Source organism: Enterobacter cloacae complex sp. P18RS (assembly GCF_014982105.1).
Classification (GTDB): domain Bacteria; phylum Pseudomonadota; class Gammaproteobacteria; order Enterobacterales; family Enterobacteriaceae; genus Enterobacter; species Enterobacter hormaechei_C.
Genome location: NZ_JADCKV010000002.1, coordinates 207,924 through 264,803, shown reverse-complemented (window position 1 = coordinate 264,803; position 56,880 = coordinate 207,924). Strand labels below are relative to the sequence as shown.

53 protein-coding genes, 1 tRNA gene and 1 riboswitch (2 of these 55 running past the window's edge) are annotated in these 56,880 nt (G+C 57.0%); of the genes, 29 read left to right on the top strand and 25 right to left on the bottom strand.

Going from position 1 to position 56,880, the window contains the following annotated elements:
* The 3 genes in view from INF61_RS01365 to INF61_RS01355 are tightly spaced (at most 31 nt apart) and all read right to left on the bottom strand, a layout consistent with a single transcriptional unit that may run on beyond the window.
* Positions 1–1,013, bottom strand: the 5' portion of a protein-coding gene (locus INF61_RS01365) for a glycoside hydrolase family 88 protein (protein ID WP_032103344.1). The gene continues 175 nt to the left of window position 1, outside the view; 1,013 of the gene's 1,188 nt are visible here — the first part of the coding sequence; the start codon lies at positions 1,011–1,013; its stop codon lies off the left edge, out of view.
* A gap of 28 nt (positions 1,014–1,041) precedes the next feature.
* Positions 1,042–2,307, bottom strand: coding sequence for an oligosaccharide MFS transporter (locus INF61_RS01360; RefSeq protein WP_015571880.1), 1,266 nt, complete (start codon positions 2,305–2,307; stop codon positions 1,042–1,044).
* Between the two features lie 31 nt (positions 2,308–2,338).
* Positions 2,339–4,153, bottom strand: coding sequence for a DUF2264 domain-containing protein (locus INF61_RS01355; protein ID WP_032672005.1), 1,815 nt, complete (start codon positions 4,151–4,153; stop codon positions 2,339–2,341).
* Between the two features lie 166 nt (positions 4,154–4,319).
* Here INF61_RS01355 and INF61_RS01350 point away from each other — a divergent pair, with 166 nt between their 5' ends.
* A complete protein-coding gene (locus tag INF61_RS01350; RefSeq protein ID WP_023295450.1) occupies positions 4,320–5,159 on the top strand; it encodes an AraC family transcriptional regulator in 840 nt (279 codons plus the stop codon).
* A 41-nt stretch (positions 5,160–5,200) separates the two neighbouring features.
* On the opposite strand, the gene INF61_RS01345 is transcribed toward INF61_RS01350, so the two are convergent.
* Genes INF61_RS01345 through INF61_RS01325 form a run of 5 tightly spaced genes read right to left on the bottom strand, consistent with a single transcriptional unit; the run spans position 5,201 to position 9,862 of the window.
* Positions 5,201–6,076 carry a MurR/RpiR family transcriptional regulator gene (locus tag INF61_RS01345; RefSeq protein ID WP_015571883.1) on the bottom strand — a complete coding sequence of 292 codons (876 nt, stop codon included), beginning with the start codon at positions 6,074–6,076 and terminating at the stop codon, positions 5,201–5,203.
* On the bottom strand, positions 6,073–7,023 hold the full coding sequence (locus INF61_RS01340; protein WP_015571884.1) for an iron-siderophore ABC transporter substrate-binding protein: 951 nt from the start codon (positions 7,021–7,023) through the stop codon (positions 6,073–6,075). The genes INF61_RS01345 and INF61_RS01340 overlap by 4 nt, the downstream gene beginning before the upstream one ends.
* 9 nt (positions 7,024–7,032) lie before the next feature.
* Entirely contained in the window at positions 7,033–8,073 is a 1,041-nt protein-coding gene (locus INF61_RS01335) for an iron ABC transporter permease (RefSeq protein WP_193547465.1), read from the bottom strand.
* Positions 8,070–9,053 (bottom strand): iron ABC transporter permease, encoded by a 984-nt coding sequence (locus INF61_RS01330; RefSeq protein WP_032649559.1) that lies wholly within the window; start codon positions 9,051–9,053, stop codon positions 8,070–8,072. Before INF61_RS01330 ends, INF61_RS01335 begins: the two co-directional genes overlap by 4 nt.
* Positions 9,050–9,862: an ABC transporter ATP-binding protein gene (locus INF61_RS01325; protein ID WP_017384046.1), complete on the bottom strand. Its 813-nt coding sequence runs from the start codon at positions 9,860–9,862 to the stop codon at positions 9,050–9,052. Before INF61_RS01325 ends, INF61_RS01330 begins: the two co-directional genes overlap by 4 nt.
* 384 nt (positions 9,863–10,246) lie before the next feature.
* On the opposite strand from INF61_RS01325, the gene INF61_RS01320 reads away from it, so the two are divergent.
* Entirely contained in the window at positions 10,247–12,376 is a 2,130-nt protein-coding gene (locus INF61_RS01320) for a TonB-dependent siderophore receptor (protein ID WP_193547464.1), read from the top strand.
* Between the two features lie 85 nt (positions 12,377–12,461).
* Here the strand turns inward: INF61_RS01320 and parE are convergent, their stop codons facing one another.
* From parE to nudF, 5 genes are read right to left on the bottom strand one after another with little or no spacing between them, the layout of a single operon-like run.
* The gene (gene parE / locus INF61_RS01315; RefSeq protein ID WP_017384044.1) at positions 12,462–14,354 is read right to left on the bottom strand and encodes a DNA topoisomerase IV subunit B; all 1,893 of its coding nucleotides are present in this window, start codon (positions 14,352–14,354) and stop codon (positions 12,462–12,464) included.
* A 28-nt stretch (positions 14,355–14,382) separates the two neighbouring features.
* Positions 14,383–14,964, bottom strand: coding sequence for an esterase YqiA (yqiA, locus tag INF61_RS01310; RefSeq protein ID WP_015571888.1), 582 nt, complete (start codon positions 14,962–14,964; stop codon positions 14,383–14,385).
* Entirely contained in the window at positions 14,964–15,791 is an 828-nt protein-coding gene (gene cpdA, locus INF61_RS01305) for a 3',5'-cyclic-AMP phosphodiesterase (protein WP_017384043.1), read from the bottom strand. The genes yqiA and cpdA overlap by 1 nt, the downstream gene beginning before the upstream one ends.
* A 27-nt stretch (positions 15,792–15,818) precedes the next feature.
* The gene (locus tag INF61_RS01300; protein WP_003862516.1) at positions 15,819–16,241 is read right to left on the bottom strand and encodes a DUF1249 family protein; all 423 of its coding nucleotides are present in this window, start codon (positions 16,239–16,241) and stop codon (positions 15,819–15,821) included.
* Positions 16,238–16,870 (bottom strand): ADP-ribose diphosphatase, encoded by a 633-nt coding sequence (gene nudF, locus INF61_RS01295; protein WP_045141813.1) that lies wholly within the window; start codon positions 16,868–16,870, stop codon positions 16,238–16,240. The genes INF61_RS01300 and nudF overlap by 4 nt, the downstream gene beginning before the upstream one ends.
* A 203-nt stretch (positions 16,871–17,073) precedes the next feature.
* Here nudF and tolC point away from each other — a divergent pair, with 203 nt between their 5' ends.
* From tolC to INF61_RS01280, 3 genes are all read left to right on the top strand, one after another.
* Complete coding sequence (gene tolC / locus INF61_RS01290; RefSeq protein WP_058689592.1) at positions 17,074–18,552, top strand: outer membrane channel protein TolC; 1,479 nt, start codon at positions 17,074–17,076, stop codon at positions 18,550–18,552.
* A 194-nt stretch (positions 18,553–18,746) separates the two neighbouring features.
* Positions 18,747–19,412 carry a DUF1190 family protein gene (locus tag INF61_RS01285; RefSeq protein WP_003862522.1) on the top strand — a complete coding sequence of 222 codons (666 nt, stop codon included), beginning with the start codon at positions 18,747–18,749 and terminating at the stop codon, positions 19,410–19,412.
* 2 nt (positions 19,413–19,414) lie between these two features.
* Positions 19,415–20,575 (top strand): glutathionylspermidine synthase family protein, encoded by a 1,161-nt coding sequence (locus INF61_RS01280; RefSeq protein WP_017384039.1) that lies wholly within the window; start codon positions 19,415–19,417, stop codon positions 20,573–20,575.
* An 82-nt stretch (positions 20,576–20,657) separates the two neighbouring features.
* Here the strand turns inward: INF61_RS01280 and ygiD are convergent, their stop codons facing one another.
* Positions 20,658–21,446, bottom strand: a complete 789-nt coding sequence (ygiD, locus tag INF61_RS01275; protein ID WP_017692656.1) for a 4,5-DOPA dioxygenase extradiol — start codon at positions 21,444–21,446, stop codon at positions 20,658–20,660.
* A 130-nt stretch (positions 21,447–21,576) separates the two neighbouring features.
* Between ygiD and zupT the strand changes: the two genes are divergently transcribed.
* The 5 genes from zupT to INF61_RS01250 all read left to right on the top strand — a co-directional run bounded on the left by zupT (position 21,577) and on the right by INF61_RS01250 (position 27,513).
* Positions 21,577–22,350 carry a zinc transporter ZupT gene (gene zupT, locus INF61_RS01270; protein WP_015571892.1) on the top strand — a complete coding sequence of 258 codons (774 nt, stop codon included), beginning with the start codon at positions 21,577–21,579 and terminating at the stop codon, positions 22,348–22,350.
* A gap of 265 nt (positions 22,351–22,615) precedes the next feature.
* Positions 22,616–23,176, top strand: coding sequence for a fimbrial protein (locus INF61_RS01265; RefSeq protein WP_015571893.1), 561 nt, complete (start codon positions 22,616–22,618; stop codon positions 23,174–23,176).
* Between the two features lie 76 nt (positions 23,177–23,252).
* Entirely contained in the window at positions 23,253–25,697 is a 2,445-nt protein-coding gene (locus INF61_RS01260) for a fimbria/pilus outer membrane usher protein (protein WP_193547466.1), read from the top strand.
* A 9-nt stretch (positions 25,698–25,706) separates the two neighbouring features.
* Positions 25,707–26,468, top strand: a complete 762-nt coding sequence (locus INF61_RS01255) for a molecular chaperone (protein WP_023295458.1) — start codon at positions 25,707–25,709, stop codon at positions 26,466–26,468.
* Entirely contained in the window at positions 26,452–27,513 is a 1,062-nt protein-coding gene (locus INF61_RS01250) for a type 1 fimbrial protein (RefSeq protein ID WP_193547463.1), read from the top strand. The genes INF61_RS01255 and INF61_RS01250 overlap by 17 nt, the downstream gene beginning before the upstream one ends.
* Before the next feature lie 44 nt (positions 27,514–27,557).
* On the opposite strand, the gene ribB is transcribed toward INF61_RS01250, so the two are convergent.
* Positions 27,558–28,211 carry a 3,4-dihydroxy-2-butanone-4-phosphate synthase gene (gene ribB / locus INF61_RS01245; protein ID WP_015571897.1) on the bottom strand — a complete coding sequence of 218 codons (654 nt, stop codon included), beginning with the start codon at positions 28,209–28,211 and terminating at the stop codon, positions 27,558–27,560.
* A 105-nt stretch (positions 28,212–28,316) separates the two neighbouring features.
* Positions 28,317–28,467: riboswitch (FMN riboswitch) on the bottom strand.
* Between the two features lie 120 nt (positions 28,468–28,587).
* On the opposite strand from ribB, the gene ubiK reads away from it, so the two are divergent.
* Complete coding sequence (ubiK, locus tag INF61_RS01240) at positions 28,588–28,884, top strand: ubiquinone biosynthesis accessory factor UbiK (protein ID WP_000566823.1); 297 nt, start codon at positions 28,588–28,590, stop codon at positions 28,882–28,884.
* Between the two features lie 99 nt (positions 28,885–28,983).
* Here ubiK and hldE read toward each other — a convergent pair whose 3' ends face one another.
* From hldE to INF61_RS01225, 3 genes are read right to left on the bottom strand one after another with little or no spacing between them, the layout of a single operon-like run.
* Positions 28,984–30,414 (bottom strand): bifunctional D-glycero-beta-D-manno-heptose-7-phosphate kinase/D-glycero-beta-D-manno-heptose 1-phosphate adenylyltransferase HldE, encoded by a 1,431-nt coding sequence (hldE, locus tag INF61_RS01235; protein ID WP_193547462.1) that lies wholly within the window; start codon positions 30,412–30,414, stop codon positions 28,984–28,986.
* A 40-nt stretch (positions 30,415–30,454) separates the two neighbouring features.
* On the bottom strand, positions 30,455–33,310 hold the full coding sequence (gene glnE / locus INF61_RS01230) for a bifunctional [glutamate--ammonia ligase]-adenylyl-L-tyrosine phosphorylase/[glutamate--ammonia-ligase] adenylyltransferase (RefSeq protein WP_193547461.1): 2,856 nt from the start codon (positions 33,308–33,310) through the stop codon (positions 30,455–30,457).
* A 21-nt stretch (positions 33,311–33,331) separates the two neighbouring features.
* Positions 33,332–34,633, bottom strand: a complete 1,302-nt coding sequence (locus tag INF61_RS01225; RefSeq protein ID WP_023295460.1) for an inorganic triphosphatase — start codon at positions 34,631–34,633, stop codon at positions 33,332–33,334.
* A gap of 237 nt (positions 34,634–34,870) precedes the next feature.
* On the opposite strand from INF61_RS01225, the gene INF61_RS01220 reads away from it, so the two are divergent.
* Positions 34,871–35,491: a TIGR04211 family SH3 domain-containing protein gene (locus tag INF61_RS01220; RefSeq protein WP_001303390.1), complete on the top strand. Its 621-nt coding sequence runs from the start codon at positions 34,871–34,873 to the stop codon at positions 35,489–35,491.
* A gap of 60 nt (positions 35,492–35,551) precedes the next feature.
* A complete protein-coding gene (locus INF61_RS01215; protein WP_017384033.1) occupies positions 35,552–36,793 on the top strand; it encodes a multifunctional CCA addition/repair protein in 1,242 nt (413 codons plus the stop codon).
* 13 nt (positions 36,794–36,806) lie between these two features.
* On the opposite strand, the gene bacA is transcribed toward INF61_RS01215, so the two are convergent.
* Positions 36,807–37,628, bottom strand: coding sequence for an undecaprenyl-diphosphate phosphatase (gene bacA, locus INF61_RS01210; protein WP_193547460.1), 822 nt, complete (start codon positions 37,626–37,628; stop codon positions 36,807–36,809).
* Positions 37,629–37,734: 106 nt separating this feature from the next.
* Entirely contained in the window at positions 37,735–38,103 is a 369-nt protein-coding gene (folB, locus tag INF61_RS01205) for a bifunctional dihydroneopterin aldolase/7,8-dihydroneopterin epimerase (protein ID WP_017384032.1), read from the bottom strand.
* A gap of 107 nt (positions 38,104–38,210) precedes the next feature.
* On the opposite strand from folB, the gene plsY reads away from it, so the two are divergent.
* From plsY to ureG, 10 genes are all read left to right on the top strand, one after another.
* Entirely contained in the window at positions 38,211–38,825 is a 615-nt protein-coding gene (gene plsY, locus INF61_RS01200) for a glycerol-3-phosphate 1-O-acyltransferase PlsY (RefSeq protein WP_165468074.1), read from the top strand.
* Positions 38,826–38,917: 92 nt separating this feature from the next.
* The gene (locus tag INF61_RS01195; protein ID WP_193547459.1) at positions 38,918–40,384 is read left to right on the top strand and encodes an MFS transporter; all 1,467 of its coding nucleotides are present in this window, start codon (positions 38,918–38,920) and stop codon (positions 40,382–40,384) included.
* A gap of 155 nt (positions 40,385–40,539) precedes the next feature.
* Positions 40,540–41,367, top strand: a complete 828-nt coding sequence (locus tag INF61_RS01190; RefSeq protein ID WP_015571905.1) for an urease accessory protein UreD — start codon at positions 40,540–40,542, stop codon at positions 41,365–41,367.
* A 10-nt stretch (positions 41,368–41,377) separates the two neighbouring features.
* Complete coding sequence (locus tag INF61_RS01185; protein ID WP_003862556.1) at positions 41,378–41,680, top strand: urease subunit gamma; 303 nt, start codon at positions 41,378–41,380, stop codon at positions 41,678–41,680.
* Between the two features lie 10 nt (positions 41,681–41,690).
* Positions 41,691–42,005 carry an urease subunit beta gene (locus INF61_RS01180; RefSeq protein WP_015571906.1) on the top strand — a complete coding sequence of 105 codons (315 nt, stop codon included), beginning with the start codon at positions 41,691–41,693 and terminating at the stop codon, positions 42,003–42,005.
* Positions 41,998–43,701 carry an urease subunit alpha gene (gene ureC / locus INF61_RS01175; RefSeq protein WP_193547458.1) on the top strand — a complete coding sequence of 568 codons (1,704 nt, stop codon included), beginning with the start codon at positions 41,998–42,000 and terminating at the stop codon, positions 43,699–43,701. Before INF61_RS01180 ends, ureC begins: the two co-directional genes overlap by 8 nt.
* 9 nt (positions 43,702–43,710) lie before the next feature.
* Complete coding sequence (gene ureE, locus INF61_RS01170) at positions 43,711–44,175, top strand: urease accessory protein UreE (RefSeq protein ID WP_017384028.1); 465 nt, start codon at positions 43,711–43,713, stop codon at positions 44,173–44,175.
* 9 nt (positions 44,176–44,184) lie between these two features.
* A complete protein-coding gene (locus tag INF61_RS01165; RefSeq protein ID WP_015571909.1) occupies positions 44,185–44,724 on the top strand; it encodes a HupE/UreJ family protein in 540 nt (179 codons plus the stop codon).
* On the top strand, positions 44,724–45,398 hold the full coding sequence (locus INF61_RS01160) for an urease accessory protein UreF (protein ID WP_015571910.1): 675 nt from the start codon (positions 44,724–44,726) through the stop codon (positions 45,396–45,398). Before INF61_RS01165 ends, INF61_RS01160 begins: the two co-directional genes overlap by 1 nt.
* Before the next feature lie 9 nt (positions 45,399–45,407).
* Entirely contained in the window at positions 45,408–46,025 is a 618-nt protein-coding gene (ureG, locus tag INF61_RS01155; RefSeq protein ID WP_014071813.1) for an urease accessory protein UreG, read from the top strand.
* Between the two features lie 72 nt (positions 46,026–46,097).
* Here ureG and tsaD read toward each other — a convergent pair whose 3' ends face one another.
* Positions 46,098–47,111, bottom strand: a complete 1,014-nt coding sequence (gene tsaD, locus INF61_RS01150) for a tRNA (adenosine(37)-N6)-threonylcarbamoyltransferase complex transferase subunit TsaD (protein WP_015571911.1) — start codon at positions 47,109–47,111, stop codon at positions 46,098–46,100.
* 236 nt (positions 47,112–47,347) lie between these two features.
* Here tsaD and rpsU point away from each other — a divergent pair, with 236 nt between their 5' ends.
* From rpsU to rpoD, 3 genes are all read left to right on the top strand, one after another.
* On the top strand, positions 47,348–47,563 hold the full coding sequence (gene rpsU / locus INF61_RS01145) for a 30S ribosomal protein S21 (RefSeq protein ID WP_001144069.1): 216 nt from the start codon (positions 47,348–47,350) through the stop codon (positions 47,561–47,563).
* Between the two features lie 115 nt (positions 47,564–47,678).
* Positions 47,679–49,424, top strand: coding sequence for a DNA primase (gene dnaG / locus INF61_RS01140; RefSeq protein WP_003862574.1), 1,746 nt, complete (start codon positions 47,679–47,681; stop codon positions 49,422–49,424).
* 152 nt (positions 49,425–49,576) lie between these two features.
* The gene (rpoD, locus tag INF61_RS01135) at positions 49,577–51,421 is read left to right on the top strand and encodes an RNA polymerase sigma factor RpoD (RefSeq protein WP_015571912.1); all 1,845 of its coding nucleotides are present in this window, start codon (positions 49,577–49,579) and stop codon (positions 51,419–51,421) included.
* A gap of 103 nt (positions 51,422–51,524) precedes the next feature.
* Here rpoD and mug read toward each other — a convergent pair whose 3' ends face one another.
* The gene (gene mug, locus INF61_RS01130; protein ID WP_017384024.1) at positions 51,525–52,031 is read right to left on the bottom strand and encodes a G/U mismatch-specific DNA glycosylase; all 507 of its coding nucleotides are present in this window, start codon (positions 52,029–52,031) and stop codon (positions 51,525–51,527) included.
* Between the two features lie 124 nt (positions 52,032–52,155).
* On the opposite strand from mug, the gene INF61_RS01125 reads away from it, so the two are divergent.
* Positions 52,156–52,231 (top strand) — tRNA-Ile (locus INF61_RS01125).
* A 218-nt stretch (positions 52,232–52,449) separates the two neighbouring features.
* Complete coding sequence (locus INF61_RS01120) at positions 52,450–53,619, top strand: DNA repair protein (protein WP_193547457.1); 1,170 nt, start codon at positions 52,450–52,452, stop codon at positions 53,617–53,619.
* On the opposite strand, the gene INF61_RS01115 is transcribed toward INF61_RS01120, so the two are convergent.
* Positions 53,620–54,384: a siderophore-interacting protein gene (locus INF61_RS01115; RefSeq protein ID WP_015571916.1), complete on the bottom strand. Its 765-nt coding sequence runs from the start codon at positions 54,382–54,384 to the stop codon at positions 53,620–53,622.
* Positions 54,385–54,529: 145 nt separating this feature from the next.
* Here INF61_RS01115 and INF61_RS01110 point away from each other — a divergent pair, with 145 nt between their 5' ends.
* Positions 54,530–55,024 (top strand): PadR family transcriptional regulator, encoded by a 495-nt coding sequence (locus tag INF61_RS01110; protein WP_017692641.1) that lies wholly within the window; start codon positions 54,530–54,532, stop codon positions 55,022–55,024.
* Here INF61_RS01110 and INF61_RS01105 read toward each other — a convergent pair.
* Both INF61_RS01105 and INF61_RS01100 read right to left on the bottom strand, forming a co-directional pair.
* Positions 55,021–56,580, bottom strand: coding sequence for a methyl-accepting chemotaxis protein (locus tag INF61_RS01105; protein ID WP_193547456.1), 1,560 nt, complete (start codon positions 56,578–56,580; stop codon positions 55,021–55,023). The genes INF61_RS01110 and INF61_RS01105 overlap by 4 nt on opposite strands.
* 239 nt (positions 56,581–56,819) lie before the next feature.
* Positions 56,820–56,880, bottom strand: partial view of a PAS domain-containing methyl-accepting chemotaxis protein gene (locus INF61_RS01100; protein WP_015571918.1) — the end only. The gene runs 1,460 nt beyond the window's last position; the window shows 61 of its 1,521 coding nt (coding positions 1,461–1,521); its start codon lies off the right edge, out of view; its stop codon occupies positions 56,820–56,822.

Sequence of the window (56,880 nt, the reverse complement as noted above, 5' to 3'; positions counted from 1 at the left end):
GACATAATCCCTTTCGCCCATTCGAGGTAACGTTCGCGATCCGGATCTGTAACCGGCAGATGTTTCACCAGCTCCAGCAGTCCACACACCGCAATTGCCGCCGAGGAAGAATCACGCAGTGCGTCGGTGCCCACCAGCGCCAGATCCCAGTGGCAGACGTAGTCTTCCGGCAGGCGATTGAGGAAGTAGTTCGCCAGCCGTTTTGACAGGGCGATCATCGTTTCGTCGCCGGTATAGATATAGCTCAGCAGGAAACCGTAAATGCCCCAAGCCTGCCCGCGCGACCAGCAGGAGTCGTCGGCGTAGCCCTGCTGGGTGTTGCCGTAGCGCGGTGCGCCGGTTGCCACATCCATATAGTAGGTGTGGAAGGTGGAGGCATCGTCACGAATGAGGTACGTCGCGGCCTGCATGACGTGCGCTTTTGCGGCGTCGGCAAAGCGCGGATCGCCCGTCTGCTCCGTTGCCCAGTAGAGCAGCGGCAGGTTCATGTTGCAGTCGATGATCATCCGCCCGGCCTGCTCCGGATCGGAGAGATCGCCCCACGCCTGGATGATTTTCGCCTTCTCGTGGAAGCGTTCCAGCAGGGCTTCCGCCGCCAGCAGCGAGAAGCCGCGCGCCTCGCGGTTTCCGGTCAGCCGCCACGCGGCTACGCAGGAGAGCGTGTAGAGGAAGCCTAAATCGTGGGTGTTGGTGTCGTTGCGCCCGGCGATGCGCAGGCCAAACGAGCGCACGTGTTTTTCCGCCATCGCGCGGAATTTTTCCTCGCCGCTCATCTCCCATGCCAGCCACAGCTGCCCGGTCCAGAAGCTGGTGGTCCACTCCACGTTGTCAGTCAGCGGATAAAAACCGTTCTGGCAGGTTTCCGCCGGGAATTTGTCGCCGAACTCCGTTAAATGACGGCTAATCAGGTCAAGAACGTGGCTGCGCGCCGAATTCAGTTCATCGCTGAATGCGCGGGAGTCAACGGGCGCAGCGATAACAGGCAGACGTTCTTCTTTGATACGACTTAACATATTTCGGTTCCTTCTTTGACGGCGTAATTTATCGAGTTGACGTTTCTGCTACGTTCAGCGCACGAGCCCCGCGCCATTTGCTCTGACAGGCGGATAACGTAAAAGCAGAAATAAGGGTAAAGGTCAGCGCCGTTGCGCCCATGATGATATAGGTGTGCTCAAAGCCAATACGGTCATACATATAGCCGGCAGGGGAAGAGACCACCACGTTGCCAACGTAGAGCATCGCCTGATAGCCGAGTAAATACATGGTGGCATTGACGCGCTTGTCGAAATGCTCGGCGATATATTTAAATACCGACACCAGCAGGAGACAAATTTCCAGACCGTACAGCGGCTTAAGCACTGAAATTAACAGGTGTGAATCACACATGCCGGAAATAATCAGACGCGCCCCAACCACCAGCCCGACAATTAACAGCCCGCGTTTGGCGCCAATAAAGTTCACAAACAGCGGGACCACCATATACATGACAAATTCCATGCCCGACTGTACAGTCCCGAGATAGCCGAATACGGCGTTGCCCTCATGAATATCATCGAAGAAGGTGACGAAATAGCGCGAGAATTGCTGCTCGGCGATAAACATCATCCACGCCACGCCCGCCACGTACAGGCAGAAGGCCCAGAATTTGCGGTTACGCAGCAGGGCGTAAACGTCAGACGGGGCTATTTTCTCTTTCGTCAGCACCTCGCCTGCGTGAGCGGAGTTAGTGTTCACTTTCAGGCTCAGCAGGACAATCAGCATTACCACCGACGCCACGCTGCCGAGAATAAAGTTATACGCCGGTGAGAGGTTGAACAGCAGGCCGGAGAAAGATGACGCCACCGCCCAGCCGAGCGATCCCCACATACGGATCTGCCCGAACTCCATGCCATTCAAACGGCTAAAGCGGTCGGAATAAGATTCACACGCCGCCACGCCCGCGTACCAGGCAAAGCTTAAATAGAGCGCGCCGATAATAATCCCCAGCAGGGTATTAGACATTAACAGCGGCTGGTAAACATAAATAAAGAATGGCGCCATCAGGGCCGACATGATCACCACAAAATAGAGCAGATATTTGCTCATGCCGATCTTATCGAGAATATAGCCGTAGATCGGCTTGAGAATAACGGAGAATATCCCATTCACCGCAAAGACGGTTCCAATCACCGATCCGCTCAGGTTGGCTTTCTGACCGAGCCAGATCGCCAGCAGACCAATACTGGCAGACCAGGTAAAGAAATAGAGAAAGATAAAGCTGCTGATTTTGTAATATTCAGTTCTGTTGGTTGTCGATGTGCTTTTCATATCATCCTCGCCGGGGTGTAGGGCCAGATTTTTATAATGTGAACGCCAGCTTACGTTCGCTTCCGGGTTCGCTAATCACGATCTGGTTATGGGTTATATTCAGCTGCGGCGTCGCCGCAGCGGGCTGTTTTCCGCCAGCCAGAACGGCGCAACAGAGCCAGCTTTCCCCTTGCGGGAGGTCAGCTTTTAACAGCGGAATGGAGGCGCACTCCGCAAACATAATGCTGCTGTTCGGCGGCGTGACGATGCTGTCTGGCTGGCGCTGAATGATCGGCGAAAGATCGACAATGACGCTGCTGCCGTTTTCAGCCAACAGATAACAACCGCGTTCGCGCACCTGATGGGCGGTTTTCATCACCGCAAAGCCGCCCTCGACGGTTTGCAGAGTGCGCGCGCTGTTGATACGGTGCAGGCGCAGGTGCCACTCCCCGAACGGGATCTGCCAGGTCGCAATCTGCACGTCGCGCCACGGCGACCAGCGCGAGAAAATGTAATTTTCATCCACCCGAACCTCGTCGCACTCGCGACGACCGCGGAAATAGTCATCTCCGTTCGCCAGCAGCAGCATGGAATCGCAGGCGGCATGCTTCAGGCCAAAACGCCCGCGCTCAAGGGTGAATCCGAAGCGGCTGGAGTAGGCAAATTTGGTGTATTTCGCTTCGGTGTTGACGTAGTTGTTCAGCTCCAGCTGACCGGCGGTGAGCATGACGACGTGCTGCGAATCTTTCGAATGCATCAGGATCTGCTGCGCATGCGTAATCACATGTTTTTCAGCAAGCGCGGGCAGCGGTTGTTCTTCCGCCTGCCAGAACGGGTGTGCTTCCGGCAGCGCCAGGATCAGATAGGTTTTCAGCGCCCAGTACGGTGAACCGGGGGAGTTGTAATCCTCGCACATCGCCAGGTTCGGATACGCAAACCCCAGGGTAAGAATACCGTCGCGATCGACAATCGACTGCTGCTGCCACCAGCGCAGATGCCGCAGCACAATGCCCTTCACGATGCCCGGGGTGAAGACGTCCAGTTGAGAAAAGGCCACCGCGCTCCAGAAGGCAACCATGGCAAAGCGGTAGGTCAGGCTGCGGCCAAACGGCACCGAGGCGCCATCGGCGGCGGACCAGTAGATAAAGTCTTCCGCGAACAGACGCGAGCGCTCGCGCAGCACCTTCGCCCTCGCCTCGTCGTCACTCAGCGTGGCGTAAATCAGGCCGTAGAAATGGAAAGCCATGGAGATGTAGTAATCTTTCGGGCGGCCGGGACCGTCGGAATACCAGCCGTCGCCGAGGTAGTAGGCGTCCATCAGCGCAAAGCGGTGGTCAATGGCGGCCCGATCGTACGGCAGGCCGGCGCGCTTAAAGCCGAGCTGGACCATAATGGCAAAATAGTTCCAGTTGCTGTCCGGCATCTGCGCGTCGGTGATTTGGTTGAGCCACGCGTGCAGGTTCATCACCTCGCGCCCGGTAAAGTGCGCGGTGAGTTTATCCCCCAGCAGAGCGAGCCCCAGACCGTAGGCCGCCATCTCCACCAGACGCTGATCGTACGGGCCGGTTTCACCCCAGTAGCCGCTGCTTTGCGGGTCGGTACCAAGCTTAATGGCAGTAAGGTACTTCTCGCTGAACGGCGTGCTTTCGCCAGATGCCATCAGCGGAAACAGCCCCCACAGCGCGCGAGAAAGTCCCTCCATCTGCGCAATATCCGCTGTGTAATGGGCGCAGGTGTCGCCCAGCGGGAATCGTGAACGGTTCGCCGGAAATTGCGTGTCCAGCGCCTGTAAAAGTGCATTCAACGACGCCACTACCTCCTGGCGTGAAGACAACGGATTTGATTTTTCTTTGTTTGCCGCCCACATCGGTTCGCCCTCGTAATCAACTGCGGCAAAGCATAGTGAATCCGCAAGGGGCAGAAATGTTAGCCATGTCACAGGCATGAACGATGAATAAACCTCCAGTTGAGAAAATTTAAAAAGGTGGTTTATAAAGACGATCAGACGGGAAAAAGTTGAGTTTTATTGCACTATGCGCGACACGCCGACATCCGACCTTCTGGAACTGATCGCCCTGAATGATACCGTGGCCTCGTTCAGCCGCCTGTTTGCCAATACGGTGCGCTACCATCACTGGCATCAGTGTCTGGAGATCCTCTATGTGGAAGAGGGCTTTGGCGTGGCGATTGTCGATAATCGTCACTACACCATGCGCCCCGGACGACTGTTTTTCTTCCCGCCTTTTACGCTGCACAAGGTCATGGTGGACGAACAGGCGGAGGCAATTTACCGCCGCACCATTATTCATCTCGACCAGCACGCGGTGCTGAAGATCCTGCGGGATTTTCCCCAGACCCGGCAGCGCCTGGAGCGGCTGTCACGCCGTGGCGGCGAAGCGTGGGTCGCCGATTTAGCCCACTGTCACCACCATATCGACCATCTGTTTAGCTGCTATAAACCGCCGATGAACGGCGAGAGCATCGCCAGCCTGCTGATCGGCCTGTTCGCGATGCTCCCCGACGATCGCGACGGTGAGCCGGGCAACAGCCAGGGGATCGCCAGCCAGGTAATGTTCTGGCTCGACGAGCATTATCAGGAGAAATTTCGTCTGGATGCGCTGGCCGAAGAGCTGGGTAAATCACGCAGTTACGTATCGCGAAGATTCCATGCGGAAACGGGCGAAAAAATTCACGACTACCTGAACACGCTAAGGTTGCGTAAGGCGTGCGAGTGTTTACTCCACACGGATTCGAGCGTGCGTGACATTGCCGCACAGGCGGGATTTTCCGACGTGACGTGGTTTATCAGCGCGTTTAAAAAGGGGATTGGCGAGACGCCGTTGCAGTACAGGAAGAACCATCGTGCGGTTTGACGCCCTCACCCCAGCCCTCTCCCACGGAGAGAGGGGGAAGATCATCCGCTCTTCTTCCCCGGCTTTAATCCGCGGTGTAACTCGTTGATGCGCTTCATCGACTTGATGGTGCGCTGCGGCTCGGTGGAGGCGACGGACAGAATAATCATCTCCAGGCACAGCAGCACCGTGCCGTGCAGCGGGATTTTGCCCTTCTCGCCACCGCGCGGGACGTGGATCACTACGCTTGCCTCTTTGCTAAAGCGCGAGTCCGTGGCGTTGGTCAGCAAAATGGTGGGAATACCCAGGCGCTTCGCTTCGCGCAGCGTGGTCTGCCCCTCCCGGTGCGCGGATTTTTGCGCCATCATTACCAGCACGTCACCGCGCTGTAGGGCAATCAGCTGTTCGGCGAGGCCAATACCGGTGCGGTTGAGCGGGATCGCAGGCAGGCCTATACGGCTAAACAGTCGCGAGGTGTACTCAGCCAGAATGCCGGATGCGCCAATGCCAAAAATAGCGACCTGTCTCGCCTGCGCCAGCAGCGACACGGCCTGCGCCATCGCGTAGCGGTTGCCCGGTTCGGACAACACCGCGCAGGTGTGCTGATGGCCTTCCAGCACAAAATCGATGCTCGCGTCGACGTCGCTGGTAAGCGTGTTTACCGTGGTGGACATCTTCTCGCTGGAGGTGACCACCGGGCCAAACCACTGCTCCAGGGTCTGCTTGAGATCCCGCAGCCCACCAAACCCAAGCGCCTGAATGGCACGCACCACGGTGGCGTCCGAGGTGTGTAGCACAGCGGCAATCTCCATTGCCGTCTGCTCCATAACCGCTTCACGATTTTCATTGATATAGCTCGCCACCTGCAGCAGACGCGGCGTCAGCTGGTGCGCCCGCGAGCGGAGGCGGTCGCCGTAGACATCAATTTTTCGGATCATCGTGCGGCCTCCGGCAGCGGACGGCCCGCTATCTGCGACTGCACCTGCGCGGCCATCAGCCCCAGCGAGGCAAATGAATTTGAGATCGCTTCCTCGCGGGAGATGAGCACGTAATGCCCGGTTCGGCAGGCGTTGAGAAACTGACACCAGCCCGGCATCACCGCATCCATCGCCGCCAGCTCGTCCTGCGGTTTTCCGCCGGTGTCCCCGCGCCAGGTGGCAAAGACAAAATCAGCATCCAGCTCCGGCAGGCGCTCGGCGCTGACGTCGATGCGCCCGCCCTCCGGGATGCTCTCAATCAGCGGCGGGAACCTGAACCCTGCGTCGCGCAGCACGCGCCCAAGCGAGTGGTAGCTGTGCATGGCGTTGATTTTGCCCTGATTGGCCTGAATCACCGAGACGGTCAGTTTGCTCGTATCGATGGTCGCCTTTAGCGCCTCGATCTGCTCCTGATAGCGACGCTCCAGAATCTTCAGCCGCGCCTCTGTCCCGGTAAGCTGCGCCAGCTTGCGGTAGATCTCCGGCGCACCGCCGTCGAGGTGATCGATACTCACCGTCGGGGCAATTTTTTCCAGCTGTTCGACCGGCGTGTTGCGGGTCGGCTCGGTGATGATAAGATCCGGCTTCGCCGCAGCGATGGCTTCAATATCGATATCCGCGGTGCCGATGAATGTGATGTCGGAATTATCAAAATCGATGCCCGTCAGCATACCGCTGGAACGCAGAAAATGGCTGCCGTCCGGTCGGGTGCGGCCATGGCTGGCAACCGGCGGTACGCCAAGCTCGATCAGCGGAATGGTGATATCCAGGTCGTGCAGGGACACAATCCGCTTCGGGTTAACCGGCACCACCACGTTGCGGTTCAGGTCGTCAGTAAACGTCTGCGTTGGCTCTGCGGCTCCTACAGCAAAACCCACCAGCACCAGCATTGCAAAAAATACGCGCATTTTTATCCCCTAAAATCGATCCCGACGCTGCCAGAGCAGCAGCAGGAAAAACGGTCCGCCAATCAGTGAAATGACAATTCCCGCCGGCAGCTGCAACGGGAGAAATGCCAGCCGCCCGACGTTATCCGCCAGCAGCACCAGCAGCGCGCCCAGTACGGCACTTCCCGTCAGCAGTGCCGTTTGCCCTCCGCGCAGCAGCAGGCGCGCCATGTGCGGAGCAATTAGCCCGACAAAGCCGATACTCCCCACGCAGGAGACGCAGGCCGCGGTGAGCACCACGGGGGCAAACACGCGCAGCAGAGCGAGGCGTGAAGTCCGCACGCCCAGCCCCGTCGCAGTGTGGTTGCCGAGCAAGGCTACGTCTGCGGCGCGTGCGGTAAAGAGCAGCAGCGCAAACGCTGGCACTGTCCAGGCAGCAGCGATGCTGACCAGCGTCCAGCTTGCCGTATGCAGGCTCCCCGCCAGCCACAGCATCGCCGTCTGGACGTCGCGCACGTCGGCGGTCGTCATAAAGACCCCCATCGCGGCGGCAAACGCCCATGACACGCCGATGCCGATCAGGATGAATCGCGGGCGCGAGATAACACGCGCCAGCGCCACTACCAGCAGCGCGGTCAGCAGCCCACCGGCCATGCCGATAAGTGGACGCCAGTACGGCCCCAATCCCGGAAACTGAAAAATCAGCAGCAGCACCGCCGCGCTACAGCCCTCTTTCACGCCGATAAGACCGGGGTCAGCAAGGCCGTTGCGGGTAATGGACTGCATGGCCGCCCCCGCCATGCCGAGCATCGCGCCGCACAGCACCGCCATCAGCAGGCGCGGCAGGCGGATATCCATCACAATGTAATGCGCATCCGCCGTCAGACGTTCAGGATAAAACAGCGCACGTCCGATGGCGGAAGCAGGAATGGGCAGCGAACCGTGCGTCAGGCCAAAACTTAGCAGCAGGAGAGCGGCAAGCGATAATACGGCCAGATACAGCAGCGCCCTCGGGCGAACCAGCGCCGAGAAGGAGAAAAATCGTACTGCCCTCAATCCAGCCCGGTTCATTTGAACATCCTTGACGCCATAAGGATAAAGACCGGCGCGCCGACCAGCGCAGTCATCACGCCGGTTGCCAGCTCATACGGCGTAAACAGCGTACGGGCGGCGATATCCGCCATCAGCAGAACCAGCGCCCCGCAGAGGGCTGAAAGCGGCACCATCACGCGCAGGTCCACCGATACCAGACGGCGAATCAGCTGCGGCACCACGAGTCCGATAAACCCGATCGGTCCGGCAACTGAAACCGCCGCGCCGCACAGCAGGGCGATGGCCAGCAGCGCGAGCAGGCGCGTTTTCAGCAGCGACACGCCAAGCCCCTGCGCCATTCTCTCGCCCAGCGCCAGCATGTTCAGCGACGGCGACAGCCAGAGCGCCAGCGCAAAACCCACGGCAGCGGCCCCCGCGGCGCTAGCGATCGTCTCGCCGATGACTCCCGCCACATCCCCCGCAAGCCAGGTCCGCATGGCCAGCAGCGTCTGTTCATCCAGAATCAACACCGTGGCGGTTATCGATGAGGCAAATGCCGACATCGCCACGCCGCACAGCGTGACCTTCATCGGCGTGAGACCGGTACGCCCGGATGAGGAGAACGTTAGCACCAGCAAAAAGAGCGCGGCGGCGCCAGCTGCGGCTATCAGAGGGCGGCCAAACGGCAGCGACAGCCCGAGGGCACTCGTCAGCACCACCGCCAGCGCCGCCCCTGCATTCAGCCCCAGGATATGCGGCTCGCCGAGCGGGTTGCGGATCACTGATTGCAGCAGCACGCCCGCGACGCCGAGCGCCGCGCCCGTCACCAGGGCGGCGCATAGCCGCATCAAGCGCAGCCTGACGATCACGCTATGCTCAAAATTGCGCGGGTCGAAGTGGAAAAATGCGTCTACTACCGTCCGGGGGGCGATAACGCGCGCCCCGATGCTCAGATGCGCAATTGCGCCTGCCAGAAGCAGCAGCGTAAAGAGAATAAAGGCCACAGATGTGCGCATCATGGTTTGTCGTCAGCCTGACGGAACGGCATAAAGAACGGCTTGCCGGTCAGCGGGTTAACCGACATATGCACGTCGACGTCAAACACCGCTTTGATTAGCTCCGGCGTGCAGGCGTCGCCCTCATGCAGTACCCCCTCGACCTTTCCCTGACGTAAAAAGACCAGCGAATCACCGTAATTCACGGCGAAGTTGAGATCGTGCAGAACCACCACCACGGTGCGCCCGTGCCGGCGCGTCAGCGTGTGCAGCAGTTCGAGGATCTCCACCTGGTAGCGAAGATCGAGGTACGTCGTGGGTTCATCCAGCAGGATATAGGGCGTTTGCTGCGCCAGCACCATAGCGATCCAGCAGCGCTGGCGCTGGCCGCCGGACAGGCTTTCAACCAGATGATGGGCAAACTCTGCCGTTCCGGTCAGGCGTAACGCCTCTTCCACGGCCCGCTCGTCTTCCTCGCTCCACTGGCGCATCACGTTCTGCCAGGGGAAACGTCCGCGCGAGACCAGCTCAAATACGGTTAACCCTTCTGGAAGCAGCGGAGACTGCGGCAGGATCCCGAGCTGGCGGGCGACCGCTTTGGTTGGTTGCGAGTGGATGGCTTTGCCGTCCAGCACCGCGCTGCCGCCGAGCGGCTGAAGCAGCCGTGCGAGGGTACTTAACAGCGTCGATTTTCCGCAGCCGTTTGCGCCCACCAGAACAGTCATTTTCTGCTGGGGGATCGCAAGGGAGATATCATCAACGATGATTTTTTTCTGGTAACCCGCGGAGAGGTTCTCAAGAACCAGTCCCGGCTTTTTGATGTAGTGAGCCACGTGAACGCCAACGTAAGAAAAAAAACCAACAAATAAAAATAAAACTCATTCTCTTTTGTGAGTTTGCCGCCGCTCCATGTAGTAGTCAAGCGAAGATACACCCTGTAAACCCCAGGGATAATTGAGCATCAACACACAAACTAAAATACATTTTTATTAATTATTCTCAATATCTTAAACCAGAAAATGATGCGTATTAGTCAGAGAGAAACCTCTGTAGCGAAATTTTTATTTATTTCATTTACTACTACATGCCCTCATGCTTGAATGATTCTCAATTACAAGTCCGATGCCATAGAGGCTAACGGACAGACCGTAAGGGCAATGACTCACACATTCTTCCGCGAGCATTTCATCGCAGGATATTTTGGGAAAACAGATGTAATGGCTAAGTTCACACCTTCATTCGCCGGGGTAAAAGGGCGCGCGCTCTTTTCACTCCTGTTCATGGCGCCTCTGGTGCACGCAGCAGCAAAAGACAGTGAGACGCTTACCGTCACTGCCGATCCTTACGCTTCCACCGACGCCACCAGCGGCTATCAGCCCCTGAACACCTCCACCGCCACGCTGACCAACATGCCGATGCTAGACATCCCGCAGGTGGTCAATACCGTCAGCGATAAAGTGCTGGAAGACCAAAACGCGACCACGCTAGACGAGGCGCTGTATAACGTCAGCAACGTGGTGCAGACCAACACCCTGGGCGGCACGCAGGATGCCTTCGTGCGCCGTGGCTTCGGCGCAAACCGCGATGGCTCGATCATGACCAACGGCCTGCGCACCGTGCTGCCGCGCAGCTTCAATGCCGCAACCGAGCGCGTGGAGGTGCTAAAAGGCCCTGCCTCGACCCTTTACGGTATTCTCGACCCCGGCGGCCTGATTAACGTGGTGACCAAACGCCCGGAGAAAACCTTCGGCGGCTCGATTTCTGCCACATCAACCAGCTTTGGCGGCGGTAGCGGACAGTTTGACGTCACCGGTCCAATTGAAGGTACGCGTCTGGCCTATCGCCTGACGGGGGAGTATCAGGACGAGGATTACTGGCGTAATTTCGGCACCGAACGCAGCACCTTTATCGCCCCGTCTTTGACCTGGTTCGGCGATGATGCCACCGTGACCGTGCTCTATTCGCATCGCGACTATAAAACGCCGTTCGATCGCGGAACGATCTTCGATCTCAACACCAAAAAGGCCGTCGACGTCGATCGCAAAACCCGCTTTGATGAGCCATTTAACGTGACCGACGGTCAGTCCGACCTCGCTCAGCTTAACGCGGAGTATCGGCTCAACAGCCAGTGGACCGCGAAGTTCGACTACAGCTACAGCCAGGATAAGTACAGCGATAACCAGGCTCGCGTGATGGCCTACGATTCAAAAACCGGCAACCTGACCCGCCGCGTGGATGCGACCCAGGGTTCGACCCAGCGTATGCACACAACGCGGGCAGATTTGCAGGGGAACGTGGACATCGCGGGCTTTTACAATGAGATACTGACCGGCGTGTCGTATGAAAATTACGATCTGCTGCGCACGGACATGATCCGTTGTAAGAACGTTAAGGATTTCAATATTTACAACCCGAGCTACGGCAGCCTCGGCAAGTGCACCACCGTCTCGGCAGCCGACAGCGATCAAACCATCAAGCAGGAGAGCTACTCCGCCTACGCGCAGGACGCGCTGTACCTGACCGATAAATGGATCGCCGTTGCCGGACTGCGCTACCAGTATTACACCCAGTACGCGGGCAAAGGCCGTCCGTTTAACGTCAACACCGACAGCCGCGACGACCAGTGGACGCCGAAGCTGGGCCTGGTATACAAGCTCACGCCGGCAGTCTCCCTGTTTGCCAACTATTCCCAGACGTTTATGCCGCAGTCGTCCATTGCGAGCTACATCGCCGACCTGCCGCCGGAAACGTCTAACGCGTATGAAATAGGCGCTAAGTTCGACCTGTTCGACGGCATTACCGCCAACATCGCGCTGTTTGATATCCACAAGCGCAACGTGCTGTACACCGAAAGCGTCGGTGATGAAACCGTCGCCAAAACTGCGGGCCGCGTGCGCTCGCAGGGTGTCGAAGTGGATCTCGCCGGATCGCTGACCGAGAACACCAACATTATCGCCAGCTACGGCTATACCGATGCGAAGGTGCTGGAAGACCCGGACTACGCGGGCAAACCGCTGCCGAACGTACCGCGCCATACCGGCTCCCTGTTCCTGACGTACGATATTCACAATGCGTTTGCCGGGAATACGCTGACAATTGGCGGCGGCGGGCACGGCGTAAGCCGCCGCTCAGCGACTAACGGTGCGGATTATTATCTGCCGGGCTATTTCGTGGCGGATGCATTTGCGGCGTACAAAATGAAGCTGCAATATCCGGTGACGCTACAGGTGAACGTGAAGAATCTGTTCGATAAGACCTACTACACGTCGTCGATTGCGACCAACAACCTGGGCAACCAGATTGGCGACCCGCGTGAAGTGCAGTTTACGGTGAAGATGGAGTTTTGACGTAAAAAAGCCCGGTGGCGCTAACGCTTACCGGGCCTACGATCCTAACCCTCTCCCTGTGGGAGAGGGTTAGGGTGAGGGGACATCAGGCCTCAATATCCGCCATATCGCCTTTCTCCTGGAGCCAGTTACGTCGGTCTTCAGAACGTTTCTTGGCCAGCAGCATATCCATCACGGCGTTGGTTTGCTGTTCGTCTTCATCGCTGATGGTCAGCTGCACCAGACGGCGGGTGTTCGGATCCAGCGTGGTTTCACGCAGCTGCATCGGGTTCATCTCGCCCAGCCCTTTAAAGCGCTGAACGTTCGGTTTGCCCTTCTTGCGTTTGAGCTGCTCCAGCACGCCCGCTTTCTCTTCTTCCGTCAGCGCATAGTAGACTTCTTTGCCAAGGTCGATACGGTACAGCGGCGGCAGCGCCACGTGGACGTGACCGTTTTTCACCAGCGTGCGGAAGTGCTTCACGAACAGCGCACAGAGCAACGTGGCGATGTGCAGACCATCGGAGTCCGCATCCGCGAGGATACAGATCTTGCCGTAGCGCAGCTGGCTCAGATCGTCGCTGTCCGGATCGATGCCGATCGCCACGGAGATGTCGTGTACTTCCTGCGAGGCCAGCACTTCATCAGACGAGACCTCCCAGGTGTTGAGGATCTTACCCTTGAGCGGCATGATCGCCTGATATTCACGATCGCGCGCCTGCTTGGCCGATCCGCCTGCCGAGTCCCCTTCCACCAGGAACAGCTCGGTGCGGTTGAGATCCTGGGCGGTACAGTCCGCCAGCTTGCCCGGCAGCGCGGGGCCGCTGGTCAGCTTTTTACGCACCACTTTCTTCGCCGCGCGCAGGCGACGCTGGGCGCTGGAGATCGCCATTTCAGCCAGCATTTCTGCGGCCTGAACGTTCTGGTTCAGCCACAGGGTAAACGCATCTTTCACCACGCCGGAGACGAACGCCGCGCACTGGCGTGACGACAGGCGCTCTTTAGTCTGACCGGCAAACTGCGGATCCTGCATCTTCACGGAGAGCACGTAGGCGCAGCGGTCCCAGATATCTTCTGCGGAAAGCTTCACGCCGCGCGGCAGAATGTTGCGGTATTCGCAGAACTCGCGCATCGCATCCAGCAGCCCCTGACGCAGGCCGTTGACGTGCGTCCCGCCGAGCAGCGTTGGGATCAGGTTGACGTAGCTTTCCGTCAGCAGCTCACCGCCTTCCGGCAGCCACAGCAGCGCCCAGTCCACCGCTTCGGTGTCACCTTCGAAATTCCCGACGAACGGTTTTTCCGGCAGGGTCGGCAGGCCGTTAACCGCTTCGCACAGGTAGTCGTTCAGACCCTTTTCGTAGCGCCAGCTCTGTTCGGTGTTGTTTACGTGATCTTTAAAGGTGATTTCCACGCCCGGGCACAGCACCGCTTTGGCTTTCAGCAGGTGCGTCAGGCGAGAAACGGAAAAGCGTGGGCTGTCGAAGAAGCTTTCGTCAGGCCAGAAATGGACGCTGGTGCCGGTGTTGCGTTTACCGCACGTCCCGACGACCTGCAAATCCTGCACTTTTTCGCCGTTTTCAAACGCGATGTTATACACCTGGCCATCGCGACGAACGTTCACTTCCACGCGCTTTGACAGGGCGTTAACCACGGAGATCCCCACGCCGTGCAAGCCGCCGGAGAACTGGTAGTTTTTGTTGGAGAACTTACCGCCCGCGTGCAGACGACAGAGGATCAGCTCAACGGCGGGAACACCCTCTTCCGGGTGGATATCTACCGGCATGCCGCGGCCGTCGTCGATAACTTCCAGCGACTGATCGGCGTGCAGGATAACGTCCACGCGTCTGGCATGGCCTGCCAGCGCTTCGTCCACACTGTTATCAATTACTTCCTGGCCCAGGTGGTTTGGGCGCGTCGTATCGGTGTACATCCCCGGGCGGCGGCGAACCGGCTCAAGCCCGGTGAGTACCTCAATGGCATCAGCGTTATAGGTTTGCGTCATGATTTAAGCTAGCAATTCGCATTGATTGTCAGTGGCTGTGCAGTCCAAGAAAATCGACAATCTGGGTGAAATGATCTTCAAAGCCCGTGAAAGCATGGTTACCGCCCTCTTCTACAGTCTGGCGGCAGGATGCGTAATACGCCACTGCCTGGCGGTAATCCAGCACTTCATCTCCCGTCTGTTGCAGCAGCCAGATAAGATCGGGCGCTTCAAGCGGGTCGACCTGCATAACTTTGAGATCGTAAATATGGCGTGACTCTAGCACATATTGTTGGCCGGTGTAGGGGTTCTCGTTTTCGCCAAGAAAGTCCCTTAACAGCTCAAATGGCCGGACCGCCGGGTTGACGACGACAGCGGGTAACATAAAGCACTGCGACAGCCAGGTGGCGTAGTAGCCGCCGAGCGACGACCCGACAACGCCAAACGATTCGCCGCCGTGTTCAAGCACGATCGATTCCAGCATCTCTGCCGCATCCGCCGGATAAGGGGGCAACTGCGGAATAATCATCTCCACGTGGGGATGATTCGCGCTCAGCCACTGGCGAAGCTGCGTCGCTTTCGCCGATCGTGGTGAGCTGTTAAACCCATGCAGATAGAGAAGCGTCGACATCAATAGCCTTCCGAAGCGGTATCCGGGCGGAATTGAGCCCCGGTCAGACGGCAAACTTCGGTGGTCAGCGAGCCATCGGCATGCAGCTCCAGCCAGCGCCAGCCCGGTGCGATGGTATCCAGCGTAAAGTTGGCGCAGTGCGGCTTAAACTGCACGCAGGTAGAGGGCGTCGCGAGCAGGCGGCGACCATTCCAGTCGAGATCCTGCTCCTGGTGAATGTGCCCGCACAGCAAATTTTTCACGCGCGGAAATTTCGCCAGTACGCCGTCCAGCGCCGCAGAGTTGCGTAAGCTGTGCTGATCGAGCCAGCTACAGCCCGCCGGCAGCGGGTGATGATGCAGCAACAGCAGCGTATTGCGATTCGGTTCGGCGGCTAGTTTTGTCTCCAGCCAGTCAAGCTGATAGTCGCTCAACTCACCGTGCGGAACGCCAAACACCTGACTGTCGAGGAGCAGAATTTGCCACTGGTCCCCCGCAAAGACACATTTTGCCGGTGAAATCCCCGCATCCTGAAGCGAACTGTACATAGCGGGTTGAAAATCGTGATTGCCCGGTAGCCAGACGCAAGGCACGCTAAAGCTCGCAATCCCTTCAGCAAAATGCTGATAGGCTGCGGAGGATTGATCCTGCGCCAGATCGCCCGTCGCGACGATCAGATCGCATGGCCGCTTTTCAGCATGGATCGCGTCAAGAACCGCCTGATAACTCTCCCAGGTGTTCACGCCCAGAAGCGTCTCATGCTTTTCGGCAAAAAGGTGGGTGTCGGTGATTTGTAATATCCTGACTGGCGCCCCACCAGCAACAGTCAGGTTCAACAGGCTTTCCAAATGGTGTCCTTAGGTAGGTTTATGACGCTAACAAACCGGAATCGCCATTGCTCCATGTGCTAAACAATATCTTAGCCAGTCGGCTAAAAACTGGTTAATTTGATGCTTTTCGTCGCGTTGATGCAACTTTTTATTCGGGTAATCATACCGCGCTTTAAAGCGAAAGATCTGCTGGCTTGAACACACTTCAGCGACCATCGCGTCATGATAAAGACGTACCGTCATCGACGGCAGGCTCCAGTAGCTGATGCTCGGCGCCGTTTGCTCAATCTCCACCAGCGTAGTGTAGCGCGTTGATTCTGTTATCGTTAACCGATACTGCGCGTTGCTCACCTGATAGCTCACCGTTTCGCCGGGCGCGTCGTTTCGCGGCAGCAGGCGGCGCAGCTGGGCGAAATTGGTTTCGCACAGGCGCATCATTTCTGGGAAGTCAGGTGTATAACGCTTCATTTTTTCCACTCGTGTCGTAATGTCTGATAATGCAGCTGTAGCCATTGCAGGGCGATGACAGACGCTGCGTTGTCGATTTTCCCCTCTTCTACCCACTGGTAAGCCTGCTCCCGACTCACCACATGAACCCGAATATCTTCGTTTTCATCTGCCAGACCGTGGATCCCTTCCGCTGTCCTGGCGTCCACTTCGCCCACCATAATAGATGAACGTTCCGTTGTCCCACCCGGGCTTGCCAGGTAGCTCAACACCGGTTTCGTCCGGCCGATCGCCAGGCCCGCCTCTTCCAGCGCCTCACGGCGAGCGACGTCTTCGACCGACTCACCTTCTTCGATCATCCCGGCCACCATCTCCAGCAACCACGGCGTATCGCTGGTATCATAAGCCGCAATACGCACCTGTTCGACCAGCACCACTTCATCACGCACTGGGTCATAGGGTAGCAACACAGCCGCATGCCCGCGCTCAAAAATTTCGCGTTTGATTTCACCGCTCATCTCACCGTTAAACAGACGATGCCTGAAACGGTAAAGTTCCATTGAAAAAAAACCGCTATAAAGCGTTTCTCGTGCAATAATTTCTACATCGTTTTTGGCGAAGGTGACAGGCACGTTTTCTGGTTTTTGCATCGGTCGAGTCCTGGTAGCAATGGTGATGAAATTGTGAATTTCAAGGCTGTTTGGCTGCCGTTTGTATGGCTATATGGTAGATTGGAGCAAATTACCGCCAGATGGCACGTTACGCCAACCTTTTGGTGTGGATGATTCTGTTAGAATCGGCAATTATTTTTAATTAGATCAGCGCTAATACTGCTTCACAACAAGGAATGCAAATGAAGAAATTGCTCCCCATCCTTATCGGCCTGAGCCTGACGGGCTTCAGTGCAATGAGCCAGGCAGAAAACCTGTTACAGGTCTACCAGCAGGCACGTCTGGGCAACCCTGATTTACGTAAATCAGCGGCCGATCGTGATGCTGCGTTTGAAAAGATTAACGAAGCACGTAGTCCACTGCTGCCGCAGTTAGGCTTAGGTGCAGATTATACCTACACTAACGGTTTTCGCGATAACAATGGCATCGATTCGAATGCCACCAGCGCCTCTTTACAGCTTACACAAACCCTGTTCGACATGTCCAAATGGCGGGAACTGAGCTTGCAGGAAAAGAGCGCCGGCATTCAGGATGTCACCTATCAGACCGATCAGCAGACGCTGATCCTGAATACCGCGACCGCCTATTTCCAGGTTCTGAGCGCGATTGACGCCCTCTCCTACACCGAAGCGCAGAAACAGGCGGTTTACCGTCAGTTAGATCAAACCACCCAGCGTTTTAACGTGGGCCTGGTCGCCATTACTGACGTGCAGAACGCCCGTTCACAGTACGATACCGTACTGGCTAACGAAGTGACCGCACGTAACAACCTCGACAACGCCCTGGAAGCACTGCGTCAGGTCACCGGTAACTACTATCCTGAGCTGGCCTCTCTGAACGTGGACAGTTTCAAAACGGACAAACCGCAGGCGGTTAACGCCCTGCTGAAAGAAGCGGAAAACCGCAACCTGACCTTGTTGCAGGCACGCCTGAACCAGGATCTGGCGCGCGAACAGATCCGTCTTGCACAGGATGGTCACCTGCCAACTCTGAGCCTGAGCGCCTCTACCGGCGTATCGGACACCAGCTACAGCGGGTCTAAAACGACCTCTCAGGCCTATGACGACAGCAACGTTGGCCAGAACAAAGTGGGTCTCAGCTTCTCTCTGCCGCTGTACCAGGGCGGAATGGTTAACTCTCAGGTGAAACAGGCGCAGTACAACTTTGTGGGCGCCAGTGAGCAGCTGGAAAGCGCACACCGCAACGTGGTGCAGACCGTGCGTTCTTCCTACAACAACGTAAATGCCTCTATCAGCAGCATCAACGCCTATAAACAGGCCGTCGTCTCTGCCCAGAGCTCACTGGATGCGAACGAAGCGGGTTACTCCGTAGGTACGCGTACCATCGTGGACGTGTTAGACGCAACGACCACGCTGTATAACGCGAAACAGCAGCTCTCCAGCGCACGTTATCAGTATCTGATTAACCAGCTGAACATCAAGCAGGCGCTGGGTACGCTGAACGAGCAGGATCTGCAAATGCTGAACAGCACGCTGGGCAAACCGGTCCCTACGTCGCCTGACAGCGTCGCGCCGGAAAATCCACAGCAGGATGCCGCCGTTGATAATTTCACCCCTAACAGCAGCGCCCCGCTTGCGCAGCCAGCGGCAGCGCGTAGCACCGCACCTGCCAGCAGCGGTACGAATCCGTTCCGTCATTAAGCCTTGCCCGATGGCGCTGAGCTTATCGGGCCTACTTAACCGTAGGCCGGGTAAGCACAGCGCCACCCGGCGCAAAATCACACCTGAACGTAAGCCAACGTAAAGATCCCCCGCATTTCGCCCCTCTTCGCTTCATTTTCAACCACTCATCCTCTATCCTGAGCGTTATTACCACTGGGTCCTGGAAGACAAATATGAAACGGACAAAAACGATGAATCACGCGTCGTTCCGCAAAAGCTGGAACGCACGCCACCTGACACCTGTCGCGCTGGCGGTCACCGCCGTCTTTATGCTGGCAGGCTGTGAGCAAAACGACGAAACGGTTTCGCTGTATCAAAACGCCGACGACTGCGCGAGCGCAACCGGTAAAGCCGCTGAGTGTACGACGGCCTATAACAACGCCCTCAAAGAAGCGGAACGTACCGCGCCGAAATATGCCTCTCGCGAAGACTGTGTAGCCGAATTCGGTGAAGGCCAGTGCCAGCAGGCACCTGCTCAGGCGGGTATGGCACCGGAAAACCAGGCGCAGGCACAGTCCAGCGGCAGCTTCTGGATGCCGCTGATGGCGGGTTATATGATGGGCCGTTTGATGAGCGGCGGTGCGGGCTACCAGCAGCAGCCGCTGTTTAGCTCCAAAAACCCGAACAGCCCGGCCTACGGTAAATACACCGATGCCACCGGCAAGGGTTACGGTGCTGCAACGCCAGGCCGTACGATGACCGTACCGAAAACCGCAATGGCGCCGAAACCAGCCACCACCAGCACCATTACCCGTGGCGGCTTTGGTGAGTCTGTTGCCAAACAAACCACCATGCAGCGTAGTGCGACCGGCTCCTCAACTCGCTCAATGGGCGGCTGATCATGGAACGAGTCAGTATTGTTGAGCGCCCGGACTGGCGCGAAAAAGCCACCGAATACGGTTTCAACTTTCACACCATGTACGGCGAGCCGTACTGGTGTGAAGATGCTTACTATAAGCTCACGCTCGCTCAGGTCGAAAAGCTTGAAGAGGTAACCGCAGAGCTGCACCAGATGTGCCTGAAGGTAGTAGAAAAAGTCATCGACAGCGATGAGCTGATGACCAAATTCCGCATTCCGAAGCACACCTGGAGTTTTGTTCGTCAGTCCTGGAAAACGAACCAGCCTTCGCTCTACTCTCGCCTCGATCTGGCATGGGATGGCGTGGGTGAACCGAAGCTTTTAGAAAACAACGCGGATACACCAACCTCTCTGTACGAAGCCGCGTTCTTCCAGTGGATCTGGCTGGAAGATCAGGCGAATGCCGGAAACTTGCCCGAAGGCAGCGACCAGTTCAACAGCCTTCAGGAAAAGTTGATTGAGCGTTTCGTCGAACTGCGTGAACAGCACGGTTTCAACCTGTTGCACCTCGCCTGCTGCCGCGATACCGAAGAAGATCGCGGTACGGTTCAGTATTTGCAGGACTGCGCAGCCGAAGCGGAAGTGGCGACGGAATTCCTCTATATCGAAGATATCGGTTTAGGTGAAAAAGGTCAGTTTACGGACATGCAGGATCAGGTCATCAGCAACCTGTTCAAGCTCTATCCGTGGGAATACATGCTGCGGGAAATGTTCTCTACCAAACTGGAAGACGCCGGCGTGCGCTGGCTGGAACCGGCCTGGAAGAGCATTATCTCCAATAAAGCCCTGCTGCCGATGCTGTGGGAGATGTTCCCGAATCACCCGAACCTGCTGCCTGCTTACTTTGCTGAAGATGATTTCCCACCGATGGAGAAATACGTCGTTAAGCCAATTTTCTCCCGTGAAGGGGCAAACGTCTCGATTATCGAAAACGGTAAAACGCTGGAAGCGGTTGAAGGGCCGTACGGTGAAGAAGGGATGATCGTCCAGGCGTTTTATCAACTGCCGAAGTTTGGCGACAGCTATACGTTGATCGGCAGCTGGCTTATTAACGATCAGCCTGCCGGGATTGGCATTCGCGAAGATCGCGCGCTGATTACGCAGGATCTGTCGCGTTTCTACCCGCATATTTTCGTCGAGTAAGACTTGCCCGGTGGCGCTACGCTTACCGGGCCTACGCTCAATATGTAGGTCGGGTAAGGCGAAGCCGCCACCCGACATGTTTTTACCCCACCTGCACCGACAGCATACTCAAGCTCCCCATCTCAATACCGTCGACCGGGATTGTAATAACCTCCTGACCATCCCACGCGCCTAATACATACAGCAATGGCAAGAAGTGTTCCGGCGTCGGGTTAGAGAGCGAACCGCCGTCATGATCCAGATAGTTCACCAAAGGGTGTCGTTCGGCCGGCCCTTGCCAGGTCAGGTTGTCTTTTACATAGTCATTAAAGGCTGTTGCCCAGGGGTACGGCGTATTTTCACCGTGCCAGCGTACCGTACGCAGATTGTGTACCACGTTGCCACTGGCAATCAGCATGATGCCCTCATCACGAAGCGAAGCCAGCTTACGCCCCATCTCCATGTGCCAGGCAGCCGGTTTGGTGCTGTCGATACTCAGTTGCACCATCGGGATATCGGCATCCGGATACATTTTGATCAACACCCCCCATGAGCCGTGGTCAAAGCCCCAGGCTTCTTTGTCCAGCGCAACCGGAACAGGGGCGAGCAGATCAACGAGCCGCTGCGCCAGCTCGGGGGAGCCCGGAGCAGGATAATGCGTGTCATACAGCGCCTGCGGAAAGCCGCCAAAATCATGAATCGTTTTTGGCGCTTCCATAGCCGTCACACCGGTACCCCGGGTAAACCAGTGCGCAGAGACCACCACAATTGCCTTCGGACGCGGTAACGTCTCACCCAGCTGACGCCAGGCACGGGTATAGACGTTATCTTCCAGGACGTTCATTGGGCTGCCATGGCCTAAAAACAGTGCTGGCATACGAGAAGAAGACATGGTGATATCCTTAGAGAAGGTGTCAATGTGATGGGCCTACATTACGCGCATTCAGGTGAAGATGAACGCAGATAACCGTGAAGATCAACATCAGGAAATTTGAATGTCAGATATCGCTTAAGGAGAATGCATGTCAGTACCGTTGATTTTGACCTTACTCGCGGGCGCCGCAACCTTTATCGGTGCGTTCCTCGGGGTACTCGGGCAAAAACCCTCTAATCGCCTTCTGGCCTTCTCGCTGGGTTTCGCCGCCGGGATCATGCTGCTTATCTCGCTGATGGAGATGCTGCCCGCCGCGCTTCACACCGAAGGTATGTCGCCTGTTCTGGGCTATGGCATGTTTATCATTGGACTGCTGGGTTATTTTGCGCTCGACCGTATTCTTCCTCACGCGCACCCGCAGGATTTAATGCAAAAAAGCGTTACCCCCATCCCGGGCAATATCAAACGCACGGCCATTCTGCTGACGCTGGGTATCAGCCTGCATAACTTTCCGGAAGGTATCGCCACCTATGTCACGGCCAGCAGCAACCTGGAAATGGGTTTTGGTGTGGCGCTGGCCGTGGCTTTGCACAATATTCCTGAAGGACTTGCCGTTGCCGGGCCCGTTTATGCCGCCACGGGTTCAAAACGTACGGCTGTCTTTTGGGCGGGTATCTCCGGGATGGCTGAAATTCTCGGCGGCGTGCTGGCGTGGCTGATCCTCGGTAGCCTCGTCTCCCCGATTGTGATGGCTGCGATTATGGCTGCCGTGGCCGGGATTATGGTCGCGCTCTCTGTCGATGAGCTGATGCCGCTGGCGAAAGAGATCGATCCCAACAATAACCCCAGCTACGGCGTACTGTGTGGAATGTCAGTGATGGGGATGAGTCTGGTACTGCTGCAAACGGCCGGTATTGGCTAAGAATTTATGCCTCCGTTTTATACGGAGGCTTTATATTATTCAAAAAAACAATCCTATATATTTCACCTATAATAACCCGCAAATATAAACCTGTTAAAACCCTGAAAAACCACGCCTCTTAAAATAGCCTGCAAATATTAATTAAAACCATCTAAAAATATATTTAAGTCATGTTAATCGCGTCTCCCCACCCCAATTCGTATACTTCGCGAGTATTCTGAAATTAATATTCACATTATGAATCACTCTGAAAAAGGATATTTTCATGTATATGGGTAAAAAACTACTGTTAGCGACGGCTATGGCAGTCATTGTATCGGGTGCTGCTTTTGCAGATGATCAAGGCTCAGGAAAAATCACATTCAAAGGTATTGTTATTGACGCACCGTGCAGTATCGCACCAGACAGCGTTGATAAAGAAGTCGATCTGGGTGAAGTGACCACGGCCGTTATCAACGCCAACAAAAAATCTACCCCGGTTCCGGTCGATATCAATCTGGAAAACTGCCAGCTTGACGATCCGGCAGACGAGACCGACACGCCAATTACCAAAGTGGATGTGACCTTTACCAGCGCAGCGACAGACGCGGCGGATACCAGCCTGATGAGCAACACCTATGCAAGCGGTGCGCAGAACGTGGGGGTGCGTCTGCTGGATAACGCGGAGTCTGCTATCACGCTGGGAGAGGCCAACGAGGTTGAGTTGCTGGCGGGTTCAACCACCCAGACGCTGCATTTCAAAGCGGTTATGGAAGTCCCTACAGGTAAAACTGCGACGGCAGGCCAGGTTGAAGCCACGGCTAACTACGTCCTGATGTACAAATAATTCTGTTACGTCACGGCACCAGCCGACTGGTAATTCATACCGGTCGGCACTCTCTATTTACTCGAGTAACAGGATGATGACATACAAATTACAATGGATAATCATCATTGCGTCCCTGTTAATGACGAAAGTTGCCTCTGCCACCGAGTTTAATATAAACGCCATCGATAAAGATCAGCGCGGCAGCGTCGATTTATCACTGTTTAAAGATCAAATATCGGTTACGCCGGGAAGCTATTTCGTTACGGTTGCCGTCAATGATATTCCGCTGGCAAATGGCTGGCAGCTTCGCTGGCGAGAAATAAATAACGCCGTTCAGGTCTGTATTCCCCCCGAGCTGGTCGATACCTTTGCGTTGCAGGATGACATTCGTCACGCTTTGCCGGAGAAAGAGGGATGCGTTGATTTCGCCGCCAGACCAGACATCAAATTTACTTTTGAGCAAGGCAGCCAGACCCTGAAAGTGACCATCCCCCAGGCGTGGCTGCAATACCGTGCGGTTGACTGGATGCCGCCATCCACCTGGGACAACGGCGTGCCGGGCGTACTGCTGGATTACAATCTTTTTGCCAGCCATTATCAGCCCAATAGCGGCGGCAACAATGACAACGCCAATACCTATGGCACCGTCGGTGCAAACATGGGCGCGTGGCGGCTACGCAGCGATTACCAGTACACGCAAAGCCATACTGACGCAGGCTCGGAGCATAATGGACGTTTTTCACGCGTGTATATGTTCCGCCCTCTGCCCTCGATCGGTGCGAAACTGACGTTGGGTGAAACGGATTTCCAGTCCGCAATTTTTGACGCCTTTACCTACACCGGCGCATCGCTAATCAGCGATGAACGTATGCTGCCATGGTCGCTGCGCGGCTATGCCCCGCAGATTACCGGGATAGCGCAAACCAACGCCACGGTAACCGTAAGCCTTGCCGATCGCGTGATTTACCAGAGTAAAGTGCCGCCAGGTCCTTTTGTTATTCAGGATCTTAACCAGTCGGTTCAGGGCACGCTGGACGTCAAAGTCACGGAAGAGGATGGACGCGTCAGCACCTTCCAGGTCTCGGCCGAATCCGTACCATTTTTAACGCGCAAGGGTCAGGTGCGCTACAAGCTCGCGGCGGGTAAAGCGCGCCAGGGTGCCTCCCATGACGTTGAAGATAACGCCTTCATGAGCGGCGAATTTTCCTGGGGCATGCTGTCGCACACCTCCCTGTATGGCGGTACGCTGGCCGATGGCGACCGCTATCGTTCCCTCGCTGCCGGGATCGGCCAGAATATGGCCTGGCTGGGGGCGCTCTCTTTTGACGTCACGCAGGCCACCAGCCAGCTGCCACACCAGCGCAGCCAGACGGGTTACAGCTATCGCATTAACTACAGCAAGCGTTTCGATACCACCGGCAGTCAGCTTACGCTCGCCAGCTACCGCTACTCAGATCCACAGTTTTTGAGCTACGCCCGCTACCTTGATTATGACGACGGTGACCGCCAGTCGGAAAAACAAACCCTGAGCGTGACGGCAAGCCAGTACATTTCGGCGTTATCCCTGAACCTGTACGTCAATATGCTGCGTCAGACATGGTGGAATGATTCACCCTCCACGACCGGCAGTATCACGGCGGGCTACAACTTTGATATGGGCCGCTGGAAGAACCTTGGCGTAACCCTGTCCTGGAGTAAAACGCATTACGATGAGAAAGACGAAAGTGACGATACTCAGTTCTATCTCTCGCTCAGCGTACCGCTCGATCCCGATCATAGACTTAACTATGACCTGCGTAACCGCGACACGCTGAGCCATAACGTGTCGTGGTACGACACGTCGGATCGCAATAACACCTGGGGCGTTTCCGCGGGCGCGGAGAGCGGGAAGCCAGACTCCGGGGCGCAGTTCAGCGGGAATTATCAGCATTATTCTGCGTACGGCGATCTTAATCTCTCCGGCAGCTATAAAGCTGACGAATATAACTCCCTCAGCGCAAGCTGGAGCGGTTCCTTCACCTCAACGGTGAAAGGCGCCGCGCTGCACCGGCGCAGCTACGGTAATGAACCCCGCGTAATGGTCAGCACCGACGGGGTAGGCAATATCCCGCTGAACATGTCGCGAGATGAGACCAACCGTTTTGGCATCGGCGTTTTACCGTCATTCTCCAGCTATTCCCCCTCCAGCGTGCAGATCAATATGAACAACCTTCCGGATGGCGTGGACGTGGACAACCGCGTCGTGATCTCAACCTGGACTGAGGGGGCCATTGGTTTTCGTCAGATTGCCACGCGTGCAGGTCGGGACGTGGCAGGTGTTCTGCGGATGTCATCAGGAACGCCACCGCTCGGGGCGATTGTTCGCCTGGAAGCAAACGATTTGCAGGTTGGGATGGTGGCCGATGAAGGCCACGTCTGGCTCGGCGCCGTTGAGCCAGAACAGCAGTTTCGCGTGACATGGGGCGACAACCAACAGTGTCGCTTCTCGTTACCTTCTCACTTAGAAAACAGTATGCAGTTGATACTGCCGTGTCAGTAAGAAATCATCATGAAATTAACGCCGATTAAAAGCCTGTGCCTGATGCTAATCAGCACAGCATTTACCACCCATGCGGCCATTAATCTGGACCGCACGCGCATTGTTTTTCCAGAAAGCGACAAGGCCAGCAGCCTGAAAGTGGACAACCAGAGCAAGGCGCTGCCTTATCTGGCGCTCTCCTGGATTGAAGATGAAAAGGGGCATAAAGAAGATGCGCACTTTATGGCGCTTCCCCCCATTCAACGTATCGAAGCGGGCGCCTCGTCGCAGGTAAGAATTGTTAAACAAGCCGCCACCCGCCAGTTGCCAAAAGACAGGGAATCGCTGTTTTATTTCAACCTGCGTGAAGTACCGCCAAAAAGCATCAGCGCCAGCGAGGAGCGCAGCGTGATGCAGGTTGCCATGCAGAGCCGAATCAAGCTGTTCTGGCGTCCGGAAGCGATTAGCAAAAAATCCGGCGAACTGGCTGAAATGCGCATGGAAATTACCGCCAGCGCGAAAGGACTCACGGTCCACAACCCTACGCCGTACTACATCACGCTGGCGTGGCTGAGCAAAAATGCCAAAACCATGCTGCCGGGTTTTGACAGTCTGATGATTGCGCCTTTCGCCACGGCAACCGCCTCTACCGGTGATTACCACGGTAGTTATTACAGCATCGGCTATATCGACGATTACGGCGCCCTAAAAAAAGTCGACGTGCAGTGCACCGGAACGGCGCTATGTAAACTTACCGAACGGAAAATCGATAAAGATGCAAAAGCTCGCTAGTTTCCTGTTTACACTGCTGCTTTCAGCGCTGCCTTTGAAAGATGCGCTGGCGCTTAACTGCTATCTGGGTGGATCTGGCGGCCCCGTCGAGGAGACAAAAACGATCACCCCTTTTGCGATACCCAGCAACGCTCAGGTTGGTCAAAAAATATGGGAGTCTGATGACATTAAAATTCCGGTGACGTGTGATAACAACGTCACGAGCAATTTTGAGCCGGAAGATGTCTTTGCATGGGTGAACCCTTATCCTGCCGCAACCGATCCCTATTATGAACTGGGCGTCACCTATGAAGGCATAGATTACGATGCCACGGGCCAGCCCAACGGCGTGGATACCCGCCAGTGCCTGGACAACAATAACATCACCATTTACACCGCGGATCAAATCCGCCAGATGGGTTGGGAGAATCGCATCTGCTCCGGCAATCCGGATGATATCCATATTTCACGCACGTTCGTCGCCCGATTACGACTTTTCGTGCGAATTAAGGCTATGCCGCCACATGGTTATATCAGTTCGCTCAGCGATTACATCGTTGTGCAGTTTGACGGTAAGGGTGGCGTTAATCAGATGGCCGACGCGAAGAACCTCAAGTATCACATCAACGGACTGCAAAACATTACGGTGCTTGATTGTGGAGCGACGTTTAGCATTTTCCCTGAAAATCAGGAGATCGACTTCGGCGCCTTCAGCGCGCGCGACATTGTGAATCAGCAGACGCGTATGCGCACGTTTTCAATACGAACCACCAAAGTGCAGGATGCCCAGTGCTCGGACGGATTTAAGATGGACTCGTCGTTTTACACAACCGAAACGCTTAGCGCAGACGACACCGCAGTACTGATAGGGAATGGGTTAAAGCTGCGTATTCTTAACGGAACGGAGCCTTACACCTTTAACCAGTACAAGGAGTACGCCGATTTTACGGGCGATAAGATGAATGTTGAGCAAAACTACACGGCTGAACTTTCACGGGAGGAAAGGAAAGCGATTCAGTCCGGGCCGTTTGAAACCGTGGTACTGTTCAAAATTAACTACCACTAGAAACAACAAAGCCGGGTTTCCCCGGCTTTTTCACATCAGCATGTTTAGCTGGCTTTGCGCTCGTGCGCGCGGCGGTACTCAACCAGATCTTCAATCGTCACCACTGGCATATTGTGCAGACGCGCAAAGGTGATGCACTCCGGCGCGCGCGCCATGGTGCCATCATCGTTGGTCAGTTCGCACAGCACGCCTGCGGGTTTGAAGCCAGCCAGCGTCACCAGATCGATGGTCGCTTCGGTATGACCACCACGGGTCAGCACGCCGCCCGGCTGCGCGCGCAGCGGGAAGACGTGACCAGGGCGGTGCAGATCGGATGGTTTCGCACCATCAGCAATCGCTGCACGCACGGTAGTCAGGCGGTCAGCCGCCGACACACCGGTGGTTACGCCATGCGCTGCTTCAATGGTCACGGTGAAGCCGGTACCAAAGGCGCTGGTGTTGTTTTCAACCATCATCGGCAGATCAAGCTGCTTGCGACGGTCTTCGGTGATGCACAGGCATACGATGCCGCTACCGTGACGGATGGTCAGCGCCATCTGCTCAACGGTCATGTTCTCGGCGGCAAAAATCATGTCGCCTTCGTTTTCACGGTTTTCATCATCAAGCACCATCACACCGCGGCCTTCGCGCAGTGCATCCAGTGCATGTTCAACACGTTGAGTTGAAGTGCCAAAAGAGGAAAGTAGCGTCTGATTCATGGTAAAAAAACCTCATTAACTTTATGGTTACCAGAATCAGGGCAGTCTTAGGAGCGCCGTACTAGCGGCAAAAAAATAACGTGAGCGGGCCATGCCCGACTGGATCGTTACTCTCTCCCATCCGGACTCTAACCGTCGGCCCCGGAATTACACCGGATCTGCTGACCTTTGAGAATTCACCCAAAGCGCTCGCGGGCTTTCAGCGTTAAGCTGATTTACCGCCGGTGGGGAATTTCGCCCCGCCCTGAGAATAAGCGAGATAACTATAACGCTATTGATTACCCTGGGCAATGCATAAGCTTCAAACAATTTTGTTTAACCCACGGCATGACGCGCTACAATAGGCACTAACACCTTTTCATCAAGGGAAACGACAATGATTGACCCAAAGAAAATTGAGCAGATCGCGCGTCAGGTTCATGAGTCCATGCCGAAAGGTATTCGTGAGTTTGGTGATGACGTTGAGAAGAAAATCCGCCAGACGTTGCAGGCACAGTTGGTTCGCCTTGATTTAGTCAGCCGCGAAGAGTTTGATGTGCAGACTCAGGTGCTGCTGCGCACCCGCGAGAAACTGGCGCTGCTGGAACAGCGTCTGAGCGAGCTGGAGAGCCGCAATGCGCCGGAAGAAGTGAAGCCAGCGCCAGCTATTCCACCGGTGGATGACCAGGCATAAGTGCGGCCTGCTGTGCCCGGTGGCGGCTACATGAACGCGTAGGTCGGGTAAGGCGCAGCCGCCACCCGACATAAAAAAACGGGCCTGTTGGCCCGTTTTTTACTGACTGTCTTTCTGGATCTTCTTAATGATGTTGGTGGTTGAACACCCGTCCTCAAAGTTGAGCACCATCACTTCACCACCATTTGCCCAGACCTCTTCGCTACCTGCGATTTGCTCTGGTTTGTAATCACCGCCCTTCACCAGCAGGTCAGGCAGAATTCCGGCAATCAGGCGCTGCGGGGTGTCTTCTTCAAATGAGACCACCCAGTCCACCGCTTCCAGCGCGCCGAGCACGATCATACGCTGCTCCAGCGGGTTCACCGGACGCGTTTCACCCTTCAGACGTTTGGTTGAGGCATCGCTGTTGACCGCCACAATCAGACGATCGCCCAGCTTGCGCGCATTCGCCAGATACGAGACATGACCCGCATGCAGGATGTCGAACACACCGTTAGTCATCACTACTTTTTCACCGCGTTTGCGCGCGGCAGCAACGGCCACTTTCAGCTCGTCTTCGGTCATGACGCCAAAGCCGGTATCCGCACGCCCACGCACCGCGTTTTCCAGCTCGATTGGCGAAACGGTGGAGGTCCCGAGTTTACCAACGACCACGCCCGCCGCGGCGTTCGCGAAGTAGCATGCTTCTTCCAGGGAGTTACCCGCCGCCAGCGTCGCCGCCAGCACGCCAATCACCGTATCACCGGCACCGGTCACGTCGTACACTTCCTGCGCCTGGGTTGGCATATGCAGCGGCGCCTTGCCCGGTTGCAGCAGCGTCATGCCCTGCTCGGAACGGGTCACCAGCAGCGCAGACAGCTCGAAATCAGCGATGATTTTCATGCCGCGCTCAACCAGCTCTTCTTCAGTTTTGCACTTGCCCGCCACCGCTTCGAATTCAGAGAGGTTTGGCGTCAGCAGGGTTGCGCCGCGATAGCGCTCAAAATCGGTGCCTTTCGGATCGATCAGCACCGGTACGCTGGCTTTACGCGCCAGCTGGATCATGGTCTGCACGCTCGCCAGCGCGCCTTTGGCATAATCAGACAGCACCAGCGCGCCGATATTGCCCAGCGCCTGGCTAATACGCTCGTGCAGCGGCTCAGGATCAACGCCTTCGAATCCTTCTTCGAAATCGAGGCGGATCAGCTGCTGGTTACGCGACAGGACGCGCAGCTTGGTGATGGTTGGGTGGGTCGGAACAGAAACGAAGTCGCACTTCACGTTCACGTCCGCCAGCGACTGACTCAGGGCGCGCGCCGCATCGTCAATGCCGGTCAGGCCCACCAGACGCGAATGCGCGCCCAGCGAGGCTATGTTCATCGCCACGTTTGCCGCGCCGCCTGGACGCTCTTCAATGGTGTCGACCTTAACTACCGGCACCGGCGCTTCCGGAGAGATACGGCTGGTCGGCCCATACCAGTAGCGATCCAGCATCACATCACCGACAACTATAACTCCAGCACGTTCAAACTCTGGCAGTGTTACTTTCATTCCTGACTCCAGAAAGATTCACAATTTGCGCGCGATAATATCACACTTGTTTTGTTACGCACGGTTCCACCAGCCACTTCTGCCAGCTTGTGGTCACCTGCGCGCGTTCATCGGCGAAACAGTCCAGCGCCACATGGCCCGGCTGTTCCTGTAAGGCCAGATGGTGCAACTCATCACGCAGCGTGGTGTAGGCGCGGGTTAATGCCTGCGCCTCCTGCTCATCCATAATGTCGTTCTGCGCCAGCAGTTCCAGTATGCGCACGTTATCCGACCAGCGGGTCAGCTTCGGCTTATCGTGCGCGTGCAGCAGCACCAGGTACTGAGTGATAAACTCGATATCGGTAATGCCGCCTTCATCGGCTTTAATATCAAAGCGATCGCGATGTTTGTTGCCAAGGTGCGCGCGCATCTTCTCCCGCATTTCCCGCACTTCGGTTTGCAGCGTACTGCCCTCGCGCGGGGTCGTCATGACCGCCTTGCGGATCGCATCGAACTGCGTTTTGAGCTGCGGATCGCCGTATACCACGCGGGCGCGCACCAGCGCCTGATGCTCCCACGTCCAGGCTTCGTTCTTCTGATAGTCGGCGAAAGCCTCCGTCGAGGTGACCAGCATGCCTGCCGCGCCGGACGGGCGCAGACGCGCATCCACTTCATACAGAATGCCGGATGAGGTGCGGGTGCTGAACAGGTGCATAATGCGCTGGGCCAGACGCAGGTAGAACTGCCGCCCGTCAATCTCACGTTCGCCGTCGGTCATGACGTCTGCCGGACAGTCGTGGAGGAAAATCAGATCCAGATCGGAGCTGTAGCCCAGCTCCCAGCCGCCCAGCTTGCCGTAACCCACCACCGCAAAACCGCGGCCTTCGCGCTCTGCAAGGTGTTTCGGCTGCCCGTAGCGGGCCACCATCTGCACCCACGCCTGATGGACAACCGCGTCGATGATCGCTTCCGCCAGCCAGGTTAAGTGATCGCTCACTTTCATTACCGGCAGGGTGCCGGCGATATCTGCCGCCGCCACGCGCAGCATCTGCGCCTGCTTAAACTGACGAAGCGCCTCAAGCTGTTGCTCTTCGTCCTCTTCCGGTACGCGCAGCAGATACTGACGCAGCTCGTCGCGGTAGGCATCCGTCGCCGTCGGCTGATACAGCGTATTCGGGTCGAGCAGTTCGTCCAGCAGCAGCGGATAACGCGCCAGCTTGTTCGCCACCATCGGCGAGGCGGCGCAGAGAGAAATCAGGTGCTTCAGCGCGCCGGGAAACTCGCTTAACAGTTCAAGGTAAGTGGTACGCGTGACGATCCCGCTCAGCAGCGGCATCATGCGCGACAGCGGCACCGGCGCATCCTCGCGGGAGCAGACATCGCACAGCAGATGCGGCATCAGATGATCCAGCACCTGACGACCGCGTGGGCCAATGGCGCGTTTGTTCAGTTCGAAGCGGAAATCGGCAATCAGCGCCACCACGCGATGGCGGGCATCGTCGCTTAAGTGCGCCAGCACCGGCGTGGTGTCATCTTCCTGGAGCGCGTCCTGCCACAGCTCGCGCCAGTGCTCGGAGAGCGCATCGTCCTGCGATTCGCTTTCGTCGTCGCCGATCAGATCGTTAAAGATGCGGCGCACGCCCGCCATATGCGCTTCCAGCCGTTCCGTCAGCGCCGCCCAGTCATCCACCCGCATCCCCCAGGCCAGACGCGCCCGGTTCAGCTCGTCGCCCGGTAACGTCTGGGTCTGTTCGTCGTTGATACTTTGCAGCAAATTTTCCAGACGACGCAGGAAGAGATAAGAGTCACGCAGCGTTTGCGAATCGCCTTCCGGCAGCAGATGCAGCTGATCGATAGCGCTCAGCGTCGGCAGCAGCGAGCGGGATTGCAGAGAAGGTTCACGCCCACCGCGTATCAGCTGGAAGACCTGGACGATAAATTCGATCTCACGAATACCGCCCGCGCCGAGCTTGATGTTGTCCTTCAGGCCACGGCGACGCACCTCGCGGGCAATCATCCCTTTCATATTTCGCAGGGACTGGATCACGCTGAAGTCGATGTAGCGGCGGAACACAAACGGGCGCAGCATGGCGCGCAGCTCGTTGGCCCAGGCATCGTCGCTGTCACCCATGATCCGCGCTTTGACCATCGCGTAACGCTCCCAGTCGCGACCCTGCTCCTGGTAATAATCCTCCAGCGCGGCAAAGCTCAGCACCAGCGGACCGCTGTCGCCAAACGGACGCAAACGCATATCCACGCGGTAGACAAAACCATCCTGGGTGGGCTGATCCAGTGCCTTAATCAGCCGCTGCCCCAGGCGAGTAAAGAACTGGGCGTTGTCCAGCTCGCGACGACCGCCGCGCGTGGAGCCGTTCTCCGGCCAGGCAAAAATCAGGTCGATGTCTGAGGAGAAATTAAGCTCACAGCCGCCCAGCTTGCCCATCCCCAGAATCAACAGCGGTTGCGGAACCCCGGCTTCGCTGCACGGCGTGCCCCACTCTTTACAGCAGGCGGCGTAGAGCCAGTCCCGCGCGGCGACAATCAACGTCTGCGCCAGCTCGCTCAACTGCTGCAAGGTACTCTCTTCGCTCACCAGCTCCAGCGCCTGCGCCCAGGCAATGCGTACCATCACCCGGCGGCGGAACTGACGCAGTACGCGCATCAGCGTGGCTTCGTCTGCCACCTCTGCCAGCACGGTTTGCAGCCAGCCAGCATAATGCCGCCACTCGTCAGCCTGCGGCGGCGCGCTTTCCAGCTCTGCCAGCCAGTCCGGGTTGGCGCTGACGCTCTCCTGCACAAAATCACTGAACGTGAGCACGCTTTTCGCCTGCTCGCTTAACGATGACGCGGGTAACGACTCAGGCAGGCGTTCGCAAACGGTCTGCCAGTGCTGCTGTAACTGCGAAGAAAGCGGCATATCAGGGGTTCCTTGCCAGAATTAACGTTTTCCGCTGTGCAGCCAGTACGGATCCTGCGAAATGGCCTCGTTGCGGAAATGCTCGATCTCGATCTGCTGACGGGTCTCGATGGCATGCTTCAGCCCCTGCCAGTTCTCCAGCCAGGCCTGCGCCTTCACGCCCTCATACGCACCTGACAGCAGCAACATGCTGTCGATGTTACGCGCCAGGCGGGGAAGCTGATCGCCATACTGGTCGCCCAGCGGATGCGCAAAGGTGGTTCTCAGCTCGGCCGCGTGACGGGAGAGGTGGATATCCGCAAAACGTTTGAAGTTTTCCGCGATTTTGGTCTGCCCTTTCGCATCGAGGAACGTGCGCCAGCCGCGCGTCACCAGAAACTCGGTCAGCGCCAGTTTCGCGCCGGCGTTTTGCGGGCTGTAGATCGCCGTTTGTGCCGACACGTCGGAAAGCATCAGCGTTTCGGTTTGAGTGAGCAAATCACGTAAGTGAGTGCTGGCTTTACGCGGTACAATGCCGCCAAAGAGCGTCAGGGTATGACGCACCAGCCCCATAGCGGCCAGCACCTGTTTTTTGGCATTTTTCACGTTACGCGCCCACAGCTCCTCGTGGTACTGCCACTGAGAGAGCGCCAGCTCCAGCGCCGCTTCCATGCCCTGCTCAACGGAGGCTTTCGGCACAACGCGCAGAATCGGGGTTTCTCGCAGCACGCGCGGCGCATTCCCGGCGGCCAGGTGATAGCCGCGTGCCGCTTTACTCAGGCTGCCCTGACGCAGGCCAGGCTGGTTCACCAGCTTGTGCGCCAGCTTCAGCACATCACTCGCCTCGCCTTCCAGCAGTTCGAGTTCCAATTCGCAGATCGGCTCCTGCTCTTCACCCGCCTTAATTTCACCCCGATCAAACGCGATCTCAATGCGGCTCTTGCCTTCCGACACCAGCCATTTTTCGCGCCAGAAATCGGTGCTGAACAGCGGTTGCGCCTCTGCCGACAGCGTTGCGGGCAGCGTCCCTTCCGGCCACACTTCCGCCGGAAAACGATCCAGCTCAAGTTCTGGCTTACTGATGTCGATATTGTATTCCGGACGCTGGTGCAAACCGCCCACCACGCGACCGGCGATTTTCATCGTCATCTCGTAGCGCCCGTTCGCACCCCGGATGCGCAGGCCCATATCGTGGTTGCGCAGCCAGTTGTCCGGCGTTTCGTAATAGATGTTGAGCAGCTGTACGGGTTCATGGTGCTCGCCGGACAGCGTATTCAGATGCTGGCGGAGCGCGTCAGCGCTGTCTTTTTCGACGATAAACTTTAATTCGATCTCTTGTGCCATAGCCTTGTACTTTTGCGTGCGTCACAGACGCGTCGATGAAGGCGAACTTCCTCGCCATTTGTTTGTCAGTACATAGTATTTTGCGCCAAATTGCCACGCAATGAGCAATTTGACGGGCGTAAAAGTTTAAAGCGGTGGAAATCATGACACAGATGATTCCGATTGATGATGAATCCTTTGCGTAGCGACACTGATACCACTACTATCGTTCCACTTTTTATGAAAATAACGACTGATATGCTTAAATTACGCCTGATTGGACTTACTTTACTCGCTTTTAGCGCCGCAACCGCGGTCCACGCTGAAGAGAAACGTTACGTTTCTGATGAACTGAATACCTGGGTACGCAGCGGCCCTGGAGACAATTATCGCCTCGTGGGTACGGTAAATGCCGGCGAGGAAGTGACTCTGCTGCAAACCAATGCAGACACCAATTACGGTCAGGTTCGTGACAGCTCTGGCCGCACCTCATGGATCCCGCTGAAAGAGCTGAGCACGGTGCCAAGCCTGCGCACCCGCGTGCCGGACCTGGAAAATCAGGTGAAAACCCTGACCGATAAGCTGAACAACATTGACGGCACCTGGAACCAGCGCACCGCAGAGATGCAGCAGAAAGTGGCGCAAAGCGACAGCGTGATCGCCGGTCTGAAAGATGAAAATCAGAAGCTGAAAAATGAGCTCATCGTCGCGCAGAAGAAAGTGAACGCCGCGAATCTACAGCTGGATGACAAACAACGCACCATCATCATGCAGTGGTTTATGTATGGCGGCGGGGTGCTTGGCGTCGGTCTGGTGCTGGGTCTGGTGCTTCCTCACCTTATCCCGAGCCGTAAACGTAAAGACCGCTGGATGAACTAACTCGTCTTCTCTGCCACACTTACGTATCATCTTGCGAAAAGAGAAAACGGGAGTGTTGGCGTGAAGAGTTATCTGGTCGGTGGTGCGGTACGTGATGCGTTATTAGGTCTGCCGGTCAAAGATAAAGACTGGGTCGTGGTCGGTGCCACGCCCGAAGCGATGATTGACGCGGGCTACCAGCAGGTAGGCCGCGATTTTCCTGTGTTCCTCCATCCGAAAAGCCGGGAAGAGTACGCCCTGGCGCGTACCGAACGGAAATCCGGTTCCGGTTATACCGGCTTCACCTGCTATGCCGCGCCGGATGTGACGCTGGAGCAGGACTTACTGCGCCGCGATCTCACCATTAATGCCCTGGCGCAGGACGAAAAAGGCCATATTATCGACGTCTACGGCGGCCAGAACGATCTGCGCGACCGTCTTTTACGCCATATTTCCCCCGCCTTTTCTGAAGATCCGTTACGCGTACTGCGCGTGGCGCGTTTTGCCGCCCGTTATGCCCATCTCAGCTTCCGCATCGCCGACGAGACGATGGCGCTGATGACGGCCATGACCGACGCGGGCGAGCTGGAACACCTGACGCCAGAACGCGTCTGGAAAGAGACCGAAAACGCCCTGACTACCCGTAATCCGCAGGTCTTTTTCCAGGTTCTGCGCGACTGCGGGGCGCTGAAAGTGCTGTTCCCGGAAATAGATGCGCTGTTTGGCGTGCCCGCCCCGGCGAAATGGCACCCGGAAATTGATACCGGCATTCACACCCTGATGACGCTGAGCATGGCCGCCATGCTCAGCCCGGAGGTGGACGTGCGCTTTTCTACCCTCTGCCATGACCTCGGCAAAGGGTTAACGCCAAAGGAGTTGTGGCCACGCCACCACGGGCACGGTCCGGCTGGCGTGAAGCTGGTTGAAGGGCTTTGCCAGCGCCTGCGCGTGCCGAATGACATTCGCGATCTGGCAAAACTGGTCGCCGAGTTTCACGACCTGATCCACACCTTCCCGATCCTGAAACCCGCCACCATCGTCAGGCTGTTTGATAACATCGACGCCTGGCGCAAACCGCAGCGCGTGGAGCAAATTGCGCTGACCAGCGAAGCCGACGTGCGCGGCCGCACCGGGTTTGAAGCGTCCGATTATCCACAAGGTCGTTTGCTGCGTGAGGCGTGGGACGTGGCGAAAGCGGTGCCAACAAAAGAGGTGGTGGAGGCAGGGTTTAAAGGCCCGGCGATCCGCGAAGAGCTGACGAAGCGGCGGATTGATGCGGTTGCAGCGTGGAAGGAAAAACGTTGCCCTCAGCCGAAAGACTGAGGGCGGTCGGTCATCAGAAGAAGACCACGTACACGGCAGCCGCGACGATAAAGCGGTAGATCGCGAACGGAATAAACGAAATACGCTTAATCAGTTGCAGGAAGGTTTTGATGGCGATCAGCGCCACGATAAAGGCGGTGATAAAGCCCACGGCGAACATCGGAATGTCGCCCACGGTCAGGAAGCCGATGCTTTTGTAGAGATCCAGCGCGGTGGCACCCATCATCATCGGCACCGCCAGCAGGAACGAGAACTCAGACGCCGCGTAACGGCTCACGCCCATCAGCATCCCGCCGGAAATGGTTGCCCCTGAACGGGAGAAGCCCGGCCACAGCGCCAGACACTGGAAGCAGCCAATCATAAACGCCTGGCGATACGTCATATCGTCCAGACCTTCCGCACGCGGGGTTTTTGGCTTCAGCACTTCGGCGGCAATCAGCAGGAAGCCGCCGACAACCAGCGCGTACATCACGTTAATCGGGTTGAAGAGCGATTTAATGGTGTCGTGGAACACCAGCCCCAGCACCACCGCCGGGATCATCCCGAGCAGAATATGAATCAGCGTCAGGCGCCCTTTGCGCTCTCCTTCACGCTGCGGCAAACGCCCGAAGTGGATACCGATCAGACCAAACAGACGTCGCCAGAACATCACGACCACCGCCAGGATAGAGCCCAGCTGAATAACCACCTCAAACGTCTTTGCGGTATCGCCTTCAAAGCCCAGGAGATGGCCAACGATAATCATATGGCCCGTACTGGACACCGGCAAAAACTCCGTCAATCCTTCGACCACACCCAGTATTGCCGCCACCAGCAGCGAGTGCATATCGCTCATCTATAAACCCCTAAAAAGATATAAAAAAACGGTGTCCCACGCGGACAACCGTGAAAGATACAGCTTTAAGACCGATATAACCTAAAATGGTTTAGCTATTATGACGTTAAATCTTTCCTTTCAGATTTGTGCCACGCTCGATGATCACGCCTACATTGGCGGCGCGCGCCACCGCTCCCGGCTTGCTTAGCTTAATGCGCACCCATGGGGAGTTAAATCTGCTCAGCAGCAGGTCTGCTACCTCTTCCGCCACGCGTTCTACCAGCGCAAAACGTTGCCCTTCCACATGGGCGATGACCGTTTCACTGATGTCGGCGTAGCTCAGACAGTCATTCACATCATCGCTTTTTGCTGACTTGCGGTTGTCCCAGCCCATTTCGATATCGAACACCAGTTTCTGCTCGATGGTCTGTTCCCAGTCGTAAACACCAATTGTGGTGATTACCGAAAGTTGCTCTATAAATACAATATCCATCACGACCTGCCTGCTTTTTGGCTAAACCGGATACCACTTCCGGCGAATTATGCGTATTATCCACAGATGCTGAGAATACAGATACATTTTCAAAACGGAACAGCGTTATGAGTGCAATCGCGCCTGGAATGATTATCCTCGCCTACCTTTGCGGCTCAATCTCCAGCGCCATTCTGGTCTGCCGCATCGCCGGGTTGCCTGACCCGCGTGAAAGTGGTTCCGGGAATCCGGGGGCGACCAATGTACTACGAATTGGCGGCAAGGGAGCAGCCGTAGCGGTTTTGATTTTTGATGTTCTGAAAGGAATGCTTCCCGTCTGGGGCGCGTATGCGCTCGGCGTCACACCCTTCTGGCTGGGGCTGATTGCCATCGCCGCCTGCGTCGGCCACATCTGGCCCGTTTTCTTTGGTTTTAAAGGCGGTAAAGGCGTTGCCACCGCGTTTGGCGCGATTGCGCCGATCGGCTGGGATCTCACCGGCGTGATGGCGGGCACCTGGCTGCTGACCATCCTGCTGAGCGGTTATTCGTCGCTGGGCGCCATCGTCAGCGCACTGATCGCCCCGTTTTATGTCTGGTGGTTTAAACCGCAGTTTACCTTCCCGGTGTCGATGCTCTCGTGTCTGATCCTGTTGCGCCACCACGACAACATTCAGCGCCTGTGGCGGCGTAAGGAAACGAAGATCTGGACGAAGCTCAGGCGTGAAAAGAAAGACGCTCAGTAAACCGTTCGTTATGCCTTATAACCAAATGTGATTTTTGTCACCTTCTGCCTGTGGTAACTGTTAGAGACACAACACAACCACACAAAAAGAAAATGGCAGAAATCACAGATTCAACTCCCCTTCCAACGGCAGGAAATACCCCGGATGGCGACATCAAGTGGGTGCGTAGCGCATCGGACGTTTCACGTCTCGTTAATGACGGCTCTCAGGGCCGGGCCAATGCCCGCATCGTGGTCGGTATCGCACTCGGGGGAATTTTCCTCGATGCCTACGATCTCGGCGCGCTGGCATTCGGCATCAAAGACATCACCCGCGAATTTAACCTGACGCCCGCCGGTACCGGCATGGTGGCCTCGGCGATTACCTTTGGCGCGATTGTCGGGGCGCTGCTCGGCGGCTATCTTACGGATAAAATCGGGCGCTACCGCGTCTTTATGGCCGACATGGTGTTCTTTGTCGTTGCCGCTATCGCCTGTGCGCTGGCCCCGAACGAATATGTGCTTGCGGGCGCGCGCTTTGTGATGGGTCTTGGCGTTGGGATCGACCTTCCCGTCGCGATGGCGTTTCTCAGCGAGTTCGCCAGGCTGAAAGGCCCGGGGAATAAAGCCTCCAGCGTCGCAATGTGGTGCCCCACCTGGTACGCGGCCATCAGCATCTCTTATCTTCTGGTGCTCTTCTTTTACGCCGTGCTGCCGGAAAGCCACAGCGACTGGCTCTGGCGTCTGATCCTTGGCTTTGGCGCGGTGCCCGCGCTGGTGATTATCGCCATCCGCAGCCGCTATATGAGCGAATCCCCGGTCTGGGCGGCGAATCAGGGCAATCTGAAGGAGGCGGCGTCCATCCTGCGGCAGTCTTACATTATTAATGCCCACGTACCGCAGGATGCGCTCGACCAGCCCGCGCCTGTCGTGAACAAGGCAAAATGGTCGAACTACCTGAACCTGTTCCGCGGTATCTATCTGCGGCGTACCACGCTCGCCACGCTGCTGTCAGTGGTCTCCTCGTTCGCCTATAACGCCGTAGCCTTTGGCCTGCCGGTGATCATCTCCAGCTTCTTTGTGCAGTCGATGCTGACGACCATTCTGATCTCGCTGGCGCTTAACCTGCTGTTCGCGTTTGTCGGCGGGCTGCTGGCGGTGCGCTATGTTCCGCGCTTCGGCGCATGGCGGATGTCTCTGGCGGGTTATGCGTGCCAGCTTACGGCACTGCTCGGCCTGGCGCTGATTGGCCGCCCTGACGGGGCTACGGAAGGCGTATTCGCCGTCGCGATGCTGGCGCTGTTCCTGTTTGGTCAGGGTTTTGGTCCAGGTGCGCATACCATGACGTTTGCCTCCCTGAGCTACCCGACCTCGCTGCGCGGCGTGGGCGTGGGGCTTAACCAGACGCTGATGCGCAGCAGTTCAACGCTGTCACTGTTTCTGTTCCCGCTGCTGGTCGCCTCGCTGGATACCGCCGTGTTCTGGGTGATTGCGCTGGCGCCGTTTATCGGTCTGGCGTCGCTGCTGGCGATCCGCTGGGAGCCGTCGGGGTATGATGTGGATGCAGAGGATTATCGCTAGCCTTTCTTGCCGGGTGGCGCTGCGCTTACCCGGCCTGCATTACTGAAACCGGCTCACATGAGCCGTTTTTTTATCCATAAGCGACTCATATGACAGCCTTCATTTCCGCCAGGGCATACTGAAACGTACCCCGATAGTGTGGAAATGGAAGCACCATGTTAGCAACTCAGGTCACTGATAATTCATACAAAGGCTGGCAGGCCTCGCTTGCCCTCCAGTTTTGTCATACCCCTGAGAAAACCCTTCTCCATTCCGCGCGTCACAGCGGGCCGCTCACCGTTCAGCGTCCGTTTTATCCCGAAGGGGAAACCTGCCACCTTTACCTGCTGCACCCGCCAGGCGGAATTGTGGGCGGAGATACGCTGGATATTTCCGTGCGGCTCGACGCCAAAAGCCATGCCCTCATCACCATGCCCGGCGCCAGTAAGTTCTATCGCAGCAACGGCCCGCTGGCCTGCCTCAGTCAGCATTTTTACCTCGACGAAGAGGCTACGCTGGAGTGGCTGCCGCAGGACACCATTATTTTCCCCGGCGCTAACGCCGCGCTGCGTTCCGTCTTTCACCTGCACGCCACCAGCACGCTGCTGGCGTGGGAGCTGTACTGTCTGGGCCGTCCGGTGATAAACGAAACCTTCAGCCACGGCACGCTGGAGAACCGCCTTGAGGTGTGGGTGGATGGCGAGCCGCGTCTGATTGAGCGACTGCATCTCAGCGGTGGCGATCTGACGCCCGTCGCGGACCATCCGTGGGTCGGCACGCTGCTGTTCTATCCGGCCCGGGAAGCACTTCTCGACGCGGTGCGTGCGCTTCTCGCCCCGCTGGAAAACGTTGGCGGGGCGACGCTCACCGACGATCTGCTGTCGGTGCGTTTTCTCTCCCACGACAACCTGATTTGTCAGCGGGTGATGCGCGATATCTGGCAGTCGCTTCGCCCGCTTTTAACTTCCAAAACCGCCTGTTCGCCGCGCATCTGGCAAACATAAGAGAAACGCTATGGAACTGACTCCCAGAGAAAAAGACAAGCTGTTGCTGTTCACCGCCGCGCTGGTTGCCGAACGCCGCCTCGCGCGCGGGGTAAAGCTCAACTACCCGGAATCGGTCGCGCTGATCAGCGCCTTTATTATGGAAGGCGCGCGCGATGGCGAAACCGTCGCCTCGCTGATGGAAGCCGGCCGCCACGTCCTGACGCGCGATCAGGTGATGGAAGGCGTGCCGGAGATGATCCCGGATATCCAGGTGGAAGCTACCTTTCCGGACGGATCCAAGCTCGTCACCGTCCACAACCCGATCGTGTAAGGAGCGCGTGATGATCCCAGGCGAATACCGGATCCAGTCCGGAAACATTGCTCTCAACGTCGGGCGCGAAACCCGAAGTGTGATCGTGGAAAACCACGGCGACAGGCCGATCCAGGTCGGATCGCACTACCACTTTTACGAGGTCAACCCGGCGCTGAAGTTCGATCGCGAGGCCACCCGAGGTTACCGGCTGAACATCCCTGCCGGCACTGCCGTGCGCTTCGAGCCCGGCCAGAAGCGGGAAGTGACGCTGGTGCAGGTGACGGGCGCACAGCGCATTTTCGGCTTTCGCGGCGAGGTCATGGGCGAGGTGAAACATGGCTGAGATTTCACGCCGGGCGTATGCCGATATGTTCGGCCCCACTACCGGGGATAAAGTGCGGCTGGCCGACAGCGAGCTGTGGATCGAAGTGGAAGACGATCTCACGATCTACGGCGAAGAGGTTAAATTCGGCGGCGGAAAAGTGATCCGCGACGGTATGGGACAGGGGCAGATGACCGCCGACGACTGCGTGGATCTGGTACTCACCAACGCGCTGATCGTCGATCACTGGGGGATCGTGAAAGCGGATATCGGCGTAAAAGATGGGCGGATCTTCGCCGTCGGCAAAGCCGGAAACCCGGACATTCAGCCCGGCGTGACGATCCCGATTGGCGCGGCAACGGAGGTGATCGCCGCCGAAGGGAAGATCGTCACCGCAGGCGGGATCGACACCCACATCCACTGGATCTGTCCGCAGCAGGCGGAAGAGGCGCTGGTGTCTGGCGTCACCACCATGATCGGCGGCGGCACCGGGCCTGCGGCAGGCACAAACGCCACCACCTGCACGCCGGGGCCGTGGTATATCGCCCGCATGTTGCAGGCAGCCGATACGCTACCGGTGAATATTGGCCTGCTGGGTAAAGGGAACGGCTCCAACCCGGACGCGCTGCGCGAGCAGATCGCCGCAGGTGCCATCGGGCTTAAGATCCACGAAGACTGGGGCGCGACGCCTGCGGCCATCAACTGTTCGCTGGAGGTCGCTGAAGAGATGGATATTCAGATGGCGCTGCACAGCGACACGCTGAACGAGTCCGGTTTTGTCGAAGACACGCTGGCCGCCATCGCCGGGCGCACCATCCACACCTTCCACACCGAAGGGGCGGGCGGCGGCCATGCGCCGGATATCATCACCGCCTGCGCGCACCCGAATATTCTGCCCTCCTCCACCAACCCGACGCTGCCCTACACGGTCAACACCATCGACGAGCACCTGGACATGCTGATGGTTTGCCATCACCTCGACCCGGATATCGCCGAGGACGTGGCGTTTGCCGAATCCCGCATTCGCCGGGAGACCATCGCCGCCGAAGACGTGCTGCACGATATCGGCGCGTTCTCGCTCACCTCGTCAGATTCACAGGCAATGGGCCGCGTGGGGGAAGTGATTATCCGCACCTGGCAGGTGGCGCACCGCATGAAGGTGCAGCGCGGCGCACTGCCGGAAGAGACCGGCGATAACGATAACTTCCGCGTGAAGCGCTATGTCGCCAAATACACCATCAACCCGGCGCTGACCCACGGCATCGCCCATGAGGTCGGTTCTATTGAGGCGGGCAAGCTGGCGGATCTGGTGGTCTGGTCCCCCGCCTTCTTTGGCGTCAAACCCGCCACCATCGTCAAAGGCGGGATGATCGCCTGCGCGCCGATGGGCGACATCAACGCCTCGATCCCCACGCCGCAGCCGGTACATTACCGCCCGATGTTTGGTGCCCTTGGTGCCGCACGCCACGCCACGCGGCTGACGTTTGTCTCTCAGGCTGCTGATGCCAGCGGCATTCCGCAACGGCTCGGACTGCAAAGTGCCACCGCGGTGGTGAGAGGCTGCCGGTCGGTGAAAAAGGCCGACATGATCCACAACGATTTACAGCCGAATATCACCGTTGACGCGCAAACCTATGAGGTACGCGTCGACGGCGAATTGATCACCAGCGAACCGGCAGAGGTTTTGCCGATGGCGCAACGCTATTTTCTGTTTTGAGGAGTCATGATGATCTATTTAACCCAACGCCTGGACCATGCGCATCCGATTACCGCCAGCGTCACGCTACCGATTGATGTGCGGGTAAAAAGCCGCGCCCGCGTGGCGCTGAACGACGGCCGCGAAGCCGGGCTAATGCTGCCGCGCGGCCTGCTGCTGCGCGGGGGCGACCTGCTGACTACCGACGATGGCAGCGAGGTGATCGAAGTGATCGCCGCCCCGGAGTCGGTTTCCGTGGTGCGCTGCGCCGACCCGTTCCTGCTCGCCCGCGCCTGTTATCACCTGGGCAATCGTCACGTACCGCTGCAAATAATGCCTGGCGAACTGCGCTACCACCACGACCACGTCCTCGACGATATGCTGCGTCAGTTCGGGCTGGAGGTGACCTTCGCCAGCCTGCCATTTGAACCGGAAGCGGGCGCTTACACCAGCGATGCCCACAGCCATAGCCACTCTCACGCTCATTCACATTAAGGACTCATCATGCGCAAGTACTTACCGCTGTTACTGCTGGCTTTTTCCGTTCCCGCGCTCGCGCATCCCGGCCACGGGACCGACAGCTTCCAGGCCGGATTTCTCCATCCGCTGACCGGGCTGGATCACCTGCTGATGCTGACGGGGGCTGGCGTGCTCTCCGCCCTGAGCGGCCGCAAGCTGCTGTTGCCGTTAGCGACGCTCGGCATGATGCTTGCTGGTGCCGTTGCGGGCAGCCTGCTCGGCGGCTTTAGCGGCATGGAGATGCTGATTATCGCCTCGCTGGCGGTCTGCGGCGTGATGATGTTTAAGACTGAAAATCGCCTGCTGCTGGCGGTGCCAGCCCTGGCGATGTTCCACGGCTGGGCGCACGGCGTGGAGATGTCCGGCCACAGCTTCTGGCTCTTCACCAGCGGGTTTATGTTAGCCAGCGCCACGGTGCTGTGTGCCAGCTTCGCGGCAGGGCTGCTGCTGCGCCGTCACGACGGCCTGCGTAAAACCTTCGGCGGCGGGCTGATCGTCTCCGCCCTGCTGGCGCTGATGAGCTGATGGAGCACGCCCGCCAGCGGCTGCGCCTGATGCAGCTCTCCAGCAGTAGCCTGCCGGTCGGATCGTTTACCTGGTCGCAGGGGCTGGAGTGGGCCGTTGAGGCCGGGTGGGTCACGGACGCTGAGGCCTTCAGGCGCTGGCAGATCCAGCAGATGGAGCAGAGCTTTTTCTGCGTCGACCTTCCGCTGTTTATCCGCCTGTATCGTGCCTGCGAGAAGCAGGACGTCGCGACAGCAAAACGCTGGACGGCATACCTGCTCGCCTGCCGGGAAACGCGCGAGCTGCGCGATGAAGAACGCAACCGTGGCGCGGCCTTTACGCGCCTGATTAAAAGCTGGGAACCCGCCTGCCCGCCAGAATGGCTGCCGCTGTTGATGCGAAGCCAGCTCGGCGGCATGGCGTGGCTCGGCGTGCGCTGGGGCATTAACGCGCGCGAGCTGGCGCTGAGCCTGGGCTACAGCTGGATAGAGAGCGCGGTGATGGCGGGCGTCAAGCTGGTACCGTTTGGGCAGCAGGCCGCACAACAGCTGATTATCGACCTGAGCGACCATTTTGCCGCCGGGTTTGAACAGGCATTTTTACGTGGCGACGACGCGCTGGGGGCCGCTACGCCGCTGTCGGCCATCGCCTCCGCGCGCCATGAAACCCAATATTCACGACTATTCCGTTCCTGAGGAGTCAACATGGCTGATTACAAACATCCCCTGCGCGTTGGCGTGGGCGGCCCGGTAGGGTCGGGCAAAACCGCCCTGCTGGAAGCGCTCTGCAAGGCGATGCGCGACACCTATCACCTGGCGGTGGTGACCAACGATATCTACACCAAAGAGGATCAGCGCATCCTGACCGAGGCGGGTGCGCTGGAGCCAGAGCGCATCGTGGGGGTGGAAACGGGCGGCTGTCCGCACACCGCCATCCGCGAAGATGCCTCAATGAACCTGGCGGCGGTGGAAGCACTCAGCGAGAAGTTCGGCAATCTGGATCTGATCTTCGTGGAAAGCGGCGGGGATAACCTGAGCGCGACCTTCAGCCCGGAGCTGGCGGACCTCACCATCTACGTCATCGACGTGGCCGAAGGGGAAAAAATCCCGCGCAAGGGCGGGCCGGGGATCACCAAATCCGATTTTCTGGTGATCAACAAAACCGACCTCGCGCCGTACGTCGGTGCGTCGCTGGAGGTAATGGAGCGCGACACTAATCGCATGCGCGGCGAGCGTCCGTGGACGTTTACCAACCTGAAGGCGGGCGACGGTTTAGCGACGATTATTGCGTTTCTGGAAGAGAAAGGAATGTTGCGGGTGTAGGGTGGTTTATTGCACGTTAGCACACGTGGATCTTGTAGGCCCGGTAAGCGCAGCGCCACCGGGCAAAGAAACTCACGCCTCAGGCAGTTCCGCCAGCGGCCAGCGCGGACGCACAGACACGCTCAGGTCAGCCGTTGCGCCGGCGTTCAGACGAACCATTCCGGCGTAAGCGATCATCGCCCCGTTATCGGTACAGAACTCCGGACGCGCATAGAACACTTCCCCGCGACGCTTTTGCATCATCTCGGCGAGCTTCGCGCGCAGCGTGCGGTTAGCGCTCACGCCGCCCGCCATCACCAGACGCTTAAAGCCGGTCTGATCCAGCGCGCGCTTGCACTTGATCATCAGCGTATCCACCACCGCGTCTTCGAACGCACGGGCGATATCGGCACGGGTCTGCTCACTGTCGTCATTATTGCGGATAGTATTGGCCGCGAAAGTTTTCAGGCCAGAGAAGCTGAAATCCAGCCCCGGACGGTCGGTCATCGGTCGCGGGAAGACAAAGCGCCCTTCCGTTCCCTGCGACGCCATTTTCGACAGCATCGGGCCGCCCGGGTAATCCAGCCCCAGCAGCTTGGCGGTTTTGTCGAAGGCTTCACCGGCAGCATCGTCGATCGACTCGCCCAGCAGCGCGTACTTGCCAATGCCCGTTACGCTAATCAGCTGGGTATGCCCACCGGAAACCAGGAGCGCCACAAACGGGAACTCTGGCGGATTGTCTTCCAGCATCGGCGCCAGAAGATGCCCTTCCATATGGTGAACCGGAATGGCCGGAACATCCCACGCGAAGGCCAGCGAACGCCCTACCGTTGCGCCGACCAGCAGCGCGCCGACCAGGCCCGGCCCTGCGGTATAGGCCACGGCATCAATATCTTTTGCACTCAACCCGGCCTCTTTAAGCGCCGCCTGAATCAGGGGAACCGTTTTACGCACGTGGTCACGAGAGGCCAGTTCAGGCACGACGCCGCCGTAATCAGCGTGCAATTTCACCTGACTATACAGCTGGTTGGCCAGAAGCCCTTTTTCGTCGTCGTAAATCGCGATGCCGGTTTCATCGCAGGATGTTTCAATACCCAGTACACGCATGACTTGTTTTACCTCGTTTCAATACCGCGCAGTGTAGAGCCTGGGCGGATTGTTGTAAAACTTTGTTCGCCCCAGGAAGAAGCCTCGTGTATACTCCTCACCCTTATTAAAGTCCCTTTCAAAATCGCATCGGTGCTTTACAAAGCAGCAGCATTTGCAGTAAAATTCCGCACCATTTTGAAATAAGCTGGCGTTGATGCCAGCGGCAAACCGAATTTATTAAAGGTGAGAGTTACATGCCGGTAATTAAAGTACGTGAAAACGAGCCGTTCGACGTAGCACTGCGTCGCTTCAAACGTTCATGCGAGAAAGCAGGTGTTCTGGCTGAAGTTCGTCGTCGTGAGTTTTATGAAAAACCAACGACCGAACGTAAGCGCGCTAAAGCTTCCGCTGTGAAACGTCACGCGAAGAAACTGGCTCGCGAAAACGCACGCCGTACTCGTCTGTACTAATCTGTTGAGGGCCACAGCCCTCAATTGACAGACAGAGTTGTAGTCGTAAGGCCGTGCTTCCGGAAGGAATGCGCGGCTTGTTTTCGTTTATAAGTCGCTTAAATTTTTGGGGCATATGGCCGGAAGAATCCCACGCGTTTTCATCAATGACCTGCTTGCCAGAACCGACATCGTCGATCTCATCGACGCGCGGGTGAAGCTAAAAAAGCAGGGCAAGAACTACCATGCGTGCTGTCCGTTCCATAACGAAAAAACCCCCTCTTTCACCGTAAACGGTGAAAAACAGTTCTACCATTGCTTCGGCTGTGGCGCACACGGTAATGCCGTCGATTTTTTGATGAACTACGACAAGCTCGAGTTCGTTGAAACCGTCGAAGAGCTGGCGGCGATGCATAACCTTGAAGTGCCGTATGAAGCAGGCAGTGGGCCAAGTCAGATCGAGCGCCATCAGCGGCAAACGCTGTACCAACTGATGGATGGCCTGAATTCGTTTTACCAACAGTCTCTTAAGCACTCTGCGGCTGAGCCTGCGCGTCAGTATCTGAACAAGCGCGGGCTGAGTGACGATGTGATTGCGCGTTTCGCTATTGGTTACGCCCCGCCCGGCTGGGACAACGTGTTAAAGCGTTTTGGCGGCAATAGCGAAGATCGTAAATCCCTCATCGACGCAGGCATGCTGGTCACCAACGACCAGGGACGAAGCTACGACCGCTTCCGTGAACGGGTGATGTTCCCGATCCGCGACAAGCGTGGCCGGGTGATAGGTTTTGGTGGTCGCGTGCTGGGCGATGCCCTGCCGAAATACCTTAACTCCCCGGAAACCGATATTTTCCATAAGGGCCGCCAGCTTTACGGTCTTTATGAGGCACAGCAGGATAATGCGGAACCTCCGCGTCTTCTGGTCGTCGAAGGCTATATGGATGTTGTTGCGCTGGCGCAGTACGACATTAACTATGCCGTTGCGTCGCTGGGAACGTCCACCACGGCGGACCATATCCAGCTGCTGTTCCGCGTCACCAACAACGTGATTTGCTGTTACGACGGTGACCGCGCAGGACGCGACGCCGCCTGGCGAGCGCTGGAAACCGCGTTGCCGTATATGACCGACGGGCGTCAGCTACGCTTTATGTTCCTGCCCGACGGTGAAGACCCGGATACGCTGGTGCGTAAAGAGGGCAAAGCGGCGTTTGAAGCGCGGATGGAGCAGGCTCAGCCGCTCTCCACGTTTCTGTTTAACAGCCTGATGCCGCAGGTTGATTTGAGTACTCCTGACGGGCGCGCGCAGCTCAGCACGCTGGCGCTGCCGTTAATCAGCCAGGTGCCCGGCGAAACGCTGCGCATCTATCTGCGTCAGGAGTTAGGCAACAAGCTCGGCATTCTGGATGACAGCCAGCTTGAACGTTTAATGCCGAAACAGGCTGAAAACGGCACGGTACGCCCCGCGCCTCAGCTAAAACGCACAACCATGCGTATACTGATAGGGTTGCTGGTGCAAAACCCCGAACTTGCTCCGCAAGTGCCGTCGCTGGCGGGTTTGAACCACGAAAAATTGCCCGGGCTTGGCTTATTTTCAGAATTGGTCAACACTTGTTTGTCTCAGCCAGGTCTGACCACCGGACAACTTTTAGAGCATTATCGCGGCACAAAAGAGGCCGCTACCCTTGAAAAACTGTCGATGTGGGACGATATAGCAGATAAGGATATCGCAGAAAAAACGTTCACCGACTCGCTCAACCATATGTTTGATTCGATGCTTGAGTTGCGCCAGGAAGAGTTGATAGCTCGCGAGCGCACCCATGGCCTGAGCAGCGAAGAACGCCGGGAGCTCTGGATGATTAACCAGGAACTGGCGAAGAAATAAAAAATTTAACGGCTTAAGTGCCGAATATCGATCGGGAAGCCCCCGGCAGCCGCACTGAGAGGCAGCGGCAAAAATATAAGTACGCCCTCGCTTTAAAGGTTGGCAGCCCATCGCCGACACCAATCAAACGAATTAAGTGTGGATACCGTCTTATGGAGCAAAACCCGCAGTCACAGCTGAAACTTCTTGTCCAACGCGGTAAGGAGCAAGGCTATCTGACCTATGCCGAGGTCAATGACCATCTGCCGGAAGATATCGTCGATTCAGATCAGATCGAAGATATCATCCAAATGATCAATGACATGGGCATTCAGGTGATGGAAGAAGCACCGGATGCCGATGATCTGTTGCTGGCTGAAACCTCCAACAACACTGACGAAGATGCGGAAGAAGCTGCTGCACAGGTCCTGTCCAGCGTGGAATCTGAAATCGGGCGTACCACTGACCCGGTCCGTATGTACATGCGCGAAATGGGTACCGTTGAACTGTTGACCCGCGAAGGCGAAATTGACATCGCAAAACGCATCGAAGACGGGATCAACCAGGTTCAGTGCTCTGTTGCCGAATACCCGGAAGCGATTACCTATCTGCTGGAGCAGTACGATCGCGTCGAAGCGGAAGAAGCGCGTCTGTCCGATCTGATCACTGGCTTTGTCGACCCGAACGCTGAAGAAGATATGGCGCCAACCGCCACTCACGTCGGTTCTGAGCTGTCTCAGGAAGAGATGGATGACGACGAAGACGAAGATGAAGAAGAAGAGGACGACAGCAGCGACGATGACAACAGCATCGACCCTGAACTGGCGCGTGAGAAGTTTGCCGAGCTGCGTACCCAGTACGAAGTGACGCGTGACACCATCAAAGCGAAAGGCCGCAGCCATGCCGCCGCTCAGGAAGAGATCCTGAAGCTGTCTGAAGTGTTCAAACAGTTCCGCCTGGTGCCAAAACAGTTCGACTACCTGGTGAACAGCATGCGCGTGATGATGGATCGCGTACGTACCCAGGAACGTATCATCATGAAGCTGTGCGTTGAACAGTGCAAAATGCCGAAGAAGAACTTCATTACCCTCTTCACCGGCAATGAAACCAGCGAAACCTGGTTCAACGCCGCTATCGCGATGAACAAGCCGTGGTCTGAAAAGCTGCACGACGTGAAAGAAGACGTACAGCGCGGCCTGCAAAAACTGCATCAGATTGAAGAAGAGACCGGCCTGACCATCGAGCAGGTGAAAGACATCAACCGTCGTATGTCCATCGGTGAAGCGAAAGCCCGCCGTGCGAAGAAAGAGATGGTTGAAGCGAACTTACGTCTGGTTATCTCTATCGCCAAGAAATACACCAACCGTGGCCTGCAATTCCTGGATCTGATTCAGGAAGGCAACATCGGTCTGATGAAAGCGGTAGATAAGTTTGAATACCGTCGTGGTTACAAGTTCTCCACCTATGCTACCTGGTGGATCCGTCAGGCGATCACCCGCTCTATCGCAGACCAGGCGCGCACCATCCGTATTCCGGTGCATATGATTGAGACCATCAACAAACTCAACCGTATCTCTCGCCAGATGTTACAGGAGATGGGCCGCGAGCCGACGCCGGAAGAGCTGGCTGAACGCATGCTGATGCCGGAAGACAAGATCCGTAAAGTGCTGAAAATCGCTAAAGAGCCAATCTCCATGGAAACGCCAATCGGTGATGATGAAGATTCGCATCTGGGTGATTTCATCGAGGATACCACCCTCGAGCTGCCGCTGGACTCTGCCACCACCGAGAGCCTGCGTGCCGCTACGCACGACGTGCTGGCTGGCCTGACCGCCCGTGAAGCCAAAGTGCTGCGTATGCGTTTCGGTATCGACATGAACACCGACCACACGCTGGAAGAAGTGGGTAAACAGTTTGACGTTACCCGCGAACGTATCCGTCAGATCGAAGCGAAGGCGCTGCGTAAGCTGCGCCATCCGAGCCGCTCTGAAGTACTGCGTAGCTTCCTGGACGATTAATCGGCCCTGAAATGAAAAAGCTCCCAATCGGGAGCTTTTTTTTTTGTTTATTCCCTCTCCCTGTGGGAGAGGGTCAGGGTGAGGGCATCAGGCCGCAGAGGAGCTAAAGCCCCCTCACCACCAGCGCCTCATCCAGTTCCCGATACGCCTCCACCAGCTTGTCCAGCGTCGCCCTGTTCAGCCCGCTCGGGTTCGGCAGCACCCACACCTGCGTTACGCCAATGGTAATGTTCTGCTTACCCCAGCTGGCGCCGCGCTGGCTGAACGCCTGCTCGTAGGCCTGCTTGCCGAGGATCGCCAGCGCCGCGGGCTGATAGTCTTCAATTTTCGCGATCAGCTCACGCCCGCCAGCGCGCAGCTCATGCAGATTCACTTCGCTTGCCTGTACCGTGGGTCGCTCGACCAGCATGGTGATGCCACAGCGCGTATCCAGCAGCTGCTGCTCTTCTTCCGGCTTAAGCTGTTTGTCGGTAAAACCGGCCTGGTGGATCACCTTCCAGAAGCGATTTCCCGGATGAGCAAAGTGAAAACCGGTGTGCGCCGATGACTTACCCGGATTGATACCGCAGAACACCACCCGCAGGCCAGGGGCCAGAATATCGTTGATCATCTCTACTCCTGTCTATGCATCTTAAGGTAAGTATAAAGGATTGATTATGCGTTGTTTATAAAAACAGCAGGCAGGTGTGAATGGCTGGATTGCTGAGGGGAGTTACTTTATAATTCACCGCCACGGCCCCTTAGCTCAGTGGTTAGAGCAGGCGACTCATAATCGCTTGGTCGCTGGTTCAAGTCCAGCAGGGGCCACCAAATTTTAGCTTTAGAATCATCCAGTTAAGCCACTCGATTGAGTGGCTTTTTTGTAAGTAATCCACCACACGTAGCCCGGCCTGTCGCTTCCCCTCACAAACCCTAAAAACTAAAGAAATCCCCCATCGCGCCGATCATCATCCGTGTGTATTATTTCCTGTAGCTTTTACAACAACTAACCTTAACTCAAATACTTAAGCGCCAGAGCGAAAGGCATCATGAGCACACCGATCAAACGGCTAGAAATCATTAAAAATGCCATTGAGCTGGAAGATGACGACATCATCCGGAGCCAGCTGAAACGTCTCAAAGAGGAAGCCTTTGACGATGATCTCCTGTCCATCGTCGCGGCGCTTGAGCAGAAAAACTACACCGCAGCCCTTCGCGCTATCACCGCCTGGCTGCAAAGCCAGCGCGCCGTTACCCCGTGGCGTGACCCACAGCTGGCGGCCAGCAAGCTGGAGCTGAAAGCCCTGGAAGAGCGTCTGCGCGATCTGATTGATCGCCGTAACGCCCGGGTACAGCAGCTAGATGAGTTCAACGATCTCTATTTCTCCCGCCTCGGGCCGTTGATGCAGCAGATCCTCGCCCTGCGTAAAACGCTGGCGGAGCTTAACCTGCGTCGTCAGCAGGCGGAGACGCGTCGTCGGGAAGAGGATTACCGCCGCTGCCAGGACTATATGGCGCAGGCCGTAGAGGTTCTGACAACGCTCACCCGGCGCTGGCGAGATCTGCCTGCGGATTCCGTTCAGGCGGCAGAGGCGCGCAAACATCTTCAGCAGCAAAGCAATCTGATTGCCAACCTGCTGGCCGAAGCAATGGAGCTGGAGACCGGTTTAACGCGTGCAGAAGAGCCGGCACGTCAGGCGCGCGATGAGGCCAACGAAGAGTACAAGAAGTATCGCGAACAGCATCATGATGCCGAAGTTCGCCTGCGTAAAGGCAAGGATCTCTCAGAAGAGGATCGGAACGAGCTGAAGCGGCTCTGGCGTCAGGCGAGCAAGCTATGCCACCCGGATCTGGTTGCCGATGATTTAAAAGAGGAAGCCAACAGGATGATGGTGCAACTCAACCAGGCCAAACAGCGCGGCGACGTGAAGGCCATTCGCTCGCTGGTCGCCCGTCTGCAACAAGGATTCGAACCGATGATGGCAAGCGACAGACTGAACGACCTGGAACGTATTCGTAAAAAGATGGCGCAGGTGCGTGAGCAAATCGACACCCTGGTGAACGAGCTGGCAGAGCTGGAGAAGGAAGAGTCCTGGCTGCTCGTCTCGTCGCTCAGCAATATGGAAGCCTACTTTGCCCAGCAGGAGAAAGCGCTGAAAGAGGTATGCGCCTCGCTCGAACATCAGGTGAGCGAAGCGCAGCTGGATCCCGCTGCCTGATTATTTGGCGTGCCAGTACGCGCTGGCACGCACCAGCTGCGGGTCAATTGCGTCGTTTTCAAACTGACGGCTCAGGCGTTTCACCACCTTCCCCTCCCCGGTCAGCCAGATAAAGTAATCCTCTTCCGGCACGGCCAGCGCGGCAAGATGGTCGGCCACCGCCTGCTCGTTGTGGCCGATAACCCAGGTGATGTTGAACCCGCTCAGGTGCGCCAGATAGTCCTCATACGCCGCATCGCCCACGGTGACAATGGCGTGGATCGCCGGGCGAACAGGCAGTTTTGCGATGCCTTCTAAACGGCGGCGCAGCGCGGGCATCCCCGACTCGTCGCACACGTACAGCTGCCAGGCGTAATCTTCCGGCACCACCAGCGAACCGCGCGGCCCGCCGATGGTCAGCTTGTCGCCCACCTTAGCCTCTACCGCCCAGTTGCTGGCAATGCCGCCATCATGAACGAAGAAATCGAGCGCCAGCTCATGTTTTTCGTCATCGTACAGCGGGGTATAGTCACGTGCCTGCGGACGCGCGCCGTCGCCCCAGTCGATGCCTTCATCGGTCACCACAGGCGGCACGAAAGTGGTGCCCGGTGCCGGGAAAAAGACTTTGGTATGGTCGTCAAAGCCGCGAGAGCTAAAGCCCTCCAGCGCCTCGCCGCCTAGCACAATGCGCTGAAATCCTGCGCTGACTCGCTCAGTGCGCAGCACGTTCAGCTCACGAAAACGCAGGTCATTGCGGACACGTTGAGGGTAACGGGTAGATGCCATGTTGATGCCCTTCTCAGGTGAATACGATATATCGGAATGAATTTTTAATGATAATGATTGCTATTAACCAAGAAATCAAGATTTTTTAGATTACATCTGAATATATCTTAGATATAGTTTAGATATATCAAATTGAGGGAAAAACATGCGACACGAACACGACGGCGGCGGACGCCGGCCACGATTTTTTGGTCATGGCGATTTGCGGCTGGTGATCCTGGATATCCTGACCCGCAACGCGAGCCATGGTTACGAACTGATCAAAGAGATCGAAAACCTGACGCAGGGACATTACACGCCAAGCCCTGGCGTGATCTATCCGACGCTGGATTACTTGCAGGATCAGGCGCTTATCACCATTACCGAAGAAGAGAACGGCCGTAAGCGGATTGCGATTAACGCCGCCGGAGAACAGTGGCTGGAAAATAACCGGGAACAGCTGGAGCAGATCCAGACGCGTATCAAGGCGCGCTCCGTCGGTTTCCAGCTGCGCAAAAACCCGCAGATGAAGCGGGCGCTGGATAACTTCAAAGCGGTACTGGATCTGAAGGTTAATCAGGGAGAGCTCAGCGACGCGCAGTTGAAACAGATTATCGGCGTGATTGACCGCGCGGCGCTGGAGATCTCCCAGCTGGATTAAGCCAGCACGCCGTCGCTCACGCGGAAAACGCGGACCAGCTCTTTCAGGTGCATGGCCTGTTCGTTAAGGGATGCCGCCGCCGCAACGGACTCCTCCACCAGCGCGGAGTTCTGCTGGGTGGTGGCGTCTATCAGGCCAATCGCGCTGTTGATCTGCGAGATGCCTTCCGTCTGTTCGTGGCTGGCCTGGCGAATCTCACGCAGGATTACGTCCATCTCCTCTACGTTGCCGACCATGCCGTTGATAAGCCCGCTGGCCTTCTCCACAAGGTTCATGCCGTCCTGCGTCTGGCTTGTGGAGCTTTCAATCAGCTGGCGGATCTCACTCGCAGATGTTGCACTTTTCTGCGCGAGCTGGCGTACCTCGCCCGCCACCACCGCAAAGCCACGACCATGCTCACCCGCGCGCGCCGCTTCGACCGCCGCATTCAGCGCCAGAATATTAGTCTGGAAGGCAATGGCGTCGATCAGGTCGATAATGTCGGACATCCTGTTCGATGTTTCGTTAATCAGTCGCATCTTGCTGGTGACCTGCTTCATCATCTCGCCGTTGTTTTTGACCACAGCAGCCGCATCGGCAGACAGGTTCGTCGCTTCTCCGGTGTGGGACGCGGTGTTCTTCACCGTAGCGGTGATCTGCTCCATCGACGCGGCCGTTTGTTCAACGGAACTGGCCTGCTCCTCCGTGCGGGCAGCCAGATCCTGGTTGCCCGCGACAATTTGCGCGGCGGCGCTGGAGATGTTTTCCGATCCGGTTTGCACCTGCTGCACAATCTCCAGCAGGCGCGTTTTCATCTCCATCAGTGCGGTGAGTAGCAGTCCGGTTTCATCTTTACCGTGCGAGATAATGCTGCCGGTGAGATCGCCATCGGCAATGGCCTCCGCAAAATTCACCGCGTCGTTCAGCGGTCGGGTAATGGATCGCACAATGAACCAGCCAGTCAGGCTGGCTGCCGCGACGCTGAAAAGCGTAATCAGGGCCAGCAGGAGACGATTGGTGCGGAAATCGCCTTCCACCTGCTCGCCCGCACTCTGCATTTCATGGTCCTGGATCGCAATCAGCGCCTGCACTTTCGCTTTATAGGACTGTTGCAGATTCAGGGTGTTGGTCATCATTTCGTTTATCGCGCCCGCACGGTCGTTATTCTGCACGGCCTGCAAAATGCGGTAGCGCGAGTCAAGATATTGCTGGCGTACGCCGTGGATATCGGCCAGCACCTGTTGGGATTTTTTATCCTTGAGAGCGTTGTCCAGCTCGCTCAGGATTGCGGAGATGCGCTCGCTGATCGCCTTCAGACGCTGCTCTGATTGCGCCGTGTACGTCCCCTGTTCGTCCAGCAGCATGAGCTGCTGCGTGCTTATAAATTCCTGGAAGTTGTCGATTAACTGGTTCGCTTTTACCGTCGTTGGATAGTCGCTGGTAAGGATGGTTTGCATTCCATTGTTTGCCCGATTCAGGCTCATCAGAGACAAGCTTGCGCTGACGACCATCAGGACAATAAATAATCCAAACGCCAGAAATAATTTCGTGCCGATCTTTACGTCATGTATGAACATATTTACCCCATCGATGTGATTATTTCTCAGACGATCGCTGTTATCGACAGGAAACACGCTAACTTTATGACTTTGATCGTTTTTTTATTTTTCACTCTCAATGAATCTGGATTGTAACAATTAAAAACCGGGCACTTTTTTTAGTTACTTAATATTTCATTAACAACATAACTTATTCTGAAAAACAAAAAAGCCGTTTACCCCGGAGGAATAAACGGCTTTATCGAAGCATACATTTCTTAATGCAGCACGGTAACCGCATCTTCAAGACGTCCGGCCCGGTGCTTAACCATCGCGGAA

Bases quoted from the DNA above. Each gene is read 5' to 3' on its own strand.
- INF61_RS01110 (WP_017692641.1), top strand. From the start codon at position 54,530: ATGCGACACGAACACGACGGCGGCGGACGCCGGCCACGATTTTTTGGT.
- glnE (WP_193547461.1), bottom strand. From the start codon at position 33,310: ATGCCGCTTTCTTCGCAGTTACAGCAGCACTGGCAGACCGTTTGCGAA.
- INF61_RS01285 (WP_003862522.1), top strand. From the start codon at position 18,747: ATGAAACGGACAAAAACGATGAATCACGCGTCGTTCCGCAAAAGCTGG.
- ureG (WP_014071813.1), top strand. From the start codon at position 45,408: ATGGCTGATTACAAACATCCCCTGCGCGTTGGCGTGGGCGGCCCGGTA.
- tsaD (WP_015571911.1), bottom strand. From the start codon at position 47,111: ATGCGTGTACTGGGTATTGAAACATCCTGCGATGAAACCGGCATCGCG.
- ureE (WP_017384028.1), top strand. From the start codon at position 43,711: ATGATCTATTTAACCCAACGCCTGGACCATGCGCATCCGATTACCGCC.
- INF61_RS01180 (WP_015571906.1), top strand. From the start codon at position 41,691: ATGATCCCAGGCGAATACCGGATCCAGTCCGGAAACATTGCTCTCAAC.
- INF61_RS01350 (WP_023295450.1), top strand. From the start codon at position 4,320: ATGCGCGACACGCCGACATCCGACCTTCTGGAACTGATCGCCCTGAAT.
- INF61_RS01220 (WP_001303390.1), top strand. From the start codon at position 34,871: ATGCTTAAATTACGCCTGATTGGACTTACTTTACTCGCTTTTAGCGCC.
- rpoD (WP_015571912.1), top strand. From the start codon at position 49,577: ATGGAGCAAAACCCGCAGTCACAGCTGAAACTTCTTGTCCAACGCGGT.
- INF61_RS01165 (WP_015571909.1), top strand. From the start codon at position 44,185: ATGCGCAAGTACTTACCGCTGTTACTGCTGGCTTTTTCCGTTCCCGCG.
- ubiK (WP_000566823.1), top strand. From the start codon at position 28,588: ATGATTGACCCAAAGAAAATTGAGCAGATCGCGCGTCAGGTTCATGAG.
- hldE (WP_193547462.1), bottom strand. From the start codon at position 30,414: ATGAAAGTAACACTGCCAGAGTTTGAACGTGCTGGAGTTATAGTTGTC.
- INF61_RS01195 (WP_193547459.1), top strand. From the start codon at position 38,918: ATGGCAGAAATCACAGATTCAACTCCCCTTCCAACGGCAGGAAATACC.
- parE (WP_017384044.1), bottom strand. From the start codon at position 14,354: ATGACGCAAACCTATAACGCTGATGCCATTGAGGTACTCACCGGGCTT.
- INF61_RS01355 (WP_032672005.1), bottom strand. From the start codon at position 4,153: ATGTGGGCGGCAAACAAAGAAAAATCAAATCCGTTGTCTTCACGCCAG.
- rpsU (WP_001144069.1), top strand. From the start codon at position 47,348: ATGCCGGTAATTAAAGTACGTGAAAACGAGCCGTTCGACGTAGCACTG.
- INF61_RS01115 (WP_015571916.1), bottom strand. From the start codon at position 54,384: ATGGCATCTACCCGTTACCCTCAACGTGTCCGCAATGACCTGCGTTTT.
- yqiA (WP_015571888.1), bottom strand. From the start codon at position 14,964: ATGTCGACGCTTCTCTATCTGCATGGGTTTAACAGCTCACCACGATCG.
- bacA (WP_193547460.1), bottom strand. From the start codon at position 37,628: ATGAGCGATATGCACTCGCTGCTGGTGGCGGCAATACTGGGTGTGGTC.
- tolC (WP_058689592.1), top strand. From the start codon at position 17,074: ATGAAGAAATTGCTCCCCATCCTTATCGGCCTGAGCCTGACGGGCTTC.
- INF61_RS01335 (WP_193547465.1), bottom strand. From the start codon at position 8,073: ATGAACCGGGCTGGATTGAGGGCAGTACGATTTTTCTCCTTCTCGGCG.
- INF61_RS01250 (WP_193547463.1), top strand. From the start codon at position 26,452: ATGCAAAAGCTCGCTAGTTTCCTGTTTACACTGCTGCTTTCAGCGCTG.
- INF61_RS01345 (WP_015571883.1), bottom strand. From the start codon at position 6,076: ATGATCCGAAAAATTGATGTCTACGGCGACCGCCTCCGCTCGCGGGCG.
- INF61_RS01260 (WP_193547466.1), top strand. From the start codon at position 23,253: ATGACATACAAATTACAATGGATAATCATCATTGCGTCCCTGTTAATG.
- INF61_RS01105 (WP_193547456.1), bottom strand. From the start codon at position 56,580: ATGTTCATACATGACGTAAAGATCGGCACGAAATTATTTCTGGCGTTT.
- INF61_RS01185 (WP_003862556.1), top strand. From the start codon at position 41,378: ATGGAACTGACTCCCAGAGAAAAAGACAAGCTGTTGCTGTTCACCGCC.
- ureC (WP_193547458.1), top strand. From the start codon at position 41,998: ATGGCTGAGATTTCACGCCGGGCGTATGCCGATATGTTCGGCCCCACT.
- INF61_RS01300 (WP_003862516.1), bottom strand. From the start codon at position 16,241: ATGAAGCGTTATACACCTGACTTCCCAGAAATGATGCGCCTGTGCGAA.
- INF61_RS01120 (WP_193547457.1), top strand. From the start codon at position 52,450: ATGAGCACACCGATCAAACGGCTAGAAATCATTAAAAATGCCATTGAG.
- INF61_RS01360 (WP_015571880.1), bottom strand. From the start codon at position 2,307: ATGAAAAGCACATCGACAACCAACAGAACTGAATATTACAAAATCAGC.
- folB (WP_017384032.1), bottom strand. From the start codon at position 38,103: ATGGATATTGTATTTATAGAGCAACTTTCGGTAATCACCACAATTGGT.
- INF61_RS01280 (WP_017384039.1), top strand. From the start codon at position 19,415: ATGGAACGAGTCAGTATTGTTGAGCGCCCGGACTGGCGCGAAAAAGCC.
- INF61_RS01255 (WP_023295458.1), top strand. From the start codon at position 25,707: ATGAAATTAACGCCGATTAAAAGCCTGTGCCTGATGCTAATCAGCACA.
- INF61_RS01265 (WP_015571893.1), top strand. From the start codon at position 22,616: ATGTATATGGGTAAAAAACTACTGTTAGCGACGGCTATGGCAGTCATT.
- INF61_RS01225 (WP_023295460.1), bottom strand. From the start codon at position 34,633: ATGGCACAAGAGATCGAATTAAAGTTTATCGTCGAAAAAGACAGCGCT.
- nudF (WP_045141813.1), bottom strand. From the start codon at position 16,870: ATGCAAAAACCAGAAAACGTGCCTGTCACCTTCGCCAAAAACGATGTA.
- plsY (WP_165468074.1), top strand. From the start codon at position 38,211: ATGAGTGCAATCGCGCCTGGAATGATTATCCTCGCCTACCTTTGCGGC.
- zupT (WP_015571892.1), top strand. From the start codon at position 21,577: ATGTCAGTACCGTTGATTTTGACCTTACTCGCGGGCGCCGCAACCTTT.
- ygiD (WP_017692656.1), bottom strand. From the start codon at position 21,446: ATGTCTTCTTCTCGTATGCCAGCACTGTTTTTAGGCCATGGCAGCCCA.
- INF61_RS01330 (WP_032649559.1), bottom strand. From the start codon at position 9,053: ATGATGCGCACATCTGTGGCCTTTATTCTCTTTACGCTGCTGCTTCTG.
- INF61_RS01190 (WP_015571905.1), top strand. From the start codon at position 40,540: ATGTTAGCAACTCAGGTCACTGATAATTCATACAAAGGCTGGCAGGCC.
- dnaG (WP_003862574.1), top strand. From the start codon at position 47,679: ATGGCCGGAAGAATCCCACGCGTTTTCATCAATGACCTGCTTGCCAGA.
- INF61_RS01340 (WP_015571884.1), bottom strand. From the start codon at position 7,023: ATGCGCGTATTTTTTGCAATGCTGGTGCTGGTGGGTTTTGCTGTAGGA.
- INF61_RS01320 (WP_193547464.1), top strand. From the start codon at position 10,247: ATGGCTAAGTTCACACCTTCATTCGCCGGGGTAAAAGGGCGCGCGCTC.
- INF61_RS01160 (WP_015571910.1), top strand. From the start codon at position 44,724: ATGGAGCACGCCCGCCAGCGGCTGCGCCTGATGCAGCTCTCCAGCAGT.
- mug (WP_017384024.1), bottom strand. From the start codon at position 52,031: ATGATCAACGATATTCTGGCCCCTGGCCTGCGGGTGGTGTTCTGCGGT.
- ribB (WP_015571897.1), bottom strand. From the start codon at position 28,211: ATGAATCAGACGCTACTTTCCTCTTTTGGCACTTCAACTCAACGTGTT.